The 57671-nt window shown below is 71.3% G+C and carries 48 protein-coding genes (1 of these 48 running past the window's edge); 11 read left to right on the top strand and 37 right to left on the bottom strand.

The window, feature by feature from the left end; genetic code table 11:
- The first annotated feature begins 69 nt into the window (after window positions 1-69).
- Window positions 70-816: a TetR/AcrR family transcriptional regulator gene (locus ACZ6TI_RS02615; protein ID WP_465343214.1), complete on the top strand. Its 747-nt coding sequence runs from the start codon at window positions 70-72 to the stop codon at window positions 814-816.
- Between the two features lie 15 nt (window positions 817-831).
- Here the strand turns inward: ACZ6TI_RS02615 and ACZ6TI_RS02610 are convergent, their stop codons facing one another.
- Together ACZ6TI_RS02610 and ACZ6TI_RS02605 are read right to left on the bottom strand one after the other, a co-directional pair.
- On the bottom strand, window positions 832-1497 hold the full coding sequence (locus ACZ6TI_RS02610) for a UdgX family uracil-DNA binding protein (protein ID WP_465343213.1): 666 nt from the start codon (window positions 1495-1497) through the stop codon (window positions 832-834).
- Between the two features lie 52 nt (window positions 1498-1549).
- The gene (locus tag ACZ6TI_RS02605; protein WP_465343212.1) at window positions 1550-2896 is read right to left on the bottom strand and encodes an aminotransferase class I/II-fold pyridoxal phosphate-dependent enzyme; all 1347 of its coding nucleotides are present in this window, start codon (window positions 2894-2896) and stop codon (window positions 1550-1552) included.
- 60 nt (window positions 2897-2956) lie between these two features.
- On the opposite strand from ACZ6TI_RS02605, the gene ACZ6TI_RS02600 reads away from it, so the two are divergent.
- Window positions 2957-4315 carry a bifunctional pyridoxamine 5'-phosphate oxidase family protein/GNAT family N-acetyltransferase gene (locus ACZ6TI_RS02600; protein ID WP_465343211.1) on the top strand — a complete coding sequence of 453 codons (1359 nt, stop codon included), beginning with the start codon at window positions 2957-2959 and terminating at the stop codon, window positions 4313-4315.
- 34 nt (window positions 4316-4349) lie between these two features.
- Here the strand turns inward: ACZ6TI_RS02600 and ACZ6TI_RS02595 are convergent, their stop codons facing one another.
- The 6 genes from ACZ6TI_RS02595 to ACZ6TI_RS02570 all read right to left on the bottom strand — a co-directional run bounded on the left by ACZ6TI_RS02595 (window position 4350) and on the right by ACZ6TI_RS02570 (window position 12815).
- Window positions 4350-5405: a hemolysin family protein gene (locus tag ACZ6TI_RS02595; RefSeq protein WP_465343210.1), complete on the bottom strand. Its 1056-nt coding sequence runs from the start codon at window positions 5403-5405 to the stop codon at window positions 4350-4352.
- Window positions 5402-6781, bottom strand: coding sequence for a hemolysin family protein (locus tag ACZ6TI_RS02590; RefSeq protein WP_465343209.1), 1380 nt, complete (start codon window positions 6779-6781; stop codon window positions 5402-5404). The genes ACZ6TI_RS02595 and ACZ6TI_RS02590 overlap by 4 nt, the downstream gene beginning before the upstream one ends.
- Window positions 6782-6955: 174 nt before the next feature.
- Window positions 6956-8458 (bottom strand): M28 family peptidase, encoded by a 1503-nt coding sequence (locus ACZ6TI_RS02585; RefSeq protein ID WP_465343208.1) that lies wholly within the window; start codon window positions 8456-8458, stop codon window positions 6956-6958.
- 78 nt (window positions 8459-8536) lie between these two features.
- Window positions 8537-10429 carry a serine/threonine-protein kinase gene (locus ACZ6TI_RS02580; protein ID WP_465343207.1) on the bottom strand — a complete coding sequence of 631 codons (1893 nt, stop codon included), beginning with the start codon at window positions 10427-10429 and terminating at the stop codon, window positions 8537-8539.
- 64 nt (window positions 10430-10493) lie between these two features.
- Entirely contained in the window at window positions 10494-11606 is a 1113-nt protein-coding gene (locus ACZ6TI_RS02575) for a class F sortase (protein WP_465343206.1), read from the bottom strand.
- Window positions 11607-11960: 354 nt separating this feature from the next.
- Window positions 11961-12815 (bottom strand): DUF4397 domain-containing protein, encoded by an 855-nt coding sequence (locus ACZ6TI_RS02570; RefSeq protein ID WP_465343205.1) that lies wholly within the window; start codon window positions 12813-12815, stop codon window positions 11961-11963.
- Between the two features lie 226 nt (window positions 12816-13041).
- On the opposite strand from ACZ6TI_RS02570, the gene ACZ6TI_RS02565 reads away from it, so the two are divergent.
- The gene (locus tag ACZ6TI_RS02565) at window positions 13042-17586 is read left to right on the top strand and encodes an ATP-dependent helicase (protein WP_465343204.1); all 4545 of its coding nucleotides are present in this window, start codon (window positions 13042-13044) and stop codon (window positions 17584-17586) included.
- Window positions 17587-18036: 450 nt separating this feature from the next.
- On the opposite strand, the gene ACZ6TI_RS02560 is transcribed toward ACZ6TI_RS02565, so the two are convergent.
- Both ACZ6TI_RS02560 and ACZ6TI_RS02555 read right to left on the bottom strand, forming a co-directional pair.
- Window positions 18037-19269, bottom strand: coding sequence for an MFS transporter (locus ACZ6TI_RS02560; RefSeq protein WP_465343203.1), 1233 nt, complete (start codon window positions 19267-19269; stop codon window positions 18037-18039).
- A 265-nt stretch (window positions 19270-19534) separates the two neighbouring features.
- Window positions 19535-20461, bottom strand: coding sequence for an LLM class F420-dependent oxidoreductase (locus ACZ6TI_RS02555; protein WP_465343202.1), 927 nt, complete (start codon window positions 20459-20461; stop codon window positions 19535-19537).
- 84 nt (window positions 20462-20545) lie between these two features.
- Between ACZ6TI_RS02555 and ACZ6TI_RS02550 the strand changes: the two genes are divergently transcribed.
- Window positions 20546-21337 (top strand): SAM hydrolase/SAM-dependent halogenase family protein, encoded by a 792-nt coding sequence (locus ACZ6TI_RS02550; protein ID WP_465343201.1) that lies wholly within the window; start codon window positions 20546-20548, stop codon window positions 21335-21337.
- On the opposite strand, the gene ACZ6TI_RS02545 is transcribed toward ACZ6TI_RS02550, so the two are convergent.
- A complete protein-coding gene (locus ACZ6TI_RS02545) occupies window positions 21334-22080 on the bottom strand; it encodes an N-acetyltransferase (RefSeq protein ID WP_465343200.1) in 747 nt (248 codons plus the stop codon). The genes ACZ6TI_RS02550 and ACZ6TI_RS02545 overlap by 4 nt on opposite strands.
- A 42-nt stretch (window positions 22081-22122) precedes the next feature.
- Between ACZ6TI_RS02545 and ACZ6TI_RS02540 the strand changes: the two genes are divergently transcribed.
- Entirely contained in the window at window positions 22123-22914 is a 792-nt protein-coding gene (locus ACZ6TI_RS02540) for a DNA-formamidopyrimidine glycosylase family protein (protein WP_465343199.1), read from the top strand.
- On the opposite strand, the gene pspM is transcribed toward ACZ6TI_RS02540, so the two are convergent.
- From pspM to ACZ6TI_RS02465, 15 genes are all read right to left on the bottom strand, one after another.
- The gene (pspM, locus tag ACZ6TI_RS02535; RefSeq protein WP_465343198.1) at window positions 22893-23657 is read right to left on the bottom strand and encodes a phage shock envelope stress response protein PspM; all 765 of its coding nucleotides are present in this window, start codon (window positions 23655-23657) and stop codon (window positions 22893-22895) included. The two genes, ACZ6TI_RS02540 and pspM, sit on opposite strands and share 22 nt — an antisense overlap.
- Before the next feature lie 5 nt (window positions 23658-23662).
- A complete protein-coding gene (locus ACZ6TI_RS02530) occupies window positions 23663-24529 on the bottom strand; it encodes a PspA/IM30 family protein (RefSeq protein WP_465343197.1) in 867 nt (288 codons plus the stop codon).
- A gap of 163 nt (window positions 24530-24692) precedes the next feature.
- A complete protein-coding gene (locus ACZ6TI_RS02525; RefSeq protein WP_465343196.1) occupies window positions 24693-25091 on the bottom strand; it encodes a helix-turn-helix domain-containing protein in 399 nt (132 codons plus the stop codon).
- Window positions 25092-25256: 165 nt separating this feature from the next.
- Window positions 25257-25769, bottom strand: coding sequence for a CinA family protein (locus ACZ6TI_RS02520; RefSeq protein ID WP_465343195.1), 513 nt, complete (start codon window positions 25767-25769; stop codon window positions 25257-25259).
- Window positions 25766-26299 (bottom strand): CDP-diacylglycerol--glycerol-3-phosphate 3-phosphatidyltransferase, encoded by a 534-nt coding sequence (gene pgsA / locus ACZ6TI_RS02515; RefSeq protein WP_465343528.1) that lies wholly within the window; start codon window positions 26297-26299, stop codon window positions 25766-25768. Before pgsA ends, ACZ6TI_RS02520 begins: the two co-directional genes overlap by 4 nt.
- 54 nt (window positions 26300-26353) lie before the next feature.
- The gene (gene rimO, locus ACZ6TI_RS02510; protein ID WP_465343194.1) at window positions 26354-27784 is read right to left on the bottom strand and encodes a 30S ribosomal protein S12 methylthiotransferase RimO; all 1431 of its coding nucleotides are present in this window, start codon (window positions 27782-27784) and stop codon (window positions 26354-26356) included.
- A gap of 19 nt (window positions 27785-27803) precedes the next feature.
- Complete coding sequence (locus tag ACZ6TI_RS02505) at window positions 27804-30305, bottom strand: FtsK/SpoIIIE family DNA translocase (protein ID WP_465343193.1); 2502 nt, start codon at window positions 30303-30305, stop codon at window positions 27804-27806.
- Between the two features lie 36 nt (window positions 30306-30341).
- Window positions 30342-30698: a DUF2784 domain-containing protein gene (locus tag ACZ6TI_RS02500; RefSeq protein ID WP_465343192.1), complete on the bottom strand. Its 357-nt coding sequence runs from the start codon at window positions 30696-30698 to the stop codon at window positions 30342-30344.
- Window positions 30699-30772: 74 nt separating this feature from the next.
- Window positions 30773-32356 carry a S1 family peptidase gene (locus ACZ6TI_RS02495; protein ID WP_465343191.1) on the bottom strand — a complete coding sequence of 528 codons (1584 nt, stop codon included), beginning with the start codon at window positions 32354-32356 and terminating at the stop codon, window positions 30773-30775.
- 76 nt (window positions 32357-32432) lie between these two features.
- Window positions 32433-34121: a ribonuclease J gene (locus tag ACZ6TI_RS02490; protein WP_465343190.1), complete on the bottom strand. Its 1689-nt coding sequence runs from the start codon at window positions 34119-34121 to the stop codon at window positions 32433-32435.
- 17 nt (window positions 34122-34138) lie between these two features.
- Complete coding sequence (gene dapA / locus ACZ6TI_RS02485; RefSeq protein WP_465343189.1) at window positions 34139-35032, bottom strand: 4-hydroxy-tetrahydrodipicolinate synthase; 894 nt, start codon at window positions 35030-35032, stop codon at window positions 34139-34141.
- A 23-nt stretch (window positions 35033-35055) separates the two neighbouring features.
- Window positions 35056-35541, bottom strand: a complete 486-nt coding sequence (locus ACZ6TI_RS02480) for a dihydrofolate reductase (protein WP_465343188.1) — start codon at window positions 35539-35541, stop codon at window positions 35056-35058.
- Window positions 35538-36338: a thymidylate synthase gene (locus ACZ6TI_RS02475; protein WP_465343187.1), complete on the bottom strand. Its 801-nt coding sequence runs from the start codon at window positions 36336-36338 to the stop codon at window positions 35538-35540. Before ACZ6TI_RS02475 ends, ACZ6TI_RS02480 begins: the two co-directional genes overlap by 4 nt.
- Window positions 36339-36346: 8 nt before the next feature.
- The gene (locus ACZ6TI_RS02470) at window positions 36347-36865 is read right to left on the bottom strand and encodes a DUF2752 domain-containing protein (RefSeq protein ID WP_465343186.1); all 519 of its coding nucleotides are present in this window, start codon (window positions 36863-36865) and stop codon (window positions 36347-36349) included.
- Complete coding sequence (locus tag ACZ6TI_RS02465) at window positions 36862-38103, bottom strand: winged helix-turn-helix domain-containing protein (protein ID WP_465343185.1); 1242 nt, start codon at window positions 38101-38103, stop codon at window positions 36862-36864. The genes ACZ6TI_RS02470 and ACZ6TI_RS02465 overlap by 4 nt, the downstream gene beginning before the upstream one ends.
- Before the next feature lie 42 nt (window positions 38104-38145).
- Here ACZ6TI_RS02465 and ACZ6TI_RS02460 point away from each other — a divergent pair, with 42 nt between their 5' ends.
- The 3 genes from ACZ6TI_RS02460 (at window position 38146) to ACZ6TI_RS02450 (ending at window position 40601) form a co-directional block, all read left to right on the top strand.
- Complete coding sequence (locus ACZ6TI_RS02460) at window positions 38146-38658, top strand: GNAT family N-acetyltransferase (protein WP_465343184.1); 513 nt, start codon at window positions 38146-38148, stop codon at window positions 38656-38658.
- Between the two features lie 9 nt (window positions 38659-38667).
- Window positions 38668-39234 (top strand): GNAT family N-acetyltransferase, encoded by a 567-nt coding sequence (locus ACZ6TI_RS02455; protein WP_465343183.1) that lies wholly within the window; start codon window positions 38668-38670, stop codon window positions 39232-39234.
- A 1031-nt stretch (window positions 39235-40265) separates the two neighbouring features.
- A complete protein-coding gene (locus tag ACZ6TI_RS02450) occupies window positions 40266-40601 on the top strand; it encodes a cupin domain-containing protein (protein WP_465343182.1) in 336 nt (111 codons plus the stop codon).
- A gap of 665 nt (window positions 40602-41266) precedes the next feature.
- Here the strand turns inward: ACZ6TI_RS02450 and dapB are convergent.
- From dapB to ACZ6TI_RS02420, 6 genes are all read right to left on the bottom strand, one after another.
- Window positions 41267-42013: a 4-hydroxy-tetrahydrodipicolinate reductase gene (gene dapB, locus ACZ6TI_RS02445; protein WP_465343181.1), complete on the bottom strand. Its 747-nt coding sequence runs from the start codon at window positions 42011-42013 to the stop codon at window positions 41267-41269.
- 4 nt (window positions 42014-42017) lie between these two features.
- Entirely contained in the window at window positions 42018-42908 is an 891-nt protein-coding gene (locus tag ACZ6TI_RS02440) for a phosphatase PAP2 family protein (protein ID WP_465343180.1), read from the bottom strand.
- A gap of 62 nt (window positions 42909-42970) precedes the next feature.
- Complete coding sequence (locus ACZ6TI_RS02435) at window positions 42971-44302, bottom strand: M16 family metallopeptidase (protein ID WP_465343179.1); 1332 nt, start codon at window positions 44300-44302, stop codon at window positions 42971-42973.
- Window positions 44303-46615, bottom strand: a complete 2313-nt coding sequence (locus tag ACZ6TI_RS02430) for a polyribonucleotide nucleotidyltransferase (RefSeq protein ID WP_465343178.1) — start codon at window positions 46613-46615, stop codon at window positions 44303-44305.
- A 198-nt stretch (window positions 46616-46813) separates the two neighbouring features.
- Window positions 46814-47083 (bottom strand): 30S ribosomal protein S15, encoded by a 270-nt coding sequence (gene rpsO / locus ACZ6TI_RS02425; protein ID WP_465343177.1) that lies wholly within the window; start codon window positions 47081-47083, stop codon window positions 46814-46816.
- Window positions 47084-47200: 117 nt separating this feature from the next.
- Entirely contained in the window at window positions 47201-48133 is a 933-nt protein-coding gene (locus tag ACZ6TI_RS02420; RefSeq protein ID WP_465343176.1) for a bifunctional riboflavin kinase/FAD synthetase, read from the bottom strand.
- An 81-nt stretch (window positions 48134-48214) separates the two neighbouring features.
- On the opposite strand from ACZ6TI_RS02420, the gene ACZ6TI_RS02415 reads away from it, so the two are divergent.
- Window positions 48215-50848, top strand: coding sequence for a hybrid sensor histidine kinase/response regulator (locus tag ACZ6TI_RS02415; protein WP_465343175.1), 2634 nt, complete (start codon window positions 48215-48217; stop codon window positions 50846-50848).
- Window positions 50845-51237, top strand: a complete 393-nt coding sequence (locus tag ACZ6TI_RS02410; protein ID WP_465343174.1) for a response regulator — start codon at window positions 50845-50847, stop codon at window positions 51235-51237. The genes ACZ6TI_RS02415 and ACZ6TI_RS02410 overlap by 4 nt, the downstream gene beginning before the upstream one ends.
- Window positions 51238-51240: 3 nt before the next feature.
- On the opposite strand, the gene truB is transcribed toward ACZ6TI_RS02410, so the two are convergent.
- Window positions 51241-52122 (bottom strand): tRNA pseudouridine(55) synthase TruB, encoded by an 882-nt coding sequence (gene truB / locus ACZ6TI_RS02405; protein WP_465343173.1) that lies wholly within the window; start codon window positions 52120-52122, stop codon window positions 51241-51243.
- A gap of 106 nt (window positions 52123-52228) precedes the next feature.
- On the opposite strand from truB, the gene ACZ6TI_RS02400 reads away from it, so the two are divergent.
- The gene (locus ACZ6TI_RS02400; protein ID WP_465343172.1) at window positions 52229-53779 is read left to right on the top strand and encodes a glycoside hydrolase domain-containing protein; all 1551 of its coding nucleotides are present in this window, start codon (window positions 52229-52231) and stop codon (window positions 53777-53779) included.
- A gap of 414 nt (window positions 53780-54193) precedes the next feature.
- Here ACZ6TI_RS02400 and ACZ6TI_RS02395 read toward each other — a convergent pair whose 3' ends face one another.
- The 4 genes from ACZ6TI_RS02395 to ACZ6TI_RS02380 all read right to left on the bottom strand — a co-directional run.
- Window positions 54194-54595 (bottom strand): hypothetical protein, encoded by a 402-nt coding sequence (locus ACZ6TI_RS02395; RefSeq protein ID WP_465343171.1) that lies wholly within the window; start codon window positions 54593-54595, stop codon window positions 54194-54196.
- A gap of 306 nt (window positions 54596-54901) precedes the next feature.
- A complete protein-coding gene (locus tag ACZ6TI_RS02390) occupies window positions 54902-55231 on the bottom strand; it encodes a hypothetical protein (RefSeq protein WP_465343170.1) in 330 nt (109 codons plus the stop codon).
- A gap of 26 nt (window positions 55232-55257) precedes the next feature.
- Window positions 55258-56586: an MATE family efflux transporter gene (locus ACZ6TI_RS02385; RefSeq protein WP_465343169.1), complete on the bottom strand. Its 1329-nt coding sequence runs from the start codon at window positions 56584-56586 to the stop codon at window positions 55258-55260.
- Window positions 56587-57005: 419 nt separating this feature from the next.
- Window positions 57006-57671, bottom strand: the 3' portion of a protein-coding gene (locus tag ACZ6TI_RS02380) for a DHH family phosphoesterase (protein ID WP_465343168.1). Its footprint extends 384 nt past the window's final position; the window shows 666 of its 1050 coding nt (coding positions 385-1050); its start codon lies off the right edge, out of view — the gene reads right to left on this strand; it ends in the stop codon at window positions 57006-57008.

Here is a 57671-nt window from a genome sequence, read left to right as displayed (position 1 = left end):
CTAACTCCGTATGCCTCACGGAAATGCTGCGCGGGCTACACCGTACACCCCACGGGGTATTCTCCGCACATGGAAAAAGGAGACGTCGATCGCACTCGCGCGCTGCTCTGGCGGCGGACGCTGGGCACGCCGCAGGGCTCGCGCGGCCCGAAGCAGCGGGTCAGTGTCGACGAGGTGATCCGGGCCGGGATCGCGGTCGCCGACGAGGAGGGGCTGCCGGCTTTTTCCATGCGCAAGGTGGCCGATCGGCTGGGCCTCAAGCTGATGTCGATCTACACCTATGTCCCCGGGCGATCCGAGCTGATCGGCCTGATGGTCGACGAGGTGGTCGGCGAGTACGACCTGCCCGACCTGGCCGGGAGCCTGCGTGAGCGCATCACCACGGTCGCCTGGCAGCTCTGGGACGAGTTTCATCGGCACCCGTGGCTCCTGCAGGTGGACGAGACCCGGCCATGGATCGGACCCAACGGCTCAGACCGGTACGAATGGCAGCTGACCGCCATCGAGGGCGCCGGCTTCACCGATCTCGAGATGGACCAGGTCGTCACGTTGATCAGCGGTTTCGCCGCGGCGGCCGCGCGGAGCTCGATCGACACCCGGCGCACGGCGGAGCGATCGGGCATCTCCGACCTCGAATGGTGGGAGATCAACGCGCCCGTGCTGGACCGCGTGATGCCGGCCGGCGCATATCCGATCTCGGGCCGCGTGGGTGTCGCCGCCGGCCAGGCATACAACGCGGTCGGCGATCCCGAGCGCTCCTTCCGCTTCGGCCTCGACCGGATCATCGCCGGCCTGAAGGATCTCCTCGACCGTTGATCGCTGAGCGGCCGCTCAGCCGGCCAGCGCCCCCTGCACGATCTTGAGGTCGTCGACCAGCCCGCGGAAGGCGGCGTCGCGGTCGTCGGCCCGCAGCACCGCGGACGGGTGGATCGTGGCGAGCGCCTGAGTTTCGGTGACCGGGAAATCCTCGGGATGCTGGGCCGACGCGGGCCACGGCATGAGCTGTCCGCGCGACCGGGTGACCCGGAAGGACGGTCCGAGCAGGGCCTTTGCCGCGGTGGCGCCGAGCAGCACCACCATCTCGGGCTCGAGCAGGGCGAACTCGGCGACCAGCCACGGGCGACAGGCGGTGATGTGCGCCGGGCCCGGGGTCTGATGGATGCGCCGCTTGCCGCGAAGCTCGAACCGGAAGTGCTTGACCGCGTTGGTGATGTAAACCGACGACGGGTCGATGCCGGCCTCGTCCACCGCCTCGCGGAGCAGGCGACCGGCCGGGCCCACGAACGGGAGACCCTGCTGGTCCTCCACGTCGCCGGGCTGCTCGCCGACGAACACCACGCGAGCCTGCGGGGCGCCGCGCCCGAAGACCGTCTGAGTGGCGTTCTCGTGCAGCTCACAGCCCTCGCAGTGCGCCGCGGCCGTCTTGAGCTCGGCCAGATCGGTCGCGTGCGACGGCACCCACTTCTGTGCGCCGGGTGGCGCTTCGCTCCTCGCCATGAAGCGTTTCTACCCCACATCGGCCGAACTGATCCCGTCGCACCCGGACGATTCATCGCGACGACACTGCCGGATCGGACGGGTGGATCGCGGCGGCGACCGCGGAGGCGAGCGGCTCGATCTCGTCGTCGCGCAGGGCGCTGATCGTGATCCGGATGCCCGGCGGCGACTCGATCCGGAACAGCGACCCGGGTGCCACCGCATAGCCCGCCTCGCGGAGCGCGCCGACTGCGCTTGTCTCGTCGGGCACCCGTACCCAGACGTTGATGCCGGTGGGACCCATGGCCTCGATGTCGCGCTCCGCCAGCGCGTCGATCAGGGCCTCGCGCAGCTCTTCATATCGCTCGGCGGCGCGCCTGATGCGCGCGGTGACGCCCTCGTCGGACCACAGGCGCAGCAGCAGGCGCTGCAGGACGGTCGACACCCAGCCGCTGCCGATGCGCATGCGGCCGGCCAGCCGGGCGATCGACACCTCGTCGCCGGCCACCACCGCGATGCGCAGATCCGGGCCATAGGGCTTGGACGCCGACCGGATGAACGCCCACGAGCCGGTCACCGGACCGATGCAGTTGAGCGCGACCCCGGACAGCTCGGCGGCATGGTCGTCCTCGATCAACAGCACGCCGGGGTGCGGCTCGAGCACCGGACCGAGCTCGAACCACCGGCGGGGAGAGACGGAGGCGCCGGTCGGATTTTGCGCGCGGGTCGTGATGATCACCGCACGAGCGCCCTGCGCCAAGGCGTGGGCCAGCGAGGCCGGCAGCGGACCCTGGTCGTCGAGCGCCACCGGGATCGCGCGCAGGCCGAGCGCCGCGATCAGGTCGAACAGGTTGGCCCAGCCCGGATCCTCCACCGCGACCGCGTCGCCCGGGCTCAGATGCACGGCCAGCAGGCGCTCGATCGCGTCGAGAGTGCCGCCGGTGACGGTGATGTGCGCGTCGGCCATCGGCACCCCGTCGCGGGCCAGCCGCTCGCCGGCCGCCTCGGCCAGCGCGGGCAACACCCCGGCCCCGGCGTAACCGATCGGCGGGCCCAGCTCGAGGGCGATCTCACCCAGGTCGGGGCCGAGCGGGGGCAGCAGTGCGGTGTCGGGCTCGCCCGCCGAGAGATCCCAGACGCCGGGCGCCACCTGAACCCGCAACGCCGACCGCACGGTGGCGACCGACGGGCGGGAGCGCACCCTCGTGCCGCGCCGGCCGTGCGCCTCGATCACCCCGCGCCGGCGCAGTTCCCCATAGGCCTTCGCGACCGTCGCGGGACTCACCCGCAGCGACTCGGCCAGCGTGCGGACCGGGGGCAAGGGCGCCCCGCCCTCGAGCCGGCCCTCGCGGACGCCGGACTCGATGCTCGCGGAAATCGCTGCGGCGCTGCCGCCACTCACCTGATATTGTTCTGGCACAGCTCAGATCTTGTACTAGCACAGCAGCGTTGGCAAGTCTCTTCCTCCGAGGAGGTTCCGGTGACCGACCTCTACTCCCCCACGCCCCGCACCACCGCGACCCGCTACCGCGACCGCATGCACTACGACCGCGCCGCGGCACACGCGATTCTCGACGAGGCGTATGACTGTTCCGTCGCGTTCGTGGTCGACGGAGAGCCGCGGCTGCTGCCCACGCTTCACGTCCGGGTCGGCGACACGGTCTATCTGCACGGCTCGAGCGGCGGCCGGCTGGGGCTGATGTCCCGCGGCGCCGGCGTGCCGGTCTGCGTCTCGGTCACGCTGCTCGACGGGCTGGTCTATGCCCGGTCGCAGTTCCACCACAGCGCCAACTACCGCTCGGTGGTGGCGCACGGGCACGCGCGCCCGGTGAGTGACCCGGTGGAGAAGCGGATGGCGATGACCGCGCTGGTGGAAAAGGTGGGGCGCGGGCGGGCCGACGACACCCGCGGACCGTCGCGCAAGGAGCTGGCGGAGACCAACGTGCTCGCGCTGCCGCTGACCGAGGTCTCGGTGCGGACCCGGGCGGGCGGGGTGTCCGACGACCCGGCCGATGCCGGGCTGCCGCACTGGGCGGGGGTGCTGCCGATCCGTCGGGTGGCCGGGCCGCCGGAGCCGGACGCCGGGGTGGGCGCGGCGCCACCGGACTATCTGGCCACCGGCCGGTCGCCGTGGCACACCGCCGCCACCATGCAGGGCCGGCATGTCCGGCTGGAGCAGCTCGCTCCGTCACACGTCGCAGGCCTGTTCGATGCGCTGGGAGACGACGAGGTCTGGCGCTTCCTGACGGTCGCCCGGCCGGCGGACCACGGCGAGCTGGCCGAGATCGTCGCTGCCGCACTTCGCGCACAGTGGATCGGCGAGCGGGTGCCGTGGGTGCAGATCCATCCCGAGACCGGCGCACCGCTCGGCATGACGATGTATCACGACGTGGACGAGGCCGGGGGCGCGCTGGCCATCGGGCACACGATCCTCGGGCGTGCCTCGTGGCGCAGCGGGGTCAACACGGAGTCGAAGCTGTTGCTGCTCGAGCGGGCGTTCGACGTGCTGGGCGCGGGGCGGGTGTTCTGGTATACGGACATTCGCAACGAGCGGTCGCAGCGTGCGATCGCCCGGCTCGGAGCGAGCCGCGACGGGCTGATCCGCCGGCATCGCCTGCGGCCGGACGGGTCCTGGCGCGACACGGTGCTGTTCGCGATGACGGCGGAGGAGTGGCCGGCCGCCGCCGAGCGGCTGCGCGCCCGGCTAGCCGCCGAGCAGGACGGGCGGCACGAGCAGCCTGAGCAGGACGGGCAGCGCGGGCAGCCCGAGCAGGACGGGCAGCGCGGGCGGCACGAGCAGCCCGAGCAGGACGATCTCCGGCCCACCCAGCGGGCATGACGCCACCGGACCAACGCGCGGCCGCTCCGGGCGGTCAGCGCATGCGGCGACCGGCCGGGACCGGATCGGTCTCGTCGTCGAACTCGCCGATGACCTGCTCCAGCAGATCCTCCAGCGCCACGAAGCCGGCCCGATGACCGGCCTTCGTCACCATCGCGAGCTGGGCGCGAGCGCCCCGCATGGCGGTCACCGCGTCGGTGATCGTCACGTCGGCGGAGAGGGTGAAGGGCGGATCCATCAGTTCCGCGGCGGTCGGCGCTCGACCGGCCGTGGTGGCCCGGATCGCCTCGCGCACGTGCACCACGCCGGCCACCATGCCGTCCGGGCCGACGATGGCGAGGCGGGAGCGGCCGCTGCGGCGGGTGGCCTCTTCGATCTCCGCGGCGGAGGCCGATGGCTCAACCGTGACGAGGTGGTCATCCGGGATGAGCACGTCGCCGACGGTCTTCTCCTGCAGCCGCAGCATGCTGGTGAGCAGGGCGGTCTGCTCGGCACCGATCAGGCCTTCGGCCTCCGACCGTTCGAGCAGGATGTTCATCTCCTGCGGACCGTGCGCCTGCGCGAGCTGGTCCTGCGAGTGCACGCCAAAGATCTTGAGGACCGCATTGGCCATCGCGTTCAGGGCGTTGAGGCCGGGGCGCACCATCCGGGTGAAGGCCCGGAACGGCAGGGCCAGCAGGGTGGCCGAGCGTTCCGGATGGGTGATGGCCCACGACTTGGGCATCATCTCGCCGATCACCAGGTGCAAGAACGTGACGATGACCAGGGCGATCAAGAACGCGATGACGTGGCTCGGCACCTCCGGCAGGCCGATCGCGGTGAACAGCGGGCTGAACAGGTGCTCCAGCGCCGGTTCGGCGAGCGCGCCGAGACCCAGCGAGCAGAGCGTGATGCCGAGCTGAGCGCCGGCCAGCATGATGGAGAGTTCGCGGGTGCCGTCCAGGGCGGCGCGCGCCGCGCGGCTGCCGTCGGCGGCCATGTGCTCGAGCCGGTAACGCTTGCTCGCCACCAGGGCGAACTCGGCGGCCACGAAGAACGCGTTGCCCGCGAGCAGCAGCGATGAGATCAGAATCGCCCAGGTGGTGCTCACGCGTTCACCTCGCCGGGGTCGTCTTCGGGGCCGGACGCGGGCCGGCCGCCGATGACAGCCGGCGAGACGCGCACGGTGCCGGGCACGTGGCGGTCCACCGAGAGCACCCGCAGGGTCAGCGGTGTCGCGTCGTCGTCCAGGCTGCGTGGCGCTTCGACCGTCACCTCGTCGCCGACCTGCGGCACCCGGCCGAGGCGGGTCATGACCAGGCCGGACATGGTGTCGTAGAACGGATCCTCGGGCAGCGACACCCCGGTGGCCTCGACCACCTCGTCGATGCGCCAGCGGCCGGGCACGACCCAGGAGCCGTCGTCCTGGCGGACCGGCGCGGGCTCGGGCAGGTCGTCCTCGTCACGGATCGGGCCGACCAACTCCTCGGCGATGTCCTCGAGGGTGATGATGCCGGCGAAGCCGCCATACTCGTCGACCACGCAGGCCAGCTGGCGATGACCGGCGCGCATCCGATCGAGCACCGCCGGCAGGCGCAGCGACGCGGGCACCATCAGCGGCGGGATGGCCATTTCGGCGACCGACGCCCCGGCGCGCTCGGCGGTGGGGAGGTTGAGCACGTCGGTGATGCCCACGACGCCGACGATCTCGTCCACGCCCTGCTCGGAGCGCACCGGGAAACGCGACCGGCCGGTGTCCAGCAGTTCGACGACACGGGTCAGCGGGTCGCCCTCGCGCACGGTCACCACGTCCACCCGCGGCACCATGACCTCGGCCGCGGTCCGGCGGCGGAAGTCGAGACCGCGGTCGAGCAGCGCGGAGAGCTCCGGGTCGAGGTGCCCCTCGGCGCGCGACTCCGCGATGATCTGCTCGAGATCCTCCTCGGTCGCGCCCTCGGGCAGTTCCTCGATCGGCTCGATGCCGATGCGGCGCAGCAGTTTGGCCGCGGCCAGGTCGAAGAGCCGGATGATCGGGCCGAAGATCTTCAGGTACATCAGCGTGGACCGGGCCAACGCCTTGCTCAGGCTTTCGGCGCGGGCGATGGCCAGGTTCTTCGGCGCGAGCTCGCCGAGCACCATCTGCACCACCGTGGCGATGAGCAGCGCGAGGAAGATCGAGAGCGGGGTGCTGACCGTGTCCGGCACGCCGGCCACGCCGAGCAGGTCGGCCAGGCCGTCGCCGATGAACGGCTCGGCCACGTAACCGACCACCAGCGCGGTGACCGTGATGCCCAGCTGCGCGCCGGACAGCACGAAGGAGAGCCGTTCGGTGACCTTGAGGGCACGTGCGGCGGCCTCGTCACCCTGCTCCGCCTCGCGACGGAGCTTGCCGCGGTCGACCGCGACGTAACCGAACTCCTGAGCCACGAAATAGCCGGTGAGGCCGGTGATCACGAGCACCAGCAGAAAGCCGGCCAGGATCAGCACGACGACCTCATGGGACGGGCCCGCTCAGTGGTCGCGGCAAGGCGGTCGGGGGCCGGAAGACTGGAACGCCGGGCCGAGCCCGGCTGGATACTGCCGATCACCCTGGGAAAACTAACAGGAATCCCTGGACGTCGCCTGGGAGAGGAGCGGCCGGCCCCTCTCCCAGGCGCCCGGTCAGGCCTTCGTGATCACGACGTTGTCGACCGCGGCCTCCACGAGGCTCGCGGTGGAGAGGTCGGCCGACTCGACGCTGAGCTGCACGGTCTGCCCCGTGAAGGACGACAGGTTCACGCTCGCGGTCTGCCATGCCGCCGCACGGTTGCTCGCCGCACCGGCCTGCGTGAAGACAGTGGTCGTCGTGCTGCCCGACACCACCCGCACCCGGAAGTAGTCCGAGCTGCTCGAATTGTTCAGGTGCGCGAGATACCAGCTGAAGGACAGGCTGAGCGTGCCGGTCGGGAGCGTGATGCCCGGCGACCGGATCGTGGTGGCGCCGCCGTCCACGTCGTTGACGCCGGCGCTGGCTCCGGCCGTCGCGCCGGTGACCAGGTCGAAGGTGCCGCTCACCGTGGTGCCGAGCTGGGTCGCGACACCCGAGCTGGTGGCCTGCGGGTCTCCGCGCTCCCAGCGGCCCGAGGTCGCCGCGTCGCCGGTGCCGGCCGTCCATCCCCGGGCGGTCTCGAAGTCGTCCGACCACACCGTCTCGCCGGGCGGCGGTTCCTCACCGGCCGAGGAGAGATTCCACACAGCGTGGGCGATCGCGTCCGAGTTCCGGTCCAGGGCGGTGTCGTTGATGTTCGCGGTGGTGTCGCACGACCCGTGATAACAGGGGTCGAACGCTCCGGTCGTACCACCCCAGAGCTGGACCTGCGCCGAGGTCTTGCGCCCCTCGGCGCCGGTGAAGATGCCACCGGCGGGGATGCCGTTGGCGATGAAGGGGCCGTAGTCACTACGGCCGTCGAAGTCGGTGCCACGGGTGGGCACGCCGATCGAGACGAAGTAGTCGGCCAGGGTCTGCTCGATCTCCGCGGATCCGACCGGACCCGGACCGGCCCCGGTGCCGTCCGAGTTGTCGCCGTCATAGAGGAAATAGCCCGGGTTCGGCGAGCCGACCATGTCGAAATTCAGGTAGCCGCCGATCGCCGCACGCTGGGCGGAGGTCAGCGAGTTCACATAGAAGGTCGAGCCGCGCAGGCCCAGCTCCTCGGCGCCCCACCAGCCGAACCGCAGATGCCGGTCGGGCTGGAAACCGCTGCGGGCGACGGCCAGCGCGACCTCGAGGTTTGCCGCCGAGCCGGAGCCGTTGTCGTTGATGCCGGGTCCGGCGGTGACGCTGTCCAGGTGGGCGCCGACCATCAGGGTGTCGCTGGTGTCGCCGCCCGGCCAGTCGGCGATCAGGTTGTAGCCGGTCGCGCCGTTGTAGGTGAACGACTGCTGCTGCGTGACGAAACCGGCCTGGTCGAGCAGGTTCTTCACGTAGGTGACGGAGGCCAGATAACCAGGGCGGCCATGCGCACGGTTGCCGCCGTTCGCGGTGGCGATGCTCTGCAGCTGGGCGAGATGGGCCTTGACGCCGGCCAGCGGGATGTCGGGGGCATCGACGGCCGCGGCCTGCGCCGGCGCCGCGATCAACGCCGCCAGCAGGGTGGCCGCGCCGATGACAGGAAGTGCTCTCACGGGATCCTCCGCGTTAGGGGGATCCTCAATATGACAGCCAGGAGATCGATGGCCGTCATATTGAAGATGACATACCGCTTACTTGGGAGTCGCGCGCGGTCCTGTCGGCTCCTGCCGGTAGAACGAGCTCTGGATCAGGTTGTAGGTCGCCCGGTTCTGGTCCCAGTCGAAATCGCGGGTGATCCAGCCGATCGCATAGCCACCGCCGCCCGAGGCGAACCACCGCGTGCTCGCGCGCATCCGCACCTCGGAGGCGGTGCTGGTGTAGCGGTATTCCCAATCGGCCGCCTTGTCCAGCAACGGCACGCGGTCGATCCCGAGCCCCTGATAGTTCGGGAGCGCCCCGGCGTTCACCAGGCGGGTCGCTTCCTTGCGGCAGGCCGCGACCGGGTCGGCCGTCGGATTGCGACCGTAATCCAGGCTGAGGATGCGCACATTGTCCGGATCGCGGAAGCAGAACGTCGTGCCGATCTGCTCATAGGTCCAGCCGTCCGGCACACCGATGTGGAAGTTCTTCGCCTGGTCGGCGAAGTAGGAATAGCCCGAGATCAGCTCCCAGCCGTTGACGCTGCGGCTGGCGCCCGGCTGCGGGGTGCGCGGTGCGTTCGCGGCCGGTTCGTGGTCACAGATCACCGGGCTGAAGCCGGTCATCGCGGCCGCCGACGAGACGGTCGTGGTCACCGGCGGAGCCGCGGGCGCGCCGGAGAGGACCGGCCCGGCGACACCTCCACCACGGTCGTCACCCTGCCGCAGATAACCCGCGGCCAGGCCGGCGCCCGCCAGCAGCACGACCAGCAGGACTCCCGCCAGCATCAGTCGTCCGCGCTTCGGCGTCGAGCCGATCGGTCGTGCCGGCTCGGGTTCCGGCGGGATCGCGGTGCGGGTCGTTGCGGGCGGTCCGGACGGCTTCACGGAGGCCGGGAGCTGCGCCGCGATCGGCCCCTTGTTGCCGCGGCGAGCGGCCGGGGAGGCCGGCTCGCCCACCGTGACCGGCGGCGCGTTGCGGTCGCCGACCGGCTCGGGCTCGGCGCGGGCCGGTGCATCGGTCAGGGTGGAGGCACGCGGCTTCGCCGCTTTGCCGGCCTCGGCGGGGCTGCGCTGGGTGGGCACGCGCGGCCGCATCACACCCACGCTCGCCGTCGTCTGGGTACGCACACCCGACACAACCGCCCGCAGTTGCTCCTCGACCTGCTCCGCGGTCAGCCGGTCGGCCGGCTCGTGCTGCAGCAACCCGGTCAGCACCGGCGCCAACGCCCCCGCCAGCACTGGCGGGTCGGGCTGCTCGGTGGCCAGCGCCATCAGGGTGGCCATCGCACTGTCCCGGGCATAGGGCGAACGACCCTCGACGGCGGCGTAAAGCGTCGCGCCGAACGACCAGAGATCGGACTCCACAGTGGACGCGCCGTCCCGGGCACGCTCCGGCGACACGTATTGCGGGGAGCCGACCACCAGGCCCGGACCGGTCACCGAGCCGTCGTCGACGAAGGTCGCCAGCCCGAAATCGGTCAGCACCACCCGGCCGTCGCCACCGATCAGCACGTTGTGCGGCTTCACGTCGCGGTGGAGCACGCCGGCCCGGTGCGCCGCGGTCAGCGCGTCGAGCACGTGCAAGCCGATGCGGGCGGCGGCCGGCGGCTCGAACGGGCCGTCCTCGGCGATCACCTGGTGCAGCGAGCGGGACGGCACGTATTCCATGACGATCCACGGCAGGCCGTCGGCGTGCACGACGTCATAGATGCGGACCACGTGCGGGTGGTTGAGCCGGGCCGCGCTGCGAGCCTCACGCAGCGTGCGATCGCGCAGCCGGTTCTTCTCGTCGTCGGTCATCCAGTCGGGCGGGACGAACTCCTTGACCGCGACGTCGCGGTCGAGCATCTCGTCGCGGGCCATCCACACCCGGCCCATGCCACCGGAGCCGACCGGCTCGTGCAGACGATACCGACCGGCGATGAGCATTCGCCTGACCGCCATCAGCCCCCACCCGCCGTCGCTTGCTCCCAGAATAGTCATTCGTCATGAATCGGGGGAACCGCGATCACCCTGCCACCGCGTAGACCACGAAGTTGTCCTTATATGACCGCAGGCTGTGGTCGAAAACCCCGCCGCACGTGATCAACCTGAGTTGGCGGTCGGGGGTCGGGCCGTACACGAGGTCGGTGGGGAACCTGTCCTTCGGATACCAGGCAGTCGCGGTCACCGTGAAGGTCACCGTCTTGCCGCCGCGCACCACCTCGATGCGGTCGCCCTTGGTCATCTCGCGCAGCTTGTAGAAGACCGCCGGGCCGCGCTTCGAGTCGACGTGACCGGCGATCACCGCCGGTCCGGTGTCGCCCGGCAACGTGCCGTCGGCATAGAAACCCGCCCTGGCGAAGTTCTTCGGCGGGGTCAGCGCGCTGCCGGCGCCGAGGCGCAATGTCTCGAGGCTGGTGTCCACGCCGATCGCCTTGACCTTCAGACGGGTCGGCACTCCGGTCAGGGTCTGCGCCTGGATGCCGAACGGGTCCGACGTGCTGCCCTCTTCCGGCACGGCGAACGGTGCCGCGTCGTCGGTCGCGGTGTTCGGCGTCGGGTCGACCGGCGCCGCGGCTGGCGGCGAGCCGGCGAACCGGCCCACGTCATCGCTGACCGGCGGGGCCTTGAGAGCGAGGTAACCGGTGCCCGCCACGAAGGCGGCCAGCACGGCGGCCGACACCGGCAGGAGCACGCCCCTGCCGAAGCGGCGGCGTTTCCTCGGTTCGCCTCGCACCGCTGTATTCGGCACCGGACGATCATCGGACTGGTCGCCGTCGATATCTGGCTTTTGTGGTTCTGCTGCCGGGGCGTCTTCGATTACCGGTTCGGCCGGCTTCGGCGGTGCGTCCGACAGGTCGGCCGGCTTCGGCGGTGCGTCCGACAGGTCGACCGGCCGAGCGTCGGCGGGCACGGCGGCCCGGGCCACCGCGACGCCGGGTCGGGCCACGTCCGTGGCCGGTTCGGTGGGCGCGGGCGCCAGCGGCGGCCACACCGGAGTGCGTTCCCGGCGAGGGGACGGCATGAAGCGAGGAGCGTGCCGCAGAGCCGGATCGATCGCCCCGGCCACCGCCGCACGGCCACGAGCCGCGGGTTCGTCGACCGGTCCGACCCGGGCGGTGCCCCGCACCGCGGTCACCGGCGGGCCGGGCTCAGACCGGACCAGGCCCGAACCCGGATTGCCCTGACCCGGATTGCCCAGGCTCGGTTTACCCTGGCCCGGTTTACCCTGGCCCGGTTTACCCTGGCCCGGTTTACCCTGGCCCGGTTTACCCTGGCCCGGTTTACCCTGGCCCGGTTTACCCTGGCCCGGATAGCCCTGGCCGGGACTGCCCTGGCCGGGAGTGTGCTGATCCGGAGTGTGCTGGGGCACCGGCTCGCCGTGCGCGGCCCGCTCGGACGCCCCGGAGGACGCCGGGCGGGCCGGTTCCGGATCCGCCGGTTCGGAACGAGCCGGCGTCTCGTGCGTTTCCGCCGACACGCGCGCGACCGGTCAGACCGTCCGCGGGCGACGCCGGATCGCGAACACCAGACCGCCGGTGAGCACGGCCGCGGCGCCCGCCACGATCAGCGCCATCGGCATCGGGGAGCCCGGCTGGGTCCCGCCCTCACCGGTGGCCACGCCGCCCATCGGGACGGTGCCCGCCCGGCCGGCGTCGACGTGCAGCTCGGTCTTGAGGCCGCCGCCCTTGGCGTCCAGGACCAGCAGCGAATAGACACTCCCGGCGCCCATGGTGCAGGTCAGGGTGCTGCTCTTGCCGCCGCCACTGGGCTGGACCTTGACCGCCCACCTGCCCGGCTTGACCTGGCGGTAGTCGGTCGTGGTCGCGAACTGGACCCCGTCCGCGATCGTCGGGCCGTTGTTCACGCCGACGTCGAGCACGGGTGCGCGTACCGAAGCTTGAATGATCCTGACCTTTGACTGCCCGCCGCTGGGGAGCTTGAGGTCGTCCTCGAGCACGCGCAGGCCGAGGTCGGCATAACGGCCCACGCCGGCGACCGTGTAAGCATTGCCGCTCTCGACGGTGACCTGGGTGGTGAGCACCGGCTTGGTGCTGGCTGCGGCGCCGGCCTTGCGCATGGCGACCGAGTATGTCCCCGCCGGGAGCCGCAGGTAGTTGGACATCGCGCCGTAGCCGACGCCCGGGAACGTCTGTTCCTTGCTGCCGGCCGCGTCCGCCTTGAGATAGACGTCGACCGCGGGGGTGTCGGGTGAGAGATGAGCGAGGCGGACATAACCGTCGCCGGCTGCGGCGGCGGGTGACGCGCTGAGGGCGACGGCCGCGAACGCGAACACTGCCGCGGCGGCGCTACCGAGGCGCCGTCCGTGTGGAACTGACCTGATCACGGTGCCTCCTGTCGGTTGGGGGCCTCTAGCTTCAGCGGCCGTGACACATGGAGCACGGTGCCCATCAATGTGCCGCAGCACACCTGACCGCACCATGGTCCTTCTGGTCAAGCGAGGCTGCCGGTTGACTGCCCTACTCCTGCTCGGATGACCGATAGATGGTCATCCCTCGGTCGTTTTTGCTGGCCTCGCGTTTTTGTCGTACCCGCGCGGCAGGATTGACCACATGCAGGAAGTGCTGGAGCAGTTCGGGCCCGCCACTCGTTCGTGGTTCGAGGCCGCGTTCGCCGCGCCCACCGCTGCCCAGGCGGGCGCGTGGCGGGCCATCGGGGGCGGCCGCAATGCCCTGGTGGTGGCGCCGACCGGGTCCGGCAAGACGCTGGCCGCCTTCCTCTGGTCCCTCGACAAGCTGTCCCGCGAGCCCGTCCCGGCCGAGGCGCGGCAGCGCTGCCGGGTGCTCTATGTGAGCCCGCTCAAGGCGCTTGCCGTCGACGTCGAGCGCAACCTGCGGGCGCCGCTGACCGGCATCCGGCAAGCGGCGGGCCGGCTGGGCGTGCCACCGCCGGACATCACGGTCGGCATGCGCACCGGTGACACACCGGCCGACGAGCGCCGCAGCTTCCAGCGCAGCCCGCCCGATGTGCTGATCACCACGCCCGAGTCGCTGTTCCTCCTCCTCACCTCGGCCGCGCGCGACTCGCTGCGTGGCGTGGAAACGGTGATCATCGACGAGGTGCACGCGGTCGCCGCCACCAAGCGCGGCGCGCACCTCGCGCTCTCCCTCGAGCGGCTCGACGCGTTGCTGCCCAAGCCGGCGCAGCGGGTGGGCCTGTCCGCGACGGTCCGGCCGATCGAGGACACCGCGCGGTTCCTCGGCGGCGCTCACGACGTGGAGATCGTCCAGCCACCCAGCACCAAGACCATCGAGATCGAGGTGCATGTCCCGGTGGAGGACATGACCCGCCTCGACGAGGTGCCCGACCAGGATGCCGACGACCCCGGCGCCGGGCGGCACAGTCCGTCCATCTGGCCGGCGGTCGAGGAGCGAGTGCTCGATCTGATCGAGTCGCACCGGTCCACCATCGTGTTCACCAACTCACGGCGTGGGGCCGAGCGGCTCTGCGCGCGCATCAACGAGCTGGCCGCCGAGCGCACCGGCGACCCGATGCCCGAGCCGGTGCGGTTGCCCGCCGAAATCATGGCCCAGGCCGGCGGCACGATGGGCGCGCCGCCGGTGGTCGCTCGGGCGCATCACGGCTCGGTCTCCCGCGAGGAGCGCAAGCAGATCGAGGAGGCGCTGAAATCCGGCCGTCTCCCGGCGGTGGTCGCCACTTCCAGCCTGGAGCTGGGCATCGACATGGGCGCGGTCGACCTGGTCGTGCAGATCGAGGCGCCGCCGTCGGTCTCGGCCGGCCTGCAGCGCATCGGTCGTGCCGGCCACCAGGTGGGCGCGATCTCGCGCGGCGTCGTCTTCCCCAAGCATCGCGGCGACCTGGTGTCCTGCGCGGTGGTGGCCGAGCGGATGGCCGTGGGTGCGATCGAGGAGCTGAAATACCCGCGCAACCCGCTCGACGTGCTGGCTCAGCAGATCGTTGCGATGGTCGCGCTCGACGCCTGGCAACTGGACGACCTGGCCGCGCTGGTGCGGCGTTCGGCGCCCTATGCGGAGCTGCCCGATTCGGCGCTGCACGCGGTGCTCGACATGCTGTCCGGGCGTTACCCGTCGACCGCGTTCGCCGAGCTCCGGCCACGGCTGGTGTGGGACCGCGCGACCAACGAGCTGACCGGCCGCCCGGGCGCGCAGCGGCTGGCCGTCACCAGCGGCGGCACGATCCCCGACCGCGGCATGTTCGGCGTCTTCCTGGCCGGGTCCGAAAAGGCGTCGCGGGTCGGCGAGCTCGATGAGGAGATGGTCTACGAGTCCCGGGTCGGCGACGTCTTCCTGCTCGGCTCGACCTCCTGGCGGATCGAGGACATCACGCCCGACCGGGTGCTCGTCTCCCCCGCACCGGGCGCGCCGGCCCGGATGCCGTTCTGGAAAGGCGACGCGCTGGGCCGGCCGGTCGAGCTCGGCCGGGCCATCGGCGCCCGGTTGCGCACCCTGACCAAGGCGGGTGACGAGGCGGCGATCGGCTCGCTGCGCGAGGCCGGGCTCGACGAGTGGGCGGCGTCCAACCTGATGGCATATGTGCGGGAGCAGCGCGAGGCGACGCGCAACCTGCCGGACGACCGCACCGTGGTGGTCGAACGGTTCCGCGATGAGATCGGCGACTGGCGGATGACCGTGCACTGTGTCCTGGGTGCGCGGGTCAACGCGCCCTGGGCCCTGGCCATCGCCCGGCGGCTGAGTGAGCGCTACGGCGTCGACGGCCAGGTCATGCCCTCCGACGACGGCATCGTGGTGCGCCTGCCGGACACCGCGGAGGAGCCGCCCGGCGCCGATCTGGTGGCCTTCGACCCGGAGGAGATCGCGCAGATCGTCGAGGAGTCGGTGGGCACGTCCGCGCTGTTCGCGTCGCGGTTCCGCGAGTGCGCGGCGCGTTCCCTGCTGCTGCCCCGCCGTGATCCGCGTCGCCGCCAGCCGCTCTGGCAGCAGCGCCAGCGGTCCGCGCAACTGCTCGACGTGGCTCGCGAGTTCGCCGACTTCCCGGTGACGCTCGAGGCCGCCCGCGAGTGCCTGCAGGACGTCTTCGACGTCCCCGGCCTGGTCGGCCTGATGCGCGAGATCGCGGGGCGCAAGGTCCGGCTGGTGGAGACCGAGACGCAGCGACCCTCGCCGTTCGCCCGATCACTGCTTTTCGGGTACGTGGGCGCGTTCCTCTACGAGGGTGACGCCCCGCTGGCCGAGCGCCGGGCAGCCGCGCTGGCCCTCGACTCCACGTTGCTGGGTGAGCTGCTCGGCCGGGTCGACCTGCGCGAGCTGCTCGACCCGGCGGTGGTCACCGAGACCGAGAGCCAGCTGCAGTGGCTCACGCCGCAGCGGGCGCCGCGCGACGCGGAGGACGCGGCCGAGCTGCTGCGGCTGCTGGGCGACTTGTCCGAGCCGGCGCTGACCGCCCGGCACATCGACCTCGAGTGGGCCCGCCATCTCGAGGCCACCCGGCGGGCGTTGCGGGTGCGGATCGCGGGCGAGGAGCGGTGGATCGGCGTCGAGGACGCGGGTCGCTACCGGGATGCGCTCGGAGTGGCGCTGCCGGTGGGCGTCGCGGAGGCCTATCTGGAGCCGGTCACCGACCCGCTCGGTGATCTGGTGGCGAGATATGCGAAGACGCACGGGCCGTTCGCCGCGTCGACCTGCGCGGCCCATTTCGGGCTCGGAGTCTTCGTGGTCGAGCAGGCGCTGAAACGGCTCAGCGCCACCGGCCGGGTCGTCACCGGCGAGTTCTCACCGGACGGCGCGGGCACCGAGTGGTGTGACGCCGAGGTGCTGCGCATGCTGCGCCGGCGGTCACTGGCCGCGTTGCGCCGCGAGATCGAGCCGGTGCCGCCGCGGGTGCTGGCCGCCTTCCTGCCGCGATGGCATCAGATCGGCGGGAACGCGCGCGGCGTCGACGCGCTGGCGGCGTCGATAGAGCAGTTGCAGGGCATCGCCGTGCCGGCGTCAGCCTGGGAGCGGCTGGTGCTGCCGGCGCGGGTCGCCGACTACTCGCCGGCCATGCTCGATGAGCTGAGCGGATCGGGCGAGGTGGTGTGGGCCGGGTCCGGCTCGGTCGGGGGCAATGACGGGTGGGTCACGCTGGCGTATGCGGACTCGGCTGCGTTGCTGCTCCCGCCGCCGGATGACGAGCTGGTGCTGACCCCGCTGCACCAATCGGTGATCGACGCGCTGGGTGACGGGCAGGCACTGTTCTTCCGCTCGCTGTCGGACCGGGTGGGCTCGACCGACGACCCGGCGCTGACCGCCGCGGTGTGGGATCTCGTGTGGGCCGGCCACCTGACCAACGACACGTTCGCGCCGCTGCGAGGGCTGCTCGGCAGCAGCGGTGCGCACCGAGCCAAGGCGACCCCGGCGCGCACCAGATATCGCCGACCGGGCCGAGTGCAGATGCCCAGCCGCACCGGCCCACCAGCGATGGCGGGGCGTTGGTCGCAGCTGCCCGATCGCGACCTCGACCCGACCCGGCGGGCGGCGGCGCTGGCCGACCTGCTGCTCGAACGCCACGGCGTGGTCACCCGCGGCGCGGTCATGGCCGAGGGCGTGACCGGTGGCTTCGCGGCGGTCTATCCGGTGCTCGGTGCCCTGGAGGAGCGCGGGGCGGCGCGGCGGGGATATTTCGTGGAGGGGCTGGGGGCGGCGCAGTTCGCGGTGCCCGGCGCGGTGGACCGGTTGCGGGCGCTGTCCGAGCCGGCCGAGCTCAACAAACGCGCGGGTGCGACGGCGGTGGTGCTGGCGTCGACCGACCCGGCGAATCCCTATGGCGCGGCGCTGCCCTGGCCGGAGCGGGTGGTGGACAGCGGCGACGGCGAAAAGGTGGCCGCGGCGGGGCACCGCGCGGGCCGCAAGGCGGGGGCGCTGGTCATCCTGGTCGGTGGCGACCTGGTGCTCTATGTCGAGCGCGGCGGGCGGACGTTGCTGTCCTTCGTGGATGATCCGGAGGCGCTGGCGGCGGCTGGTCAGTCGCTGGCCCGGGCGGTCCAGTCGGGAGCGCTCGGTGCGATGTCGGTGGAGCGCGCCGACGGCGGTTCGGCCGTCCAGTCGTCACCGCTGCGCGATGCCCTGACGGCGGCGGGCTTCCGGGCCACGCCGCGGGGTCTGCGGTTGCGCGGCTGATCGCGCAGAAGCCACCGCACGGTCTGCGGCTGCGCGGCCGATCCCGTTGAAGCCGCCACCGCCGGGTCTGCGATTGCGCGGCCGATCACGCAGAAGCCACCGCACGGTCTACGATTGCCCGACCGATCACGCAGAAGCCACCGCACGGCCTTCGGCTGCGGCTGCGGCTGCGGCTGCGGCTGCGGCTGCGGCTGCGGCTGCGGCTGCGGCTGCGGCTGCGGCTGCGGCTGCGGCTGCGGCTGCGGCTGATCGTGCAGGATCGATCGTGTGCTGCGCGACCTCGACATCGCCGCGACGCTTGATTGTGACGGCGCAAAGGCCCCAGTGAGGCGGCCTAAAGTGGCCCCGGTGCTGGTCTGCCTTATCAAGGCGCAAGGTGGAGCCGTTAGTTTCTGCCGGTGATCGGCGCGGATATCCGTGACGCCATTTCTCGGCGCTGGCGTGCGTGGATCAGTGTGCGGCGTCCGTCGCGGCTTTGTTGTTGATCTCTATGCGGTGAAGCGAGGGGACGAGTGCTGCCAGCAGCATTGCCGCTGCTCCTAAGCCGCCGCCCGCGACGGCGACCGTCGTGTTGCCGGCCACCGCTGCCAGGGCGGAAGCGGAGGCTTGGCCGATGGGTAGGGACAGGAACGACCAGAACTCGTCGTGGGCGCCTACGCGGGAGAGGAGACGTTCCGGGATGTGGGTGTTGGTGACTGTCACCCAGACGACCGTGAAGAACTCGGCGACGATGCCGGCGACGAACGTGGCCGTCATGAGCCAGGCCAGGTTCGCGCCGGCGCCGAGCAGAATGAGCGGGAGGGTGGCCAGCGCCATGGAGGTCAAGGCCGGCGTCATCGGCCGCCGCATGATCGGTAGCTTCACCAGGACCAGGCTGGCCAGCAGCGCTCCGGCTCCGCGGGCACTGAGCACGAGTCCCCAGCCCTGGGGGCCGATGGTGTCGCTCGTGATCACCGGTCCGAGGACCTGCCAGAACCCCATGTTGGTCGCGTTGAAGACGGCGAAGGCCAGGGTCACCGACCAGATCCACGTCTGGGTCCGGAAGTATGTCCACCCCTCGGACAAGGCGCTCAGCATCGAGGGGTCGTCCACGGCTCGTGGTGGCAGGTCGGGCAGGGAGATCCGGGCGAAGCAGGCGGCCGCAGCGAGGAAGGTGGCCGCGTCCGCGGCGATTGCCCAGCCGCCGCCGATTGTCGCGGTCAGCAAGCCGGCGACGCTTGGCCCGAGGATGCGGAAGGTGTTGCTGGCCGAGGCGATCAGCGAGCTGGCCTGTTGCAGAGCGCGGCCGGACACCAGGTTCGCGAGGATGCCTCGCAGGGTTGGCGTAGTCAGTCCTTGGAAGATGCCGTTGAGAGCCGATAGCGGCAGCAGCAGCGAGGGGCTTTGGTGGGTGAGCAGGACGACGGCGACGCCGGCCTGAGCGATGCCGGCGCCCAGGCTGGTCAGCCGAAGCACGGAGTCTCGGCGGTAGCGATCGGCGATGCCGCCGCCGATCAGCATGGTGGCGACCATCGGGATTACGGCGGCGGCGAGAACCGCGGACAACCAGGCCGCGCTGCCAGTGATCTCCAAGACTCCGAACGCGAGGGCGACCGGCGACATGAAACTGCCGGCCATGGAGACTGAGCGGCCGATGAAGAACCAACGAAACGCCGGCGAGCGCAGCGGCCGCTCCGCTGTCACCGCAAGGTGCTGCGGCTCAGAATCGTGACCCTCCGGCGTTTCAGCTTCAGACACGAGGGGCCACATTGCCAGCGCAAAACGAGGGCATCAAGCAGATTTCGGGTCAGAGTCAGCCCGCCTGCGGGTTGGGCTGAGGGGGTAGTCCACCGTTGGCTGATGAGCTGCCTGCGGGGGCGGGCGTGGCCGAAGGTGAGCCGCCGGGCGGAACCGTCACAGCCAGACGCTCGCCCTCACCGACGCCTCCAAGCCGGCGGGCCGCAGCGTGTCAGGTGAGCTGAGGGGCGACGGCCGAGGCGACCAGTTCGATGTGGTGCAGGTCGGTGAGGTCGAGCGTCTGCAGATAGATGCGCGTCGCCCCGGCCTCGCCGAACCTGGAGATCTGGTCGACCACCTCGTCCACCGTGCCCACCACCGCGTCGCCTGCCTCTCGCAGGTCCGACACGCTGCGGCCGATCGCGTCGGCTCGCCGTGCCACCTCGGCGTCGTCGCGGCCCACGCACAACACCACCGCGGACGACAGCGCCAGCGGAGTCGTTCGGCCGGCCGCGGCGGCTGTGTCCCGTACCCCCTGGAAGAGCTTGGTGGCCTCGGCGAGTGAGGAGAACGGGCTGTTGAACTCGTCCGCGAAGCGGACCGCCAGTGCCGGTGTGCGCTTCGGGCCCTTGCCGCCCACGATGATCGGCGGGCGCGGTGACTGCACCGGCTTGGGCAGCGCCGGCGAGTCGACGACCTGGTAGTGCTTGCCGGCGAAGGAATACGGGCCGGTGGCGGTCCACAGGCCCGAGATGATCTCCAGCTGTTCTTCGAGGCGGTCGAAGCGCTCGCCGGTGGGCGGGAACGGGATGCCGTAGGCCGCGTGCTCGCGTTCGAACCAGCCGCCGCCGAGGCCCAGCTCGATCCGGCCGCCGCTCATCGCGTCGACCTGCGCCACGCTGATCGCCAGCGGCCCGGGCAGCCGGAACGTCGCCGACGTGACCAGCGTGCCCAGCCGGATCCGGGACGTCTGCACGGCCAGCGCGCCGAGCGTGACCCACGAATCGGACGGGCCGGGCTGCCCGTCGACACCCATCGCCAGGTAGTGATCGCTGCGGAAGAAGCCGTCGAAGCCGAGGTCCTCGGCCAACTGGGCGACCCGCCGCTGATCGTCGTAGGTGGCGCCCTGCTGCGGTTCCGTGAAGATGACCAAACGCATGATCACCAGCCTGCCACGTATCGGAAGACTCGCGAGGGTGGGCTGCCGCACACTCTGCGTGCGCACCGGATAACGTAGACGACCATGGGCCGCTATGGATGGATCAGCTTCACCACGGATTACGGCACGTTCGACGGATTCGTGGCTGCCTGTCACGGGTCCATCGCGCGGATCAACCCGGAGGTCCGGGTGATCGACGTGACCCATCACGTGCCACCCGCCGACGTGGCCCGGGGCGCCGCGGTGCTCGCGCAGACCGCGCCCTACCTGCCGGAGTCGGTGCACTGCGCGGTGGTCGACCCGGGCGTCGGCACCGCCCGCCGCGGCATCGTCATCTCCACGCCGGGCGGCGCGCTCGTCGGGCCGGACAACGGCCTGCTGATCTGGGCGGCCGAGGCGCTCGGCGGCATCGACGCGGTCTACGAGCTGTCCAACAAGGACTGGGTGCTCGGCCAGGTCGCGCGCACCTTCCACGGGCGCGACGTCTTCGCGCCGGCGGCGGCGCGGATCGCCGCGGGGGCCGAGCCGAGTGAGGCGGGCGCGCCCATCGACCCCGACACCCTGGTACGCCTCCCCGACCCCGTGGTGACCATCGGCGACGGCTGGATCGAGGCCGAAGTGCTGACCGTGGACCGCTTCGGCAACGTGCAACTCGCCGCCACCGGAGGCGCCCTGACCGGCCTCGGCACCGACCTCACCGTCAACGGCAACGTGTCCGCCCGCCGCGGCGCCACCTTCGCCGATGTGGACCGCGGCGACCTGCTCGTCTATGAGGACTCGGCGGGCCGAGTCGGCATCGCGGTCAACAACGGCCGCGCCGTGGTCGTGCTGTCCGTGCAGCCCGGCGACCTGGTCCGGGTGGCCCAACGCGGCTAGATGCGGTGGTGGACCCAGATGTTGGGCTCCACGTAGACCGCCGTGTCCTGGGTGACGTCGCAGTGCACCGGGACCAGCGCCTGCGGCACCTCGACCGGCCCGTCCTCGTCGAACGGCAAGCCGGTCCACTCCCGCCACTGCGCCAGCGTGCCGGCCATCACCATGCTGGCGTGGGCGACGTTCACGATGCGCGCCCCGAGCCTGGCGTGCACGCGCAGCCACGGGTCGACCGGCAGGCCGTCGGGGCGGGTGCGGTGGGCGTACTCGTCGATGGGTTGGAAGATCTGACCCTGCCGGCCGGTCGGCCGCACCGGCGCGACGAGGTCTCGGAAGCCCAGCTTGGCGACGTTGTCCCGCATCGCATTGAGCATCACGCCGGAGAGCCCGGTGCCGCGCACGTCGGGCCGGATGGTGATCTCGAGGGCGGACGCGATGACCGGCGTCGCACCGCGCAGCCGATCGTGCACCGACGTGCGGATGGCCCAGTCCCAGCCGCCCTCGGGCAGACCCTCGTCGATCGGATCGGCGTGCGAGAGCGGCACCGAATGCGCCTTGGCGACCGCCTTGCCGGTCTGCCGGTCGATCGCCAGCAGGCAGTGGGCGGCGAAATGCTCGGCCAGGTAGCCGAAATAGAAGCTGCCGGTCGGATCCTGCGTCATGAAGGTGGGCCAGAAGCCGTCGAGCTGGTCCCATTGATCCCAGCGGCCCGGGTCGTCCGCGAGCGTCGCGATGTCCAGATCCATCCCAGCAGAGTGACAGACCGGATTGCGGGCAGGATAGGGATTATGCCGGAGGGCGATACCGTCTGGAACACCGCGCGAGTGCTGGAGAAGGCGCTCGTGGGCGAGGTGCTGACCGGATCCGACTTCCGGGTGCCGCAGCTGGCGACCACCGATTTGTCCGGGTTCGAGGTGACCGCGTCCGCGAGCCGCGGAAAGCACCTGCTGCTGCGACTCGTCCGTGGGGAGAAGGCCCTCACGCTGCACTCGCATCTGCGGATGGACGGCACCTGGCGCATCTTCCGGCCGGGCGAGCGCTGGTCCGGCCGGCCGGCGCACCTGATCCGGATCGTGCTCAAAAGCAAAAGGTCGGTCGCGGTCGGCTACCACCTGCACGAGGTCGCTCTGCTGCCGACCGCCGACGAGCAGAAATCACTCGACCACCTCGGCCCGGACCTGCTCGGCGACGACTGGGACCCGGCCGAGGCGGCCCGGCGGCTGGCCCGCAAGCCCGACGTCACCGTCGCCGAGGCGCTGCTCGACCAGCGCAACCTGGCCGGGGTGGGCAACCTCTACAAGGCCGAGACGCTCTTCCTGCGCGGACTCTGGCCGTGGACGCCGGTCGGGCAGGTCAAGGACCTCGAGGGCCTGGCCACGCTGGCGCAGAAACTGGTCGCGAACAACAAGGGCAGGTGGACCCAGACCACGACCGGTTCGCTGCGGCGCGGTGAGACCAGCTATGTGTACGGCCGCCGCGCGCAACCGTGCCGCCGATGCGCCACCGCGATCCGCAAGGCCGACCTGGACGAACGAGTGACCTATTGGTGCCCGACGTGTCAGGCCGCGGAGTTGCCGTAACGCCGCAGCTCGGAAAGGCCCTCGGCCAGGCCACGCAGCCGATCCGTCGCCTCGACCAGGCGGAAGAAGCTCGGGTGCCGCTCGTCCGCCACCGGCTGGCCGTCCTCGGCCACCCAGCTCGCCGCCGCCGCGACGAGCCGCTCATAAGCCGTCACGCCCTCGGTGAACTGGCCGGCCAGGCTCTCGTGCGACGTCTCCAGCGCGGATCGCTGATCGGCCGGGCTGAGCGGGATCGCCCGCTCCACGCCGGCCACCCGCTGACCCAGGTCTCGCAGCCACTCCTCGGCGGTGGCCGCCTCGAGCAGCGCCTCCTGGCCCGGGCCGGTGAGCCGCGCGGCGAGCGCCTGCAGCGTCACCGAGGCCCGGTCGAGCCGGTCCCATGCCTTGGCCACCGCGGAGCCACGCAGCGCGTAACGCTCCTTGTGACGGCGCACCTCCTGCAGCATGCTGCGGCCGGCCGGGAACCGCTCGACCGCGGCGATCAGCTTGGCGCCGGGAATCGCGGGCGGCGGGGCCGGCGGTGGCTCGACCGCGGCCAGCTCGCGGTGGTCACGATGCCGCCAGAAGGCGAGGGCGACCGATCCGCCGGCGGCCGCGGCCCAGACCGCGTCCGCGATGCCGATGCCCGCATAGGGCGTCAGGACCGCGGTCGCGGCGGCCAGACCGCCACCGACGACACTCCATCGGCGTGCGGAACTGCGCAGCCTCCGCAGCTGCCGGAAATGGCGCGTCCGCTCGTCCATCGGAATCAGCCGGCGGCCGTGGTGTCGCCGCGCTTCTGGTTCATGGTGGCCCGGATCTCGTCGAGCCGGGCCACGGTCGCCGGGTCGGAGGCCGGCGCGGAAGCCGCCTTGTCCTCGACGGCCGGCTGCGCCGAACCGCTGCCGAGCTGGTCGCCCGCCATGCTCGCGCGGATCTGCTCGAGCCGGGACGAGCCGGCCATGTCGAGGCTCGATTTCTGCACCTCGAGCATGCGGCCCTCGACCGAGTTCGACGCGAGCTCGGCGCGGCCCATGGCGTTGGCATAACGCGTCTCGATCTTGTCGCGCACCTCGTCGAGCGACGGGGTGTTGCCGGGAGCGGCGAGCGACGACATCGACTCCAGCGACTTGGCGACCGTCTCCTGCATCTTGGCCTGCTCGAGCTGGCTCAGCAGGCGGGAACGCTCGGCGATGCGCTGCTGCAGCACCATCGCGTTGTTCTCCACCGCCTTGCGCGCCTGGCCGGCCGCGGAGAGCGCCTGGTCGTGCAGCGTCTTGAGGTCTTCCATCGACTGCTCGCCGGAGACCAACTGGGTGGCGAGCGTCTGGGCGGTCTGCTCGTATTTGCCGGCCTCGGCCTCGTCACCGCCGGCCCGTGCCCGGTCGGCCAGCACCAGCGCCTGCCGGGCCATGCCCTGCAGTTTCTCGACCTCGGACATCTGGCGCGACAGCTTCATCTCGAGCTGCCGCTGGTTACCGATCACCGCGGCGGCCTGCTGGACGAGCGCCTGGTGCTGGCGCTGCGCGTCCTCAATGGCCTGCTGGATCTGGACCTTCGGGTCGGCATACTCGTCGATCTTTGCGCCGAAGAGCGCCAAAAAGTAACGCCAGCCCTTGACGAACGGGTTCGCCATATCGCCATACCCCTCAATGTCGCTCGATCGGCTAGATGAATCCGGAATCCATCGTTGCAGCCCCATGCCACCGTCGTCACGTGACCTCAGGGTGTTCTCAGGGACATCTCCAAACACCCTTAGCTGAGATTACGCCTGCCGGAGCAGTCGAGCGACGCCGAGATCAGGCGGCGTAGATCATGTCACGCCCACGCTTGCGTGTGGTGCGCAGAGTGGTCTTGAGCGGAGAGTCCTGGCGGACCGAAACGCGCACGTCGCCATCGGCGACCTTGCGGATCGGGGTCTCGTCGGAGCGCTCCTGCACGGGGGCGAGCACGCCCTCCATGCCCTCGGCGACGGCCAGCGTGTTGCTGACCTCGCTCAATACCTCGGAGAGGCGGGCGCCCAGGGCATCGCAGATCGCGGCGAGCAGCTCGCTCGACGCCTCTTTCTGCCCGCGCTCGATCTCGGAGAGGTAACCCAGGCTGACGTTCGCGGCGGTGGACACCTCGCGCAGAGTGCGGTGCTGTCCCTGCCGGCGCGCACGCAATGCGTCACCGATAACCCGGCGTAGCAGGACCATGGCACCTCCTCCTGCGGCAGGGCCGCCGGCAGCCGCCGGAGGCTTCCCGCAACCGTACCCGCTGCGGGCCACGCCGACATCCCGCCCCGCCGAAATCCGGGACCACCCCGGACCGGCCCCTCTCGCAACGAGGCCGCGCGGAGTGGCATTCCCGCAGGCCCGGGGCTACATCAGGGGGTTGACCTGCGCTAACTGCCGGACGAGGAGGTTTAACACCGCTGTCACGCTTGCGGCACGCACCGCGGCCCGGCCGCCGTCCAGGTGGAGCTCCTCGACGACCGCGCCCGCAGGCCCGGCGACCGCGACATAGACCAGCCCGACCGGCTTGCCGTCCTGCGGATCGGGCCCGGCCACACCGGTGGTGGCCAGCCCCCAGTCGGCGTCGCACCGCTGCCGGGCGCCGTCCGCCAGGGCCAGTGCCACCTCGGGATCCACCGGCCCGCGCTCGTCCAGCAGGGCCGAGGAGACGCCGGCCAGGGAGTGCTTGAGCTCGGTCGCATAGACCACCAGGCCGCCGCGCAGAACAGCGCTCACGCCGGGAACCTCGGCCAGGGTGCTCGCCACCAGCCCGGCGGTCAAGGACTCGGCGGTGGCGACCGTCTCGCGCCGGGTGATGAGCCGCTCGACGAGCCACTCGACCGGCCGCTCGACCGGCCGCTCGACCGGGCCGGAGGTCATCGGCGCCGCATTCGCAGGGCCTGCAGGACGTAGTCGACGCCGGTGACCATGGTGACCGCCAGCGCCGCGCCCATCAGCCACGGACCCACCGCGTCGGCCGGCGGCGGGGCCGGCCACAGATACCAGGCGATGGCCGCGATCTGCAGCGCCGTCTTGACCTTGCCGCCCCGGCTGGCCGGGATCACGCCGAACCGCAGCACCCAGAAGCGCAGCGCCGTCACGCCCCACTCGCGCACCAGGATCAGCACGGTCACCCACCACGGCAGCACGCCATATGCCGACAGCAGCACCAGGGCGGTACCCGTAAGGGCTTTGTCGGCGATCGGATCGGCGACCTTCCCGAAGGACGTGACCCAGTGGTAGCGCCGGGCCACCCAGCCGTCCACGAAGTCGGTCGCGGACGCCACGCAGAAGGTGAGGCAGGCCGCGATCCGCCAGCCGGTCGACGTCATGCCGGAGGCGACCACCAGGGACAGGAAGACCGGTACCAGGACGATCCGGGCAGCCGTGAGAACGTTGGCCGGGTTCATCAACGGCACGACGACCGGCGCCGGCTCCTCGGTCACGAAAGGCTCACGAGGGGCTCACGTGGCCGCGGAGATCATCTCGAAGGGCTCCGCGACCAGGTCCACGCCCTCGGTCGCCGTGACCCGCGCCCGGACCAGGTCACCCGGCCGCATGCCGAAGCCGCCGACCAGCGTCGTGGAGCCGTCGACCTCCGGCGCCTGATGCGCGGCGCGGCCCTCGACCTCGTCGTCCGCCACCGTGTCCACCAGCACCTCGACCACGGAACCCAGCCGGTCCTCGGCGCGCTGGGCGCACAGCTCGTCGGCGAGCGCGCTGATCCGGTCGTACCGTCGCTTGATCGCGTCGGGACGCACCTTGCCGGACAGACCCGCGGCCTCGGTGCCGTCCTCGTCGCTGTAGTCGAAGACGCCGATGGCGTCGAGCCGGGCCTCGCTCAGGAAACGCTCGAGCTCGGCCACGTCGGCCTTGGTCTCGCCGGGGAAACCGACGATGAAGTTGCTCCGCGCCCCCGCCTCCGGCGCCAGGGCGCGGGCGGACGCGAGCAGGTCCAGGAACTTCTCGGTGGAGCCGAAACGGCGCATCCGGCGCAGCAGCGGCTCACTGGAGTGCTGGAAGGACAGATCGAAGTACGGCGCGACACCGGGCGTGCCGGCGATCGCCTCGACCAGACCGGGCCGGGTCTCGGCGGGCTGCAGATAGCTGGCCCGCACCCGCACGATGCCGTCCACCGCGGCCAGCTGCGGCAGCAGTTTCTCCAGCGCGCGCGGGTCGCCCAGGTCCTTGCCATAGGAGGTGCTGTTCTCGCTCACCAGGACGAGCTCGCGCACGCCGGTCTTGGCCAGCCACTCGGCCTCAGCCAGCAGCTCCTGCGGATCGCGGGAGACGAACGCTCCGCGAAATGCCGGGATCGCACAGAATGCGCAGCGGCGATCGCAGCCACTGGCCAGCTTCAGGCTCGCCACCGGCCCGGAGTCGAGACGGCGGCGCAGCACCGGGCGCAGGTGGGCCGGGGTGTGCTCGTCGACCGTGGCGTGGCCGGGCACGACCACCTTGGCCGACTGCCGCTGCACCGGCGTCAGCGGCAGCAGCTCGCGGCGGTCCCGCGGGGTGTGCGCGTCGAACCGCTCACCGGCCAGCACGCCGTCGAGCCGCGCCGCGATGTCGGTGTAGTCGTCGAAGCCGAGCACCGCCTGGGCCTCGGGCAGCGAGGAGGCCAGCTCCTTGCCGTAACGCTCGGCCATGCACCCGGCGGCGACGACCTTGGCGCCGGTGTCGGCCGCGGCCAGCAGCGTCTCGATCGAGTCCTGCTTGGCCTTCTCGACGAAGCCGCAGGTGTTGACGAGCACCACGTCGGCGCCGTCCGCATCGGTGCTGACCTGCCATCCGCCGGCATCCAGGCGGGCGGCCAGCTCCTCGGAGTCGACCTCGTTGCGGGCACAGCCGAGGGTCAGGAGGGCGACACGGCGCGGAGCTGGGGTAGCGGACACTCCGCCAAGGCTACCGGTCCTATTCCCCGACCTTGAGCGCTGCCAGGGTCTCTTCCAGCTCATCCGGCTTGACCAGCACCTCGCGGGCCTTCGAGCCCTCGGACGGGCCGACGATGCCGCGGGTCTCCATCAGGTCCATCAGGCGTCCCGCCTTGGCGAAACCGACCCGCAGCTTGCGCTGCAGCATCGAGGTGGAGCCGAACTGTGAGGTGACGACCAGCTCGATGGCCTGGATCAGCACCTCGAGGTCGTCGCCGATGTCCTCGTCGATGTCCTTCTTCTTGCTGACCGGCGCTTCGGTGACATCTGGCCGGAACTCCGGCTCGCGCTGGTCCTTGCAGAACTTGACGACGTCGCGGATCTCTTTCTCGTCCACCCACGCGCCCTGGATCCGGACCGGCTTGCTGGCCCCCATCGGCAGGAACAGGCCGTCGCCGCGGCCGAGCAGCTTCTCCGCGCCGGGCTGGTCGAGGATGACCCGCGAGTCGGCCAGGCTCGACGTGGCGAACGCGAGGCGGGACGGCACATTGGCCTTGATCAGGCCGGTCACCACGTCGACGCTCGGCCGCTGGGTGGCCAGCACCAGGTGGATGCCGGCCGCGCGGGCCAGCTGGGTGATCCGGACGACCGAATCCTCGACGTCGCGCGGGGCGACCATCATCAGGTCGGCCAGCTCGTCGACGATCACCAGCAGATACGGGTACGGCTTCATCACCCGCTCGGAACCCGGCGGCGCCACGATCTCGCCACTGCGGACCTTGCGGTTGAAGTCGTCGACGTGCCGGACCCCGTTGGCGGCCAGGTCGTCATAGCGCATGTCCATCTCGCGGACCACCCACTCGAGGGCGTCCGCGGCCTTCTTCGGATTGGTCACGATCGGCGTCACCAGGTGCGGGATGCCCTCATAGGAGGTCATCTCCACCCGCTTGGGGTCGACCAGCAGCAGCCGCACCTCGTCCGGGGTGGCCCGGGTCAGGATGGATACCAGCAGCGAATTCAGACACGACGACTTGCCGGCGCCGGTCGCGCCGGCGATCAGGATGTGCGGCATTTTGGCCAGATTGGCGACCACGAAGCCGCCCTCGATGTCCTTGCCGAGCGCGACCAGCATCGGGTGGTGGTCGGCGGCGGCCGCCCGCGAGCGCAGCACGTCGCCGAGCGACACGTTCTCCGGGTCGGTGTTCGGGATCTCCACGCCGACCGCGCTCTTGCCCGGGATCGGCGACAGGATCCGGACGTCCGGCGACTTCACCGAATAGGCGATGTTGCGGGAGAGCTGGGTGATCCGCTCGACCTTGACGCCCGGTCCGACCTCGACCTCGTAACGCGTCACGGTCGGGCCGCGGGTGAAGCCGACCACCTGGGCGTCGATGTTGAACTGGTCGAACACGCCGGTCAGCGCGTTCATCACCTCGTCGTTGGCCTTGCTGCGGGTCTTCGGGGTGCTGCCCTTGCCGAGGATGTTCGGCGGCGGCAGGCGGTAGTCCCCCGGCACCGAGTTGATGTCCAGCTGCTCGGCGCGGGTCGGCAGCGGCGAGTGCTCGGGCGGCTCCGGCTTCTTCCTCGCCGCCGGCAACACGACCGTGTCGTGCACGATCGGGTCTTCTTCGTCCTCGTCCGCCAGCCCGACATCGGCCAGCGATCCCTGCCGGCGACGAGCGGGCCGACGCGTCTTGACCGGCTCCTCCTCGGCGTCGTCCTCCGGCTCGGGGGTCTCGTCGAGATCGCCGTCCGGCAGCGGGGCACGCTCGGTCGACCGCCCCATCAGGATGTCGCCGAGCAGCATCACCCGCTCGGGGATCTTGTTGATGGGCGTCGCCGTGATGACCAGCAGACCAAAGATCAAGAGCAGGATCAGCAGGGGTACGGCCACCCAACCGGTGACCGCCCGCTCGAGCAGGGCGCCGACGCCGTAGCCGATCAGTCCACCCGACCGGTCCATCGCGACGTCGTCCACCGGCCGCTGCGCGATGTGCAGCAGGCTGGCGGTGGCCACGATGATCGCGCTCCAGCCGACCACCGAGCGACCCCGGTGCTCGGGATCGGCGGGCTTGCGCATCAGCCGGATCGCGCCATAGAGCAGCAGCAGCGGCAGCAGCACGGACAGGCCGCCGAAGAACAGCCGGACGGCGTCCGCGATCCGGGCTCCGACCGGCCCGGCGCTGCCCACCCAGACCGCCACCGCGACCAGGATCGACAGGCCCAGCAGCAGCAGCCCGCCACCGTCGCGGCGGTGCTCGGGATCGATGTCCTTGGCGGTCGCGGCCTGCCGGCCCACACCGCGGGCCACCCAGCCGACGCTGTGCGCCAGGCCCATCCACAGCGCGCCGACGCCGCGGCCGATCACCGAGGCGGTGCTCTGCCGGCGGACCGGGGTGCGGCGGGCGGGCGCGCGCTTGGCGGGCTGGCGGCGGGTGGCGGCGGCCTTGCTGGTGGTCGACTTGCGGGCGCGCGGGGACGCGGCGCCGCGGGTGCTGGACGCAGCACGGCCCCGGCTCGCCGGAGGAGTTCGGCCCGCCATGGTCACCACGGTAACGGGAAGACGCCCATCCATCCGTCAGGCGCGCTGACCGCGCCTCCGCCAGAAGAGTCCGGCCCAGGAGATCAGCACGATCACACCCGCCACGACCATCGCCGCGCGCTCGTGACCGGCCGGATAGAAGACGCCCTCGACGTAGTTGTGCAGGAAACCGCCGGGCTTGGGCGGCATGCCGGCTCGCTCGCGGGCGCGGTCCTCGACCCAGGTCAGCGGGCACACCAGGCTCGCTGCCACCACCAGCACCAGCCAGAGGGCGCCGGCCACCTGCCACCAGATCAGCCGCGGCCAGCGCCAGGCGAGGAAGCCGCCGAGCACCCCGAAGGCCAGGAACGCGTAGTGCGCGGCCGCGGCGGCATAGGCGATGGTGCGGAACACGGTAGTGAGCCTAGACGCGGTGCTGCCCCGCCCCGGACGGAGGAAGACCGGGGCGGGGCAGCAGTCCGTGGGTGTTACGGGACCTGGAAGCCGAGCTGGTAGGCGCCGCTCCCGGAGGAGGAGACCACCACGTACCGGTAGGTGCCGGACCGGCCGTTGAAGGTCAGCTGCTTGACGTCGTCACCGGTGGCCTGCGCCACGCTGCGGAACCCGCGCACGGTCAGGCGCTGCAGCACGAGGTCGAAGTCGGCCCCGTCCGGTCCTTGGAGGCAGGCGGTCTGCCGGCCGGCGCCGGAGCGGAACGCCCCGCCGTCCGGCTGGGCCTGACCGACACCCTGGCGGGAGAGCGAGCCGTCACGCTGGATCGGCAGGTTGTCGCAGGCACCGGCCTCTTCAGCCGGCGGGTCCTCGGCGGGCGGGTCCTCGGCGGGCGGCTCTTCCGCCGGGGGCTGCTCGGCCGGAGGCTCCTGGGCGCCGCCCGAGGTGATCAGCGTCAGATCGTTCGCGGCCAGGATCTCGTTGACCGGCTGGAAGAACGTGGTGCCGCCGACCGTGCAGTCGCCGGAACCGCCGGAGGTCACGCCCTGGGCCTGGTCGCCGGAGAGCCACGGCCCACCGGAGTCGCCACCCTCGGCGCAGACGTCGGTCTGGGTCAGGCCGGTGACCGCGCCCTCGGGGTAGTTCACCGTCTGGTTCTTCGCCTGGATCACGCCGCAGCGGGTGCCCGTGGTGGAACCGGAGCGGCAGATCGCCGCGCCCACCGGGGCCTCGTCACTGCCGGCCACCGGCAGCAGCTCGCCCACGTTGCCGTTGATCGAGTTGTCGTTGACCACCGGCAGCAGCTCGTCGGCGAAGTCGCCGTTCACCGCCACGAAGCCCATGTCCGCCTCGCCGGGGAACACCGAGGCCTGCACCGTGCCCTGCGCGCCACCGCCGAGATCGGTGGTGACGTCACCCGGCTGCCCGCAGTGCCCGGCGGTCACGAACCCGCCCTGCACCGCGAAGCCGATCGAGCAGCGCGCGTTGCCGTTGATGATGTACGGGTCCGCGCCACGGACGTCGGCCAGCGGCTGCGGGCGCGGCGCGGTCTTCACCGCCACCTCGTCCCGGTCCAGCCCGGCCTCCGCGGCGAACGTCCAGGCCGACTTCGTGTCGCCGGGCTGCGCCACCACGGTCACCTTGTTGGTGGCCACGTCCACGAACCAGCCGGTGAGGTCGCCGGCATCCGATTTGGCGGCGTCCAGCTTCTCCTTGGCGGTGTCCAGCGCCTGCTCGCTGCGCTCGACCAGCACCGCTTCGGCGCCGGCGGCCTTGACCTGCCGGGCGGCGGCGCGATCGGTGACCGCGACCTTGAGCGTGGTGCCGTCGTCGGCCAGCCAGGCGCCGCCGAAGTCACTGCCGGTCTCCGCGGCCAGGGCGGACGACACGCGGCTCGCCCAGGCGGCCCGCTTGAGCCGGGCCTGCGCCTGGTCGCCGTCGACACCGAGGTCGCGCTGCATTGCCGCGAGCAGTTGGGGGGCGACACCGTCGGCCGCCACGGCACGCGGGGCCGTGCCGCCCTTCGGTGTGGTGCCCGCCATCGACGGCAACGTGAACGCCACCGCCGCCCCTGTCGCCGCTATCGCGACCGCCGCAACGGCGATCCGCTTGCGCTGCATTCTCCGTACTCCCCTCGCCACGGGCGCCGTGGGGGCGGCACCATGACCGGGGATACGGAGGAGGGCTGCGAAAGGTTCAGACTTCGACGACGGTCGGTACGATCATCGGCCGCCGTCGATAGGCGTCGTTCACCCAGCGGCCCACCGTGCGGCGCACGACCTGCTGCAATTGATGCGGATCGGTGATGCCGTCCTCGGCGGATCGGTGCAGCGCCTGGGTCAGCAACGGGATCACCGGGCTGAAGGCGTCCGGGTCCTCGGAGAAGCCCTTGGCGGAGATGCTGGGCTCGCCGACGACCTTGCCGGTGACCGAGTCGATCACCACGGTGGCCGAGATGAAGCCGCCGTCGCCGAGGATCCGGCGCTCGGTGAGCAGGGACTCGCTGACGTCGCCGACGGCCAGACCGTCCACGTACACATAACGGCTCTTGACCTTGCCGACGTGGCGGGCGTGGCCCTCGACCAGGTCGACCACGTCGCCGTCCTCGCACAGCACGACGCGGTCGGGCGCGACCCCGGACTCGATGCCGAGCTGGGCGTGCGCGCGCAGGTGCCGCCACTCGCCGTGCACCGGCATCAGGTTGCTGGGCCGGGTCACGTTCAGCAGATAGAGCAGCTCGCCGGCCGGGGCGTGACCGGACACGTGCACCTTGGCGGTCTCCTTGTGCACCACCGTGGCGCCGGCCCGGGCCAGCCGGTTGATCACGCGGTAGACCGAGGTCTCGTTGCCCGGCACCAGCGAACTGGCCAGCACGACCGTGTCGCCGGACTCGATCGAGATGTGCCGGTGGTCGCCGTTGGCCATGCGGCCCAGCGCGCTCATCGGCTCACCCTGCGAACCGGTCGACATGAAGACGATCTCGTCGGGCGGCAGGTTCGTCGCCTCGTCCATGCTGACCAGCAGGCCCTCGGGGATGCGCAGCAGGCCGAGGTCGCGGGCGATGCCCATGTTGCGGACCATGGATCGGCCGATCAGGGCGACCTTGCGCTCATATTCGTATGCCGCGTCCATCACCTGCTGCACCCGGTGCACGTGCGAGGCGAAGCTGGCCACGATGATGCGGCCACGGGCCTTGCCGAAGATCGCGCCCAGCACCGGGCCGATGTCGCGCTCCGGGGTGACGAAGCCGGGGATCTCCGCGTTCGTCGAGTCGGAGAGCAGCAGGTCGACGCCCTCGGCGCCGAGCCGCGCGAAGCCGGCCAGGTCGGTGATGCGGCCGTCCAGCGGCACCTGGTCCATCTTGAAGTCGCCGGTGTGCAGCACCAGGCCGGCCGGGGTGCGCACGGCGACCGCCAGCGCGTCCGGGATGGAGTGGTTCACCGCGAAGAACTCGCAGTTGAACGGCCCGAGCTGCTCGCTGGTCCCCTCACGCACGGTCAGCGTGTAGGGATCCAGCCGCCGCTCGGCCAGCTTGGCCTCGACCAGCGCGAGGGTGAACTCGGAGCCGACCAGCGGGATGTCCGGCTTGTGGGCGAGCAGGTAGGGCACCGCGCCGATGTGGTCCTCGTGCCCGTGGGTGAGGACGATCGCCTGCACGTCGTCGAGCCGGTCCAGGATCGGCGCGAAGTCCGGCAGGATCAGGTCGACGCCGGGCTGCTCGACGTCGGGGAAGAGCACCCCGCAGTCGATGATCAGCAGCTTGCCGTCGAATTCGAAGACCGTCATGTTGCGGCCGATGGCACCGAGGCCGCCGAGCGGGGTGACGCGCAGCGCTCCCTCGGGCAGCGGTGGAGGTGTTTCCAGCTCCACGTGAGCTTGACTCATGTATGTCTTTCCGATTGTCAGAGGTTAATGGCCGCCTCAGCGGCATCCTTACGAAGTTGATCCAGTTGCTCCGGGGTGGCGTCCACCAGCGGCAGGCGCACCGGGCCGGCCGGCTTGCCGATCGCGTTCAGCCCGGCCTTGACCAGGATGGTGCCGGGGGCGCGGAAGATGCCGGTGAACAGCGGCAATGCCCTGCGGTGCAGGGCCAGCGCGGTGGCCACGTCGCCGCGCTCGAACGCCAGGATCATGTCCTTGGTGAGCACGCCGGTGAAGTGGGTGGAGGTGCCGACGACGCCGACCGCTCCGATGGACAGCCACGGCAGCGTGGCGGCGTCCTCACCCGAATAGAACGCGAGGTCGGTGCGGCGCAGCACCTCGGAGGTGCCCTCGATGTCGCCCTTGGCGTCCTTGACCGCGACGATGGCGGGGTGCTCGGCCACCCGCAGGAGCGTCTCGGTGGCGATCGGCACACCCACCCGATGCGGGATGTCATAGAGCATCACCGGCAGGCCGGTGCTGTCCGCCACCGTGGTGAAGTGCTTGGCGATGCCCGCCTGCGGGGGCTTGTTGTAATAGGGCGTCACCACCAGCAGGCCGTGCGCCCCCGCCTTTTCCGCCGATCGGGCCAGCTCGATGGAATGCGCGGTGTTGTTCGTGCCGGCCCCCGCGACGATCTTGGCGCGATCGCCGACCGCCTCGACCACCGCGCGGATCAGGGTTTCTTTCTCCGCGTCGGTCGTGGTGGGCGACTCACCGCCGGTGCCGCTGATCACGAGCGCGTCGTTCCGCTGCTCGTCGACCAGATAGGTCGCCAGCTCCTGAGCGCCGGCGACATCCAGCGACCCGTCCGCGGCGAACGGGGTCATCATGGCGGTCAGCAGCCGTCCGAAGGGCCGCGGGTCCTGCGTCATACCCACAACCTATCGGACGGCCGTCACGCATTTCTCGGCGCTGCGGCGCGGAGGTGCTCCACCACACGCCATCGGACTCCGGTGTCCGAGATCTGCCACTCGCCGGGGGTGCACGACCAGACATCGTCGTCCAGCGGCGGCGCCCAGGCGTCTCCGTCGACGCTCAGATCGATCTCGGTGCGCACGATATGCCCGGCGTGGGGCAGGAAGGCGGCGTAGACCTGGCCGCCGCCCATCACCCAGAAGTCGTCGTACTTCGCCAGCACCTCATCGACACTCCGGGCCGTCTCCACGTCGAGCTCGGAGCTGGTGAGCACGACGTTGTGCCGGCCCGGCAGCGGCCTCCATTTCGAGGGCAGCGACTCCCAGGTGGCCCGGCCCATCACCACTGTCGAGCCCATCGTGCGCTGCTTGAAGAGGGTCTGCTCGCCGGGGATCCGCCACGGGATGGACCCGCCGGCGCCGATCACCCGGCCCTTGGCCTCGGCCCAGATCAGGTGGATGGTCATACCGCCACGGGCGCCCGCAGCGCCGGGTGGTGCTGGTAGTCGACCAGGGTGAAGTCCTCGAAGCGGTAGTCGAACAGCGACGGCCGCGGCGCCAGCTCGAGCCGCGGGAACGCGAACGCCTCCCGGGTCAGCTGCTCGCGCACCTGGTCGACGTGGTTCGCATAGACATGGCAGTCGCCGCCGACCCAGATGAACTCGCCCGGCAGCAACCCGACCTGCGCCGCGATCATGCGGGTGAGCAGCGCGTAGCTCGCGATGTTGAACGGCACCCCGAGGAACATGTCGGCGCTGCGCTGGTAGAGCTGGCAGCTGAGCCGGCCGTCGGCCACGTAGAGCTGGAACATCGCGTGGCACGGCTCGAGCGCCATCTCGGGCAGGTCGGCCACGTTCCACGCGGAGACCAGCATGCGGCGCGAGTCGGGGTTGACCCGCAACGTGTCGAGCAGCTTGGTGATCTGGTCGACGCTGCCGCCGTCCGGCGTCGGCCAGTTGCGCCACTGGTAGCCGTAGACCGGGCCCAGATTGCCGTCCGCGTCGGCCCACTCGTCCCAGATCGTGACGCCGTTTTCCCGCAGGTAGGCCGTGTTGCTGTCGCCGCGCAGGAACCAGAGCAGCTCGACCGCGACCGACTTGAAGTGCACCCGCTTGGTGGTGATCAGCGGCAGCTCGCCGCCGGACAGGTCATAGCGCAGCCGCTCGCCGAACAGGCTGACCGTGCCGGTGCCGGTGCGGTCCCCCTTCGGCGTGCCCGTCTCGAGCACCTTGCGCAGCAGCTGCTCATACTGCGTGTCGACCACGTCTCTCCCTACACGTAGAACCAGGTGAACGGCGCCCAGGGCAGGTTGCGCAGCACACTCCACACGCCCCACACCGCCAGGAACACGCCGATCACCTTAGGCGTCGGCGACAGCTGCGGCAGTTTCCAGCCGAAGGCGCGCCGACCGGCCCACGCCACATACATATAAAGCAGGAACGGGACGGCGAAGACGAACAGCGCGTGGTGCCGGGCCGCCGCCGGGACGTCGCCGTGCAGCAGGTACCACGCCGCGCGGGTGCCGCCGCAGCCCGGGCAGACGAAGCCGGTGGTGTATTTCAGCAGGCAGCTGGGGGCGTCACCGGCGCCGGCCTCGGTCGGATGGGTGAACTCCGTGTAGGCCACCGCGCTCGCCATGCACACCAGCATCGCGGCCGGGGCGGCCCAGACGGGTGAGCGGTACCAGATCCGGTGGAAGACCCGGCTGATCGGGTCGCGGCGGTGGGTCTCGACGGGCGGGTAGCCGGACCACTGCGGCGGTGGCTGCGCGGCGGCGGCGGTCTCCGTCATGGGCGCCACGGTACACCCGCGGCGCTGCTGGTCAGCGCGGCCGTCAGGGGCCCGGCCAGGTCACCGCGGACCGGCGGCTCGACCGCCTCGAGACCCAGCCAGCCGGCCAGTCTGCGCAGCTCGGCGGCGAGCGCGACGGCCGTCTCCTCCTGGTCGGCGGTCGGCTCGATCCAGGCCGCCGGGATCTGCAGCACTCCGGCCTTGCGATCGGCCTTGAGGTCGACCCGGGCGGCGAACCGGTCACCGAGCAGGAACGGCAGCACGTAGTAGCCGTAGAGCCGCTTGGGGGCCGGCACATAGATCTCGATGCGGTAACTCATGTCGAACAGCCGCTCGGTGCGCGCCCGCTCCCAGATCAGCGGATCGAACGGGCTGACCAGGGTCGCCGCCCGCACCCAGCGGGGCAGCCGGGCGTCGCGGTGCAGGTAGGCCGGCTGTTTCCAGCCCTGCACCCGCACCGGGGTGAGCGCGCCGTCCTCCACCAGCTCGGCCACCGCCTGCTTGAAGCCCTCCACCGGCAGCCGGAAATAGTCGCGCAACTCACCCTCGGCCGCCACGCCGAGCGCCCGCGCGGAGAGCTCGACCAGCGCGCGGGCGGCGTCGGGATAGGCCGGGGTCGGAGCGTCGAGCACCGCCTTGGGCAGCACCCGCTCGGTCAGGTCGTAACGCCGGGCGAAGGACGTCGTGCGCTCGGCGGCGGTCACCTGGCCCGAATAGAACAGCCACTCGAGCGCCTGCTTGACCACCGACCAGTTCCACCCCCAGTGGTCGGTGCGCCGCGGGGCGTCGTGCTCGATCTCGGCCGCGGTGATCGGCCCCCGGTTGCGCACCTCGTCGAGCACCCAGGCGACCAGGTCGGGCTGCTCACGCTCGATCCGGGTCATGCTGCCCCAGGCCAGGTCGGCGGCGCGCGCCATGCGCCAGCGGAACAGCGGCTGCAGGTCGACGGTGATCAGCGAGGCCTCGTGCCCCCAGAACTCGAACAGCTCGCGGGGTTTGCGGTAGGCCGCCCGCTCGATCAGCCCGGCGTCATAGGGGCCCAGCCGGCTGTAGAGCGGCATGAAGTGGGCGCGCTGCAACACATTGACCGAATCCATCTGGATCAGGTGCAGCCGCCGCAGCACCCGGCGCAGGTGCCGCATGTCGGTGGCGCCGCCCGGCTTGGGGTCGGCGAACCCTTGCGCGGCGAGCGTGATGCGGCGCGCCTGCGCGACGGAGAGCGTGTCCGGAAGTGTCATAACGAGATGCACCGTAATCCTGGGGTACGACAAAATCTCGCCATGGCAGACACGGAAGTCCGCGGGATCACCGACCAGGATGTCGATGCGGTGGCGTCGGTGCACGTGCGGGCATGGCAGAAGGCGTACGCCGGGATCGTGCCCGCCGAGGTGCTGTCCGCGCTCGACCCGGCCGAGTTCGCCCGGGCCCGCCGCAGCCGGCCGCCGACGCCGGGAGCGGAGACGCTGGTGGCGGTCGTCGACGGGCAGGTGACCGGGTTCGTCTCGGCGGGGCCCTACCGCGAGGACGAGCGACCGGCCGGCGAGCTCTATGCGATCTATGTGGACCCGGAGCGCTGGCGCGGCGGTGCGGGGCGGGCCCTGCTGACCGCGGCGGTCGAGCATCTGCGCCGTGCCGGCTTCACCGAGATGCTGCTCTGGGTCTTCGAGGACAACGCCGAGTCGCGCCGCTTCTATGAGCACATGGGCCTGCGCCCGGACGGCGCGAAGCAGCACTACACGCCGCGGGGCAGCACCGCCCGGCTGCCCGAGATCCGTTATGCCATGCGCCTGTAGGCTCGGCTGATGGCACTTGGCTTCGTCCGTCCCGCGCGTCCCGGCGATGCCGCGGAGATCGCCCGGATCCAGCTCAGCACGTGGCGGACGGCCTATCGCCGGATGTTCCCGCCGCACGTGCTGGCGAACATCGACGAGGCATATCTCGAGCGCGGCTGGACCGAGGCGATCACCGCGCCCCCGTCCGGGCGGCACCGGGTGCTGATCGCCGTGGAGCAGGCCGAGTCGAGCACCACGATCGTCGGGTTCTGCGCCGCGGGCCCGTCCGACGAGCAGGCCCTGGCCCCCGAGGAGCCGCCGCTGGGCGACGACGTGGCGGCGGTCACCGACCTGCTGATCGAGCCGCGCTGGGGCCGGCGCGGGCACGGAAGCCGGCTGCTCGCCGCAACAGTCGACCTGTGGCGCGAGGACGACTTCAAGTCCGCGGTCGCCTGGATCTACGACGCCGACGCCGCGATGAAGAAGTTCCTCACGTCGACCGGCTGGGAGCCGGACGGGGCCGGTCGGGCCCTGGACGTCGACGACATGCTCGTCCCGCAGCTGCGCATGCACGTCTCGCTCGCCGCCGTCGACTAGAGCCACAACCGCACAGATCAAATTCTCGAGGTCGCACCTTGGTGGTGGGTGCAGACCGCCGCTCACGCCGAGGGCCGGGCGTGCCCATCTGGCCGCGACGCGTCCAAACCAATGCGCCCACCCGGCAACGTCCGTGCCCACTCACCCCCGCCGCTACGCGGCACCCCACCGCTGCGCGCCACCCACCGCTGAGCGGCACCCTCTCTTCTGCGCGCCACCCTCACCGCGGGGCGGCACCTCGCCGCTGCACGCCACCCCACCGCCGACCGGCACCCCTCCTCAGCGCGCAGCCTCACCTCTGCGCCACCCTCACCGCCGGGCAGCACCTCGCCGCTGCACGCCACCCCTCCTCTGCGCGTCACCGCAACGCTGGGCGCCACTCCCACCGCGGGGCGCAACCTCACCGCTGCACGCCACCCCTCCTTTGCGCGCCACCCTCACCGCTGCGTGACCCAACGCTGGGCGCCATCCCCACCGCTGAGGCGGCACCTCACCGCTGCACGCCACCTCCACCGCTGGGCGGCACCTCACCGCTGCACGCCACCCTCACCGCTGGGCGGCACCGTCGCCTCTGCACCGCACTCGCCGCCGGGCGGCACCTCACCTCCGCGCGCCGCCTCCACCGCTGGGCGGCACCTCACCGCTGCACGCCACCCCCACCGCTGAGCGGCCCCCTCCTCGGCGCGCCACCCTCGCTTCTACGCCTCCCTCATCACTGGCCGGCACCTCGCCTCCGCACGCCACCCCATCCGCGCGCCACCCGCTCCTCTGCGCGCCACCAGTGGTGCGCGGAGGGTGGCCTCCGGCGGGCGCTGTAGACCTGATTCACCAAAGACTCACCGCGAGACAGCCGCTGCGTCCGTAACCCGCGACGTGGGGGAACAGGCGAGCTGATTCATCCGTGAACCAGGTCTACAGCGCTGCGAGGCAACCCGTCCCGCCTCGGCTGGACCGGCTTGACCTGGGCAGAAACTTCGTCGGGCGGGCTGGACGCCGCGACGCGGCTTTGGGCGCGCTCTAGGATCGGCTCGGTGGAGATTGTGGACTTGACCGTGGATCTGGGACGCACCGTGCTCGATCATGGGAGCGTCGGGTTTACCGCGCAGGCATTGATTCGGTCCGAGGCGGTGGCCGCGACCGTGCTGCGGATCGCCGCCGATGGGCAGATCGGGCGTCATCCGACGGTGGTCGACCAGCTCATGGTGGTGATCGCCGGCCGCGGCTCGGTGCAGGGCGGCGACGGGCTGTGGCAGGAGATCCGCGCGGGTCAGGCGGCGCTGTGGCGGGCCGGCGAGGAGCATGTCACCCGGGCCATCGAGGACATCACCGCCCTAGCCATCGAGATGCCCGGCCTGCCCTTGAGGTAAGTGGCGACGCCCGGCCTGACCCTGAAGTAGGACGCGTCGCCCGGCCCACCCCAAGCAAGACGCGACGCCCGGCCTACACCCGACGCAAATGCGACGCCCGGCCTGCGCGAGAAGCGGGACGCGGTGCCCGGTCTGACTCTGAAGTAGGACGCGACGCCCGGCCTACACCCGACGCAAATGCGACGCCCGGCCTGCGCGAGAAGCAGGACGCGGTGCCCGGTCTGACTCTGAAGTAGGACGCGACGCCCGGCCTACACTCGACGCAAATGCGACGTCCGCCCTGCCCATGAAGCAACACGTGGTGCCCGGCCTGACCCTGAAGTAGGACGCGACGCCCGGCTCACCCCACAGCAAGACGCGACGCCCAGGCTGCACCCGACGCAAATGCGACGCCCGGTCTGCCCGTGCAGCAACACGCGGTGCCCGGCCTGACCCTCAAGTAGGACGCGTCGCCTGGCCCACCCCAAGCAAGACGCGAGGCCCGGCCCGCCCTGAGGCAAGACGCGGTGCCTGGCCAGTCTTGTTGTGGGAGGCTCGGCCACGCACGCAGCGTGAAGGGTGCGCGTGCTGGTTTGGACGCGCCAGCGGCCTTGGTGCGCACGCCCGGCCCGGCGGGAGCTGCGGCGCGCAACCACCCACCAGGTGCGACCCGAAGAATTTGATCTTCAGTCGAGGAGTGCGTCGAGCCCGATCGTCAGGCCCGGGCGGTCCACCACCGCGCGCACCGCCAGCAGCACGCCGGGCATGAAGGACGCCCGGTCCAGCGAATCGTGCCGGATGGTCAGCGTCTCGCCCGCGGTGCCGAACAGCACCTCCTGGTGGGCGACCAGGCCCGAGGCCCGGACCGCGTGCACGCGGACCCCGTCGATGTCCGCGCCGCGTGCGCCCGCCAGCTCTTCCTTGGTGGCGTCGGGCATCGGCGCGCAACCCGCCTCGGCCCGCGCCGCCGCGATCAGTCGTGCGGTGTGCGTCGCGGTGCCGGACGGTGCGTCCAGTTTGCGCGGGTGGTGCTGCTCGATGATCTCGACCGATTCGAAGTAGCGCGCCGCGCGCTGCGCGAACTGCATCATCAGGACCGCGCCGATCCCGAAGTTCGGCGCGATCATGACGCCGACCCCGGGTTTGGCGGCGAGCCAGCCGCGCACCTGGTCGAGCCGCTCGTCGGTGAAGCCAGTGGTGCCGACGACCATGTGGATGCCCTGGTCGATCGCCCACCGCACGTTGTCCATGACCACGTCGGGCGTGGTGAAGTCGACGAAGACCCGGGCGCCGGCCTGGCGTGCGTCGCCCTCGTCGACCGTCGCGACCAGGTCCAGGTCGTCGGCCGCCTTGACCGCCTTGCACACCTCGAGGCCCATCCGGCCGCGGGCGCCGAAGACGCCGACCGGAATCGGCTGCTGCACGTCACTCACCGCGTCAACCTAGCCCATCCCGGCGACGCTGCCACCAGCGCTCCGCGGGACCCACGACGACGAACACGATGCCCACATAGGCCCAGCCGACCAGCACGTCGATCACCCAGTGCTCGGCGGTGTAGACCAGCGTGAAGGTCATCGCCAGCGGATAGGCCAGCAGCAGCGGCCACCAGCGCCGGCGCACCATCGGCAGGAAGAACACGACGGCCATGAACGCAAACGCGGTGTGCAGCGACGGCATCGCCGCGACCGGGTTGGACGCCTCCACCTGCAGCGCGTTGAGTGTGTTGCCGGCGCCGTGCAGGCCGATCGCGTCCCAGCCGTTGGTGGAGATGCGGGTCGCCTCGATCAGCGAGCCGTGCTCGGGTTCGGCGGCCCACCACGGCGGCGCGGCGGGATAGAGGAAGTACGTGATCAGCCCGAAGACGCAGAGCGTGAACCAGCGGCGCATGAAGCGGGCCCACTGCGGGCGCGAGCGCATCCACAGCAGCACCGCGATGGTCGGCACGGTCAGGAAGTGCGAGAAGTAGACGATCGAGACGACCACCTCCCACCACTGCACGACGCCGGGCTGCCAGAGGTGCTGCTGCAGCCACGCGGTCGGCACCTGGCCGCCGGTGAACCAGCCGAACATCAGCTCGTCGGCGTCGATCAGCTCGTGCACGTGCGGCGCGAACAGGTTGTCGGCGTAGCCGCGGGAGATGTTGTAGACCGCGAGCAGCACGCAGATCGGCAGCCAGTCGCGCAGGAACAGCAGGTGCTGCCGCCACGGCAGCTCGCTGCGCCAGGCGATGGTGGCCAGCCAGAGCCAGCCGAACGCGATCAGCGGGTCGCTGGTCGGCACGCCGATGAAGTACGTGCCGACCGCGAACAGCACCGCCCACACGGTCATGCCGATGATGCGGCGCCTGCGTCTGCTTTCGACGGGCGGCGGGGTCGGAGTGAGCGTGGTGGTCATCGCCGGTCGAACGAGCCCGCTTCGAACGGTCCCACGACGGCCATCGACATCGGCGGGCTGAGCAGGTCGTGAGCGACCGCGTTCACCTCGTCGAGGGTCACCGCGTCGACCTTGGCGAGCAGCTCGTCGACCGACAGCAGATCGTCGAAGAGCATCTCGGACTTGGCGATCCGGCTCATCCGCGAGCCGGTGTCCTCGAGCCCGAGCACATAGGCCCCCTTGACCATGCCCTTGCCACGCGACACCTCCTCGGCCGTCACGCCCTTGGCGGCGACCGCGGCCAACTCGGTGCGGGTCAGGTCGAGCACCTCGTCCACCTTGCCCGGCGCGCAGCCCGCATAGACCCCGAACAGGCCGGCGTCCGCGTATTGCGTGTCGTAGGAGTAGACCGAGTAGGCCAGCCCGCGCTTCTCCCGGATCTCCTGGAAGAGCCGGCTGGACATGCCGCCGCCCAGCACGTTGTTCATGATGCCGAGGGCGAACCGGCGCTCGTCGAGCCGGCCGATGCCGGCCCCGCCGAGCACGATGTGTGCCTGCTCGGTGTCGCGGGTCCGGACGATGGTCTGCGGCGGCAGCATCTTGACCTTGCCGGCCGGGCGACGGTTTTCCGGCGGCGCCTCTTTGACGGAGAGTGCCGTCCCGGCCAGCGCCTTGCGGACCAGCCGCACCACGACCGCGTGGTCGAGGTTGCCGGCCGCCGCGATGACGATCCGCGGACCGGTGTAGCGACGGCGGTAGAAGCCGTTGATCTGGGTGCGCGTCATCGGGGAGATGGTCTCCTCGGTGCCCGAGATCAGCCGGCCGAGCGGCGTGGAGGGCCCGAACATCGCCTCGGTGAAGACGTCGTGCACCTCGTCACCGGGCTCGTCCTCGTGCATGGCGATCTCTTCCAGGATCACGCCACGCTCGGTCTCCACGTCGGCCGGGTCGAGGATCGAGTTGGCCACCGCGTCGCACAGCACGTCGACCGCGAGCGGCAGGTCGGCGTCCAGCACCCGCGCGTAGTAGCAGGTGTATTCCTTGGTGGTGAAGGCGTTGGTCTCGCCGCCGACCGCCTCGATCTCGGCCGAGATGTCCAGCGCGGTGCGCTTCTCGGTGCCCTTGAAGAGCAGGTGCTCGAGGAAGTGCGAGGCGCCGGACATGGTGGCGGTCTCGTCGCGCGAGCCGACGTTGACCCACACCCCGACCGAGGCGCTGCGGGTGGTGGGGATGGCTTCGGTGACGATGCGGACGCCACTGGGCAGGACGGTCCGGCGTACGCCGTCCTGCAGTGTCTGGGTAAGAACGCGGGCCGGCCTTCCGGCCGGCCCGCGGTCGATCTTCGTCATTTAGGAGTCGCGGCCGCCGCCGCCGGACCGCTGCCGACGCCGGCGCGGCTCGCCGCCACCGTCGCGGGGACCACGGTCCTCACGAGGCGGGCGGTCGCCGGAGCCTTCCGAAGGCGCAGCCGCGGCCGGCGCCTCGGCGCCCTCCGGGCGGACCTTGTCCAGGTAGATCTTGCCGCGGGCGTCGATGTCCGCGATGGACACCTCGACCTTGTCGCCGACGTTCAGGAAGTCCTCGACCTTGTCGACCCGCTTGCCGTCGCCCACCTTGGAGATGTGCAGCAGGCCGTCGCGGCCGGGCAGCAGCGAGATGAACGCGCCGAACGCGGCCGTCTTCACCACCGTGCCGAGGAACTTGTCGCCGGACTTCGGCATGGTCGGGTTGGCGATCGCGTTGATCCGCTCGACCGCGGCCTCGGCGGCCGGGCCGTTCGTCGCACCGACGTAGATCGTGCCGTCGTCCTCGATGGAGATGTCGGCGCCGGTCTCGTCCTGGATCGCGTTGATGGTCTGGCCCTTCGGCCCGATCACCATGCCGATCTTGTCGACCGGGATCTTGACGGAGGTGACGCGCGGGGCGTACTCCGACATCTCGGCCGGGGCGTTGATCGCCTGCTCCATCACCCCGAGGATGGTGGCGCGGGCGTCGTGCGCCTGCTGCAGAGCGCCGGCCAGCACGTCCGACGGGATGCCGTCGAGCTTGGTGTCCAGCTGCAGGGCGGTGACGAACTCGCTGGTGCCGGCGACCTTGAAGTCCATGTCGCCGAACGCGTCCTCGGCGCCCAGGATGTCGGTCAGCGCGACGTACTGCGTCTTGCCGTCGACCTCGTCCGAGATCAGGCCCATCGCGATGCCGGCCACCGGCGCCTTCAGCGGCACACCGGCGCCGAGCAGGGACAGCGTCGAGGCGCAGACCGAGCCCATCGAGGTCGAACCGTTGGACCCGAGGGCCTCGGAGACCTGGCGGATAGCGTAGGGGAACTCCTCGCGCGTCGGCAGCACCGGCACGAGAGCCCGCTCGGCCAGCGCGCCGTGCCCGATCTCGCGGCGCTTCGGCGAGCCCACCCGGCCGGTCTCACCGGTCGAGTAGGGCGGGAAGTTGTAGTTGTGCATGTAGCGCTTGGACTTCTCCGGCGCCAGCGTGTCGAGCGACTGCTCGAGCCGCAGCATGTTCAGCGTGGTGACGCCCAGGATCTGGGTCTCGCCGCGCTCGAACAACGCCGAGCCGTGCACCCGCGGCAGCACGCCGACCTCGGCGGTCAGCGGGCGGATGTCGCGCGGGCCGCGGCCGTCCATCCGGACCTGGTCGCGCAGCACGCGGCCGCGGACCTCGGACTTGGTCAGCGAGCGGAACGCGGCGCTGACCTCCTTCTCTCGGCCTTCGAACTGCGGGCCGACGGTCTCGACGGCCTTGGCCTTGACCCGGTCGAGGGCTTCCTCGCGGTCGGCCTTGCCGGCGATCTTGAGAGCCTCGGACAGCTCGGCCTTGGCCACGTCGGACACGGCCGAGTAGACGTCGTCCTGGTAGTCCAGGAAGACCGGGAACTCGGCGACCGGCTTGGCGGCGATCTCGGCGAGCTCGCTCTGCGCGCGGCACAGCTCACGGATGGCCGGCTTGGCGGCCTCGAGCCCGCTGGCCACGACCTCCTCGGTCGGCGCCACGGCGCCGGCCTGGATCAGCTTGATCGCGTGCGGGGTGGCCTCGGCCTCGACCATCATGATCGCGACGTCGCCGTCCGGCAGCGTGCGGCCGGCCACGACCATGTCGAAGGTGGCCCGCTCGAGCTCCTCGAGGGTGGGGAACGCGACCCACTGGCCCTCGACGTGCGCGACGCGGGTGCTGCCGACCGGGCCGCTGAACGGCAGGCCGGAGAGCTTGGTGGACATCGACGCGGCGTTCATGGCGACGACGTCGTAGGGGTGTTGCGGGTCGAGCGCGAGGATGGTCTCGACGACCTGGACCTCGTTGCGCAGGCCCTTGGTGAACGACGGGCGCAGCGGCCGGTCGATCAGGCGGCAGGTGAGGATGGCGTCCTCGCTGGGACGGCCCTCACGGCGGAAGAACGAGCCGGGGATCCGGCCCACCGCGTACATCCGCTCCTCGACGTCGACGGTCAGCGGGAAGAAGTCGAAGTGCTCCTTCGGCTGCTTGCCGGCCGTGGTCGCGGAGAGGACGGTGGTCTCGCCCAGCTGGACGATGACCGAGCCGGCCGCCTGACGGGCGAGCCGGCCGGTGGAGAAGGTGATCTCACGGGTGCCGAAGGCCCCGTTGTCGATCACCGCGGTGCGGGACTCTGTCCCCAAAGCGTCTGACATGTGTTGCGGTGCTCCTTCGTCGAAGGACCCGGCGGTCTGCACAGCGCGGTGTTCCTCAGGCTGGCCGGTCTTCGATCGAAGTGCCCAGGAATCAGAGCCTGGGTACCACTACCGAGGACCGGTGCCGTGGTGCCTGTGGCCGCGCGGGTCCGGTGGTAAAGCGCGGGGGAGCGGCCGGTCGGCCACTCCCCCGTCAGGTCATCGGCGCAGGCCGAGACGCTCGATCAGCGTCCGGTAGCGGGCGATGTCCTTCTTCTGCACGTAGTTGAGCAGGCGGCGCCGGCGGCCGACCAGCAGCAGCAGCCCGCGGCGGCTGTGGTGGTCGTGCTTGTGGATCTTCAGGTGCTCGGTGAGGTCGGCGATCCGCTTCGTCAGCATCGCGACCTGCACCTCGGGCGACCCGGTGTCGCCGTCCTGCGCCTTGTACTCATCGATGATCTTGGTCTTGGTCTCTTGGTCGAGCGCCATGTTCTCCGTGATTCTGTGTTGCCGTTCGATGCCGGATAAACCTCGCGGCCCGCGGCGTCGGGCAGGCAGGCGAGCCCGGTCGCTGGTGAACTCCAGCGCTCCAACCCTACCAGCCGGTCAGCTGAGCATCGCGCGGGTCTGCTCGACGTCCTCCCGGATCTGGGCGACCAGCGGCTCGATGCCCTCATAGGCCCGCTGCTCCCGCAGGTGCGCGACGAAGTCCAGGCTCACCCGCTCGCCGTAGAGGTCACCGGCGAAGTCCAGCACGTAGGCCTCCACCCGGCGCTCACGCCCGGAGAAGGTCGGGTTGGTGCCGACCGACACCGCGGCCATCTGCCGCCCCGCGTGCACCCCACCGCGCACCAGCCAGGCCGCGTAGACCCCGTCGGCCGGGATGGCCGCGTAGCGGTGACACATCAGGTTGGCGGTCGGGAAGCCGATCTCGCGGCCGCGCTGATCGCCGCGGACCACCACGCCACCCAGGCGGTGCGGCCGGCCGAGCGCGGCGGCCGCGGCCCGGACGTCCCCGGCGTCCACACAACTGCGGATGTACGTGGACGAGAACACCACGCCATCAGCGGACACGAGCGGCGCCTCCTCGACCGTGAAGCCGAACGACCGCCCCATCGCGGTGAGAAGCGTCACGTCGCCGGCCGCCCGGTGCCCGAAGCGGAAGTTGTCGCCCACCACCACCACGGCCGCGTGCAGCGCGTCGACCAGCACGTCGTGCCCGAACGCCTCGGGGCTGAGCTGGGAGAACGCGGGGGTGAACGGCACCACGCAGAGGGCGTCCACGCCCAGCTGCTCGATCAGCTCGGCCTTGCGCACCGGCTCGGTGAGCACCGCCGGGTGCGAACCCGGGCGCACCACCTCGGACGGGTGCGGGTCGAACGTCACCACCACCGACTGCACGCCCAGATCACGGGCCCTTTTCACGGTGTGGCCGATGATCGCCTGGTGGCCGCGGTGCACCCCGTCGAAGACGCCGATCGTGACCACCGAACGGCCCCAGCCGCCGGGCACCGCCTCATACCCCCGCCAGCGCTGCATCCCGCCCTCTCCTTCGATGCATCCCAGGGGACAGCGTATCGGCCTGCTGACAGGTGTAGAAAAGGTACGATTCGTACTGGTATGGGAGCTGACTGGTCCGTCGTCGTTCTGTTCGCCGCGGAGTTGACCTTTGCGGCGCTGTTCGTCCGTTCCCTGATCGGCTACCTGCGCCGCCGTGACCCGCTGCAGCGCGACATCACCTGGGTCTTCCTGCCGCCGGCCGTGCTCTTCGCGATGGACGTGGGCGTGGCGCTGCCCGGCGAACTGCCGCACTGGGTCCCCGCGGCCGCCACCATGATCGTGCTGACCCAGCCCAGCCTGACCGTGCGGCTGGCCGCGCGGCTGCGCTCGGTGCCCCGCCGGGTCGAGCTGGTTGTGCTGCTGACCTGGGTGTTCGTGGCCGGCGCCCGGTTCTTCGCGGGCGCCGAGGTGCCGAGCGTGGCGTTGGCCCTGGTGGTCGTGGTCTTCATGCTCGGCGAGGGGATCGCGGCCGGGCTGCTCTATGGCAAGGCACGTCGCCGCACCGGCGCCAACCGCGCCCGGCTGACCATCGCGGCGGCCGCCACGCTCGCCTTCGGCGGCATGATCGCGCTGATCGGCGTCGGCAGCTTCGAGCAGATCCCCAACCTGATCATCGGCGGCCGGCTGCTGGCCGTACTCAGCGGCCTGGGCTACCTGGTGGCCTTCGCACCGCCGCGGTTCCTGCGCCGGGCCTTCTCCGCCTCGGCCGCCCAGCGGGTCACCGAGCGGCTGCTGCGCGCCCCGGTCGACTCCCCCGAGCAGGTCTGGCAGATCTACGCCGAGATCATGCGGGTGCAGACCGGCGCGGACGGCGTGGCGGTGCTGATGCCCCGGCCGGACGGCCAGCTGGCCACCATCGGCTACTCCGGGCCGTCCATCCCGACGCCGGAGGGGCTGGACAACGCCGACCTCACCGCACTGATCCGGGCCGGGCAGCCGGCCCGGCTGCGCGAGGGCGCCCAGGCGCTGGTCGCACACTACGGCGACGACTTGAGCGACGACTTCGTGACGGTGCTGAGCATGCCGGTGCCGCCGGAGGTCGAGGGCGCGGTGCTGCTCTTCAACCGGCACCGCACCCTGTTCAGCGACGACGACCTGCGGCTGCTGGCCTCGCTGGGCGGGCAGGCCGGGGTCCTGGCCGAGCGGCAGGCGGTGATGTCGGCGCAGCGGCGGCTGGCCGGTGAGCTGAGCGCCTCGGTGGAGGCGCTGACCCGGGCCAGCCAGGCGAAGAGCTCGTTCCTGGCGAACATGAGCCACGAGTTGCGCACCCCGCTGAACGCGATCATCGGCTTCAGCGACCTGATGCGGCTGGAGGAGCCGGACGGTGACCGCCGCAAGGTGCCGGCCGAGTGGATCGAGCACATCCACACCAGCGGGCGGCACCTGCTCGGCCTGATCAACGACATCCTGGACCTGGCCAAGGTCGAGGCCGGCGGGCTGGATCTGCGGCTCGCCCCGCTGCGCGCCGACACCGCGGTGTCCCAGCTGCTCACCGGCCTGATGCCGCTGATCACCACCAAGCGGCTGAGCATCGAGACCGACCTGGCCGAGGCGACCGCGCTGGCCGACCGGGTGCGGTTCCGGCAGATCGTCGAGAATCTGCTCTCCAACGCGATCAAGTTCACCTCCGAGGGCGGCCGGATCACGGTCACCGTGCGCGCGTCCGAGGAGCACGTCGACGTGGTGGTCGCGGACGACGGCATCGGCATCGCGCCCGCCGACCAGGAGCGCGTCTTCGAGGAGTTCCAGCAGGCCGGCGACGACGAGGGCCGGCGCGCGGGCACCGGCCTCGGCCTGGCGCTCACGAAGCGCCTCGTCGAGGCCCACGAGGGCGAGATCTCGCTGGTCTCGGCGCCGGGTCAGGGCAGTGCCTTCTCGGTACGCCTGCCGGCCGCCCCGCTGATCCGCACACTTCCGGAGGCCGGCGACGCCCCGCTGGTGCTGCTGATCGAGGACGACCCGCAGTCCGCCGAGCTGCTCCGGGCCCAGCTCGCCCTGGCCGGCTACCGGGTCGACGTGGCCGGCAGCGGCGAGGCCGGGCTGAGCGCGGCGGGCGCCAACCCGCCGGACGCGATCCTGCTGGACGTGACCCTGCCCGGCATCGACGGCTGGGAGGTGCTCCGCCGGCTCAAGGCGGACAACCGGCTGGCCGGCATCCCGGTGTTCTTCGCCAGCATCCTCGACGAACGCGCGGCCGGCCTGGAGCTGGGCGCGAACGACTACTTCGTCAAGCCGGTGGACCAGGCCGCCCTGCTCGGCGCGCTGGCACAGACGCTGGCCGACCGCACCAGCCCGCGGGTGCTGGTGGTGGACGCCGACGACGAGGTGCGGCACGCCATCGAAGCGGGGCTGCGGGCCGGCGGCGCCGACGTGGTGGCCTGCGCCGAGAGCCGCGACGGGCTGGCACTGAGTCGCGCCGAGCACTTCGACCTGATCGTCTGCGACATGCAGACCACCGACGTGGACGGCTTCAGCCTGATGGCCGCGATGGCCGCGGACTCCGCACACACCCCGGTGATCGGCCTGTCCACGACCACCGGCGCGGACCCGTCCGACGCGGCGCCGCTGGTCGCCACCGCGATGGCCGGCGGCGTGCTGGCCGAGGCGATGGCCGGCGGCGCCGGCTGGGAGACCCTGGCACCGCTGCTGGGCAAACGCCCGGAACATCCGGGTCCGAGAAAGGACGATCTGTGAGCACCATCCTCCTGGTGGAAGACGAAGAGCTGAACCGGACGCTGGTGAAAGCGGTGCTGTCCCGCGCCGGGATCGATTCGGTGCGGCAGGCCGAGATCGTCGACGCGTCCACCCTGGCGGCGGCCCGGCAGCGACTGACCACCGAGCCGATCGACCTGGTGCTGCTGGACATGAACCTGCCGGACGGCAACGGCCTGACCCTGGCCCGCGAGCTGGCCGGTGGGCAGATCGACCCGGCCGGGCCGCGGCCGGTGGTGGTCGCGGTGACCGCGAGCGTGCTGCCGCAGGACCGGGCGGCCGCGATCGAGGCCGGCTGCGACGGGTTCCTGGACAAGCCCTATGCGGCCGCGGACCTGGTGGCGGTGGTCGCCCAGCACCTGCCCGGCTGATCCTCAGGCCGCGGCGAGCACGATCTCGGCGCGCGCTCGGCCGTCGCGCTCGCTGACGATCGCCAGCAGGGCGCCGGCCTCGTCGAACACCGCGTACGGCCCCTCGATGCCGGCCGGCGCGAGCGGGCCGCCGTGGCTGAGCACCTTGGCCTCCTCCGCGGACGCCACCCGTTCGGTGAACGCCCGCCGGGCCGCCTGCGCCATCGGCAGGTTCACCACATCCGGTGCCGCCTCCTCGAGCTGGGCGAGCGTCGACGACTCGGCCAGCGTGAAGCCGCCGACCGCCGTGCGGCGCAGCGCGGTGAGGTGGCCGCCGACGCCGAGCGTGGCGCCGAGGTCGCGAGCGACGGCCCGGATGTACGTGCCGGACGAGCAGGTCACGTCGACGTCCACATCGAGCACGTCGCCGTCCCGGCGGATGCCGAGCACGTCCAGCCGGGACACGGTCACCCGGCGGGCCGGCAGCTCGACCGCTTCGCCGTCGCGTACCCGTTTGTAGGCTCTCTCGCCGTTGATCTTGATCGCGCTGACCGCACTGGGGACCTGGGAGATCTCGCCGGTCTGCGCGGACAACCCGGCCCGGATCGCCTCGTCGGTGATCGCGGCGGCCGAGGACCGGCCGGTGACCTCGCCCTCGGCGTCGTCGGTGAGCGTGCTCTCGCCGAGCCGGATGGTGGCCAGATAGCTCTTGCCCGCGCCGATCACATAGGTGAGCAGCCGGGTCGCCTTGTTGACCCCGATGACCAGCACGCCGGTGGCCATCGGGTCGAGCGTGCCACCGTGGCCGACCCGCCGGGTCTTGGCCAGGCGGCGGACCCGGGCCACCACGTCGTGCGAGGTCATGCCACCGGGTTTGTCCACCACGATCAGTCCGTCGGTCACCACCCGGCCACCCTATTGCCCTGGTTCCGGACGGTAGCGCGCGGTCCGGCGGCAAGTCGGCACGCTCCAGGCCTGGCCGGGCATTGACCGGGTTTGTTGTCATGACGCGGTGTCCATCCATCGCGGTGCATCGGCCGCCGCATTCCTGACCGCGTTCGCGCTGCTGCTCCCGGCAGCGCCCGCGGCCGCCGACTCGGTTCATCCCGGCACGTTCCGCGGCGAGGGCTTCGACGCCTGCGCCGCTCCGTCCAGCGCGACCATGCGAGCGTGGGATTCGTCGCCCTACCGCGCGCTCGGCATCTACATCGGCGGCACCAACCGGTCCTGCGCGCAGACCAACCTGACCGCGGCGTGGGTCACCGAGCAGACCGCGGCCGGCTGGCACCTGATGCCGATCTATCTGGGCATGCAGGCGTCCTGCACGATGTCGACCAAGCCCGCCAAGATCGACAACACGCGGGCGGCGGCGCAGGGCCGCGAGATGGCCGACGACGCCGCGACCCAGGCCCGCGCGCTCGGGCTGGCCCGCGACAGCGTGCTGATCTATGACATGGAGGCCTACCGCACCGACGACGCCGCCTGCCGGGCCGGAGTGCTGGCCTTCATCGGCGGCTGGACCGCGCGGCTGCACGACCACGGCTATCTGTCGGGCTTCTACAGCAGCATGAGCTCCGGCGTCGGGGACGTGGTGGAAAATTACAACACCGCCGGTTGGTCGCGACCGGACTACGTCGACTTCGCCCGCTGGGACAACATCTCCACCGTGTCGGACGCGGCCATCCCGTCGTCCTACTGGACCCCGCAGCGCCGCATGAAGCAATACCGCGGCGACCACATCGAGACCCACGGCGGCGTCTCGATCAACATCGACAACGACGTGCTCGACGTGGCGCCGATGCCCCGGACACCGTCCGGCGACTTCACCGGCAACGGCTGGTCGGACCTGCTCACCCGCTCGGGCGGCGCGCTGTCGATCCACCCCGGCAACGGCACCACCCTGCAGAGTCCGTCCACATTCGGCAGTGGCTGGAACGCGATGAGCGCCATCATCCGGATCGGCGACTGGAACCTCGACGGGCGCGAGGACGTGGTCGCCCGCGAGTCCGCCACCGGCACCGTGTGGTTCTACCCCGGCACCGGCACCGGCCTGGGCACCCGCAAGCAGATCGGCACCCGCGCCAACGCCTTGCGCGAGCTGACCCCGATCGGCGACTTCAACCGCGACGGCTACCCCGACCTGCTGGTCGTGGACACCGCCGACAACAGCCTCTACCTCTACCCCGGCCGGGCCGGCGTGTCCTTCGGCACCCGGGTCAAGGTCGGCGGCAGCGGCTGGAACACGATGAGCGAACTGGCCGGCGCCCGCGACCTGGACCGCGACGGCATCCCCGACCTGGTGGCCAGGCTGACCAGCACCGGCGCGCTGTATTTCTACGCCGGCCGCACCAACGCCTTCGCCGCGCGACGCCAGATCGGCACCGGCTGGAACGCGGTCCGCGACGTGGTCGGCGTCGGCGACGACAACCGGGACGGCTTCAACGACCTGATGTGCATCGACGGAGCGGGCACGGTCTTCCGCTGGGAGGGCAACGGCACCGGCGCCCTCCCCCGCCGTTCGACGGTAGCCACCGGCTTCACCACCAGATCACCAGCTTTCTAGCGGTCGCAGCGGGGTGGGTGGCACAGATCGCTGCTCACGCCGAGGGCGGCTCCGGGCGGCTGCACGCTCCGCTTCCGCAGCCGCCCTCACCGCAACGTGCGTGATCCAAGCGCCCGCGCTACGCGCAACCCCAAGCCGTTCGCCCTCAGCCACCACCCGCTCGAGGGCGGGCCTTGGGCTCCCCCGCACAGTGCCGAAGCCCTTCCCGATGAGCCAGCACACTCAGCCCGAGCCCGCTCGATCGCCCACGCCCGCAACGCAGCCGCATGCACGGCGTAGTGCTCAAGCTCGAGCGGCGACCTGACCCGGCCACAGGCACTGCATCACACCCAAGCCGAGGCGTCGCCCTCACCGCGGCGGCCTCAGGCCCACGCCCAAACGGTGACCGCATCGCGACCGTGCCGCTCCCCGCGCTCACGCCCGAACGGTGACCTCATCGCGATCCGCATCCAGCCCGGCGGCCGCAAGCGCGGCAGCCACACCGGAATCGAAGCGCTCAAAGGCGGACAGCAAACCGCCATCCACCCGCACCGAAGCGCCGACCAGCAGATTGTCCTGCGGAACGCCCGAGATCGGGTCGGTCCACTGTGCGTCCAGCTCGACCACCACCCGCCCATCCCCACCGCAGAACCACCGAACGGGCCGACCCGAGAACCCCGACCGGGCAAGCCACTCCCCCAGCGCCGAGGCCGGCATCAAGCCCCGCCCGCGCGGCCCGGCAACCTCGATCTCCGCCCGGCTGACCGCCACCGCGGCGCCCACATCGCGCCGGCTGATCGCATCCAGCCACGTCTCCACCACGCCAAGCTCAGACATCCCGCCACCATAAAAGCCCGGCGGAGAGCACAGAAGCCCACAACATCGTCCGGCCGCCGCCAACGTCAGCCGCGCCACCAAGAAACAGCCGTGCCACCGAGAAAGAACCGGAGTGCTCAGCCTCGAGCATCACCGCCAACCCGACGAGCCCAGCCCCACCAAGAACGAGCAAGCCCGCAACCGCGGGTTGTTGCTCATCGGTATCCGCCAAGCCCAGGCCCCGCCCATCCCGCCACCACCAGCCCGGTGTTGCCCATAGGTAGGCAGAGCTAGCGTGTCACGCCCCCCGCGCGTGTCGAGCCCTGATCAGATCCGCCGTAGCGACCGATGAAGGCCCAGGCGGGCCACGAGGAGCCGCAGCCCGATCAGGCTGAACCGTGACGCAAAGGACTTGACGCCGTCACGGAGCAGGTGAACCGCGGTGGTGTCGGTCCACAACACGATCACCCGTCCGGCATGGAGCGAGCCGAGCCAGAACTGCTGCCCGGCGCCCAGACGGGTCCGGGTCAGCGCGGCGGAAATGCCGGATCGACGGGCGATCGGGTCCTCCGCCATCGCCTTGGCGGATGAAAGCCCGCGTCCAGGCGGGCGGCCAAGTAGCTGAACCAACGACGAGCACGCCAGGAAGCGCAGCAACTTCCAGATGAGGGGTCAAGGGCAAGCTACCGGGTGGCTCCCAGGACCGCCCAGCGGCCGGAGCGCCAGCGCCACACCATGCCTGCGAAGCGGACCAGGGTGAACAGACCCAGGCCGGCCCATACCCCGCCCAGGCCCCAGTCGAAGGCATACGCCAGCCAGATCGCCGGCAGGAAGCCGGCCAGCGCGCCGATGATCGTGATGTTGCGCATGAAGGCGACGTCGCCGGCACCGATCATGACGCCGTCCAGGGCGTAGACCACGCCGGCGAAAGGCAGCAGGGCCACGAACCACGGCCAGACGATCGCGGCCTGGTCGCGGACCGCCTGGTCGCCCGTGAACAGCGACGGGATGACGCCGGCGCCGGCGGCCGCGAGCAGGGCGAAAGCCACCCCGGCTATGCCGCCGGCGATGGTCACCCGGCGGGCCACGTCGCGGGCCGACATCTCGTCGGATGCGCCCAGGGCGGCGCCGACCAGGGATTGCGCGGCGATCGCCACCGCGTCCAGGGCCAGCGCGGCGAAGAACCACAGCTGCAGCGCGATCTGGTGGGCGCCGACGGCGGCCACGCCGAAGCGGGCCGCGACGGCGGTCGCCGAGAGCCAGCACAGCTGGAAGGCGCCGCCGCGGATGAGCAGGTCGCGGCCGAGGACCAGCTGGTTGACGATCACCGACGGTACGGGACGCAGCCCAGCCTTCTCGCGGACGACCGCCAGCAGGAACAACACCCCGGCGACGGTCTGCGCGGTGACGTTGGCGATCGCCGAGCCGGTCAGGCCCAGCCCGCCGGGATAGACGAGCAGCGGGCACAGGATCGCGGAGAGAACGTTCGCACCGAGGATGTAATAGAGCGGGCGGCGGGTGTCCTGCACGCCGCGCATCCAGCCGTTGCCCGCCGCGGCCAGGAGCAGGCCCGGCGCGCCCAGCACCGCGATGCGCAACCAGCCGGCCGCCGCGTCGGCTGCGGACGGGTCGCCGGCCAGCGCGTGGGCCAGCGGGTCGGCGACGAGCTGCACCAGCACCACGATCAGCAGGCCGGTGGCGAGCGCCAGCCAGGAGGCCTGGATGCCCTCGGCGACGGCGGCGGAGCGGTCACCCGCGCCGAACCGGCGGGCCGCGCGGCCGGTGGTGCCATAGGCCATCAGCGTGCCGAACCAGACGGCCACCGACATGACGGTGCCGCCGACCGCGACGGCGGCCAGCGGGACGGGACCGAGGTGGCCGACCACGGCCGTGTCGACCAGAACGTAGAGCGGCTCAGCGGCCAGAACGACCAGTGCCGGCAGCGCGAGCTGCGCGATCCGCCGCGCGGAGGCGGTCGGCGGCGCGGGCACGGTCTCGGCAGGCGGGCTCATGGAAATCCATGATGCCCGCCGAGCGGTAAGGAATCAAACTTGGAGCGGTCCTTACAAGCCTTACTGGCGCGTGTCCAGGGAGGTCTGCAGGGCGCGGCGCGCCTGCTCGCGTGCCTCGTCGGACGGGCGGGGCTGGGGCTTGGGCTTGGCAGCCATGATCGTGGTCCTTCCACGGCGGTGGGCGCACGGAGTGCCTGAGAAGACACAGCGCCCGAGAAGCGGGCCGAGTTGGTGTCGCTGGACCTGCCCGGGATCGCCGGGCGACTGGCGGGCGACGCGCCCGGGTCGGTGGACCCGGGTGCTCGGGGAATCGCGTCGGGCGGTGGTCACGACCGCTGCGAAACCCAAATGACCGTTAACCCAAACTAGCGTTAAGTCTCGCTGTGTGCCCCGCGGATCCCGCCCTACGGGACAGTCACTTATCCGACGAGATGGCTCTCGAGCAGCTCGCGCACGGCCGCGACGATGTCGCCGGGGGTGCCGTGCCCGGTGAAGCCGGCCGCCAGCCGGTGCCCGCCGCCGCCGAGGACGATCGCCACCTCGCTCACGTCCACCGCGCCCTTGCTGCGCAGCGACACCGCCCAGGCCTGGTCGCCGGTCTGTTTGATCAGCACCGCGACGTCCGCCTCGGCGACCGTGCGGATCGGGTCGATCAGGGCATCCATCACATAGGGCCGCTGGGCGTGTTTGCGCAGGTCGTCCTGCGTCACCCAGGTCGACACCATGCCGTGCCCGGCCGCGGCGGCCGGGTCGAGCTCGGCGCGGGCCAGCACGTCGGCGAAGAGCTTCACCGCGCCGAACGGCCGGGTGTCGAACGTGCGCCGCGAGATCTCGCCGGGGCTCAGGCCGGTCGCGATCAGCCGGGCGGCCATCTCGTGCACCCGCGGCGTGGTCAGGTCGAACTTGAACGAGCCGGTGTCCGTCGCCAGCGCCACATAGAGGCACTCGGCGATCTGCGCGTCCAGCGGCACGTCGAGCCGGCGCAGCAGCTCCTCGGCCACGACCGAGGTGGCCGCGGCGGTGGGGTCGACGAGGCTGACCCGGCCGAAGCCGGCGTTCGACGCGTGGTGGTCGAGCACGACGGT

It is taken from the genome of Actinoplanes sp. NPDC051388, assembly GCF_055586225.1.
The sequence above is the reverse complement of the archived record's forward strand: the minus strand, read 5'-3'. Positions and strand labels throughout refer to the sequence as shown.

Coding starts and splice junctions, on each gene's coding strand:
- ACZ6TI_RS02615 (WP_465343214.1), top strand. CDS start 70: ATGGAAAAAGGAGACGTCGATCGCACTCGCGCGCTGCTCTGGCGGCGG.
- ACZ6TI_RS02610 (WP_465343213.1), bottom strand. CDS start 1,497: ATGGCGAGGAGCGAAGCGCCACCCGGCGCACAGAAGTGGGTGCCGTCG.
- ACZ6TI_RS02580 (WP_465343207.1), bottom strand. CDS start 10,429: ATGGCGGTCAGGCGAATGCTCATCGCCGGTCGGTATCGTCTGCACGAG.
- ACZ6TI_RS02565 (WP_465343204.1), top strand. CDS start 13,042: ATGCAGGAAGTGCTGGAGCAGTTCGGGCCCGCCACTCGTTCGTGGTTC.
- ACZ6TI_RS02555 (WP_465343202.1), bottom strand. CDS start 20,461: ATGCGTTTGGTCATCTTCACGGAACCGCAGCAGGGCGCCACCTACGAC.
- ACZ6TI_RS02550 (WP_465343201.1), top strand. CDS start 20,546: ATGGGCCGCTATGGATGGATCAGCTTCACCACGGATTACGGCACGTTC.
- ACZ6TI_RS02545 (WP_465343200.1), bottom strand. CDS start 22,080: ATGGATCTGGACATCGCGACGCTCGCGGACGACCCGGGCCGCTGGGAT.
- ACZ6TI_RS02540 (WP_465343199.1), top strand. CDS start 22,123: ATGCCGGAGGGCGATACCGTCTGGAACACCGCGCGAGTGCTGGAGAAG.
- pspM (WP_465343198.1), bottom strand. CDS start 23,657: ATGGACGAGCGGACGCGCCATTTCCGGCAGCTGCGGAGGCTGCGCAGT.
- ACZ6TI_RS02530 (WP_465343197.1), bottom strand. CDS start 24,529: ATGGCGAACCCGTTCGTCAAGGGCTGGCGTTACTTTTTGGCGCTCTTC.
- ACZ6TI_RS02525 (WP_465343196.1), bottom strand. CDS start 25,091: ATGGTCCTGCTACGCCGGGTTATCGGTGACGCATTGCGTGCGCGCCGG.
- ACZ6TI_RS02520 (WP_465343195.1), bottom strand. CDS start 25,769: ATGACCTCCGGCCCGGTCGAGCGGCCGGTCGAGCGGCCGGTCGAGTGG.
- pgsA (WP_465343528.1), bottom strand. CDS start 26,299: ATGAACCCGGCCAACGTTCTCACGGCTGCCCGGATCGTCCTGGTACCG.
- ACZ6TI_RS02505 (WP_465343193.1), bottom strand. CDS start 30,305: ATGGCGGGCCGAACTCCTCCGGCGAGCCGGGGCCGTGCTGCGTCCAGC.
- ACZ6TI_RS02495 (WP_465343191.1), bottom strand. CDS start 32,356: ATGCAGCGCAAGCGGATCGCCGTTGCGGCGGTCGCGATAGCGGCGACA.
- ACZ6TI_RS02490 (WP_465343190.1), bottom strand. CDS start 34,121: ATGAGTCAAGCTCACGTGGAGCTGGAAACACCTCCACCGCTGCCCGAG.
- dapA (WP_465343189.1), bottom strand. CDS start 35,032: ATGACGCAGGACCCGCGGCCCTTCGGACGGCTGCTGACCGCCATGATG.
- ACZ6TI_RS02480 (WP_465343188.1), bottom strand. CDS start 35,541: ATGACCATCCACCTGATCTGGGCCGAGGCCAAGGGCCGGGTGATCGGC.
- ACZ6TI_RS02470 (WP_465343186.1), bottom strand. CDS start 36,865: ATGACGGAGACCGCCGCCGCCGCGCAGCCACCGCCGCAGTGGTCCGGC.
- ACZ6TI_RS02465 (WP_465343185.1), bottom strand. CDS start 38,103: ATGACACTTCCGGACACGCTCTCCGTCGCGCAGGCGCGCCGCATCACG.
- ACZ6TI_RS02460 (WP_465343184.1), top strand. CDS start 38,146: ATGGCAGACACGGAAGTCCGCGGGATCACCGACCAGGATGTCGATGCG.
- ACZ6TI_RS02455 (WP_465343183.1), top strand. CDS start 38,668: ATGGCACTTGGCTTCGTCCGTCCCGCGCGTCCCGGCGATGCCGCGGAG.
- ACZ6TI_RS02440 (WP_465343180.1), bottom strand. CDS start 42,908: ATGACCGTGTGGGCGGTGCTGTTCGCGGTCGGCACGTACTTCATCGGC.
- ACZ6TI_RS02435 (WP_465343179.1), bottom strand. CDS start 44,302: ATGACGAAGATCGACCGCGGGCCGGCCGGAAGGCCGGCCCGCGTTCTT.
- ACZ6TI_RS02430 (WP_465343178.1), bottom strand. CDS start 46,615: ATGTCAGACGCTTTGGGGACAGAGTCCCGCACCGCGGTGATCGACAAC.
- rpsO (WP_465343177.1), bottom strand. CDS start 47,083: ATGGCGCTCGACCAAGAGACCAAGACCAAGATCATCGATGAGTACAAG.
- ACZ6TI_RS02420 (WP_465343176.1), bottom strand. CDS start 48,133: ATGCAGCGCTGGCGGGGGTATGAGGCGGTGCCCGGCGGCTGGGGCCGT.
- ACZ6TI_RS02415 (WP_465343175.1), top strand. CDS start 48,215: ATGGGAGCTGACTGGTCCGTCGTCGTTCTGTTCGCCGCGGAGTTGACC.
- ACZ6TI_RS02395 (WP_465343171.1), bottom strand. CDS start 54,595: ATGTCTGAGCTTGGCGTGGTGGAGACGTGGCTGGATGCGATCAGCCGG.
- ACZ6TI_RS02385 (WP_465343169.1), bottom strand. CDS start 56,586: ATGAGCCCGCCTGCCGAGACCGTGCCCGCGCCGCCGACCGCCTCCGCG.